Here is a 45,938-nt window from a genome sequence, read left to right as displayed (position 1 = left end):
GGCGGCGCGGCCCTGACCAGGGCGTACGTCGAGCAGGACCTCCACGAGATCTACGAGGGCGAGGTCCGCTACGCCCGCGACGCCTTCGAGGGCCTCCGCCTCATGGACGCCCTCATCGGAGTCAAGCGCGGCGTCCCCGGAGCCGTGCTCCCCGAGCTGAAGCAGCGCCGGGTGGCCAAGGGAGCCGGAACCGCCGCCCTCCAGGTCGACGAGCCGGAGCCCGGCGGCCGCTCCGACGTGGCCACCGACAACCCGGTGCCGACCCCGCCCTTCTGGGGCACCCGCGTCGTCAAGGGCATCCCGCTGAAGGACTACGCGTCCTGGCTCGACGAGGGCGCCCTCTTCAAGGGGCAGTGGGGCCTCAAGCAGAACCGGGCCGGCGACGGACCGGCGTACGAGGAGCTCGTCGAGACCGAGGGCCGGCCCCGGCTGCGCGGCTGGCTGGAGCGCCTCCACACCGAGAACCTCCTCGAAGCGGCCGTCGTCCACGGCTACTTCCCCTGCGTCTCCAAGGGCGACGACCTGATCATCCTGGACGAGGCGGGCAACGAGCGGACCCGGTTCTCCTTCCCGCGCCAGCGCCGGGGCCGCCGCCTCTGCCTCGCGGACTTCTTCCGCCCGGAGGAGTCCGGCGAGACCGACGTCGTCGGCCTCCAGGTCGTCACCGTCGGTTCGAAGATCGGCGAGGCCACGGCCAAGCTCTTCGAGTCCGACTCCTACCGCGACTACCTGGAGCTGCACGGCCTCTCCGTGCAGCTGGCCGAGGCCCTCGCCGAGTACTGGCACGCCCGCGTCCGCGCCGAGCTCGGCTTCGGCGGGGAGGACCCCGAGAACGTCGAGGACATGTTCGACCTCAAGTACCGCGGTGCGCGCTTCTCGCTGGGCTACGGCGCCTGCCCCGACCTGGAGGACCGCGCGAAGATCGCGGAACTGCTGCGCCCGGAGCGGATCGGCGTCCACCTCTCCGAGGAGTTCCAGCTCCACCCCGAGCAGTCCACCGACGCCATCGTCATCCACCACCCCGAGGCGAAGTACTTCAACGCTCGGTGACCCCGTCATGACGGCGCGGCACAAATCCGCGCCTTCACGGTGATCACGACGTACACTTGTCGGTCCAGTGCAGGCCGGTCTTCCTCCCCGTACCGGGGAGGGGGGCCGGCCTTCTCGTCCCTCCATGGAGGTGTGCCGGATGACCAGCACGGTCCCCGCGTCCCTGTTCCGTACCAACGGCAGCTCCGCCCTGCAGGCGGTCTTCCTCGACATGGACGGGACCCTCGTCGACACGGAGGGGTTCTGGTGGGACGCCGAGGTCGAGGTCTTCGCCGACCTCGGGCACCGGCTGGACGAGGCCTGGCGGGACGTCGTGGTCGGCGGCCCGATGACCCGCAGCGCGGGCTACCTCATCGAGTCCACCGGCGCCGACATCACCCTCGAAGAGCTGACCGTCCTGCTCAACGAGAAGTTCGAGCAGCGCATCGACCGGGGCGTCCCCCTCATGCCGGGGGCGGAGCGGCTGCTCGCCGAGCTGGCGCGGCACTCCATCCCGACCGCCCTGGTCTCCGCCTCGCACCGGCGGATCATCGACCGGGTCCTCGCCTCGCTCGGCCGCGACCGCTTCGCGCTCACCGTCGCCGGCGACGAGGTCGTCCGCACCAAGCCGCACCCCGAGCCGTATCTGACGGCCGCCCGGGGCGTCGGGGCCGACCCCGCGCTCTGCGCGGTCATCGAGGACACCGCGACCGGTGTGGCGGCCGCCGAGGCGGCGGGCTGCCGGGTCGTCGCGGTGCCCTCCGTCGCTCCGATCGCGCCCTCCCCGGGCCGGGTCGTGGTCCGCTCGCTGGAAGAGGTCGACGTGCCGTTCCTGCGGACCTTGATCACGGGAATTTGAGCTTTCCCTGAGGAAAACGATCAGGTAAAGCGATCGGGCCATTCACCGAAAAGCGTCTACGTGACCTTGGTCACTCAGAGTGCCGGACGGTGGGTGGCCCTTTCTCGTCCCCTGTCTCAAAACCGGACGTTTGGGTGCCCCCTGTGTCCCGATTGGGTAAGCGTCGTCCCCAACGTCCGGCGCATGGTTATCGAGACCGACGCATCCATGATCACTCTTCGATTACGCCCCTGTACGGCCCCGGTCAAGCGATACCGGCGCCGCCCATTAATCTTTCGCGAGTACTTCGCCGCATAACCGCGTGCACCGGCGCATACCCAAGTCGCCGTGAACACAGGACCGATCGCAACACCCGGCCCGATCGCTCCCGCCCCGACCGGGCGGCAGGCGGCGGAGTTCCACTGACCGCTGTACCCCAGTGCCGGATGAGGAGATCGTCCCTGATGAACCGCAAGACCCTGGTGCTGCCGGCCGTGGCCGGACTGCTCGCCCCCCTGCTCGCCGCCTGCGGCGGATCGGAGGACGCCCGGGCCATCACCGTCGGCACCACGGACCAGTTCATCGTCACCGAGGACGCCCCCGCCCCGCTCGACCCGGCCTACGCCTACGACACCGGCGCCTGGAACATCCTCCGCCAGACCGTCCAGACCCTGCTGCACGTGCCCCGCGGCGGCGGCGAGCCGGTCCCCGAGGCCGCCCAGACCTGCGGCTTCTCCGACAAGGCCAGCGAGAGCTACCGCTGCACGCTCCGCTCCGGCCTCACCTTCGCCGACGGCACCCCCATCACGGCCGAGGACGTCAAGTTCTCCATCGAGCGCGTCCTGAAGATCAAGTCGGACAACGGCACGGCCGCCCTCCTCTCGAACATCGACACCATCGAGACCCAGGGCACCGACGGGATCGTCTTCCACCTCAAGACCCCCGACGCCACCTTCCCGTACAAGCTCTCCACCCCCGTCGCCGGCATCCTCAGCAAGGACAAGTACGCCGCCGACAAGCTCCGCGACGGCTTCGACGTCGACGGCTCGGGCCCGTACACCATGAAGGTCGAGCACGAGGGCGACAAGGCCACCCGCTTCGTCTTCACCAAGAACCCCGCGTACAAGGGCGACATCACCCTGCGCAACGACAAGGTCGAACTGCGCCCCTTCGCCGACTCCGACGCCATGGGCGCGGCCCTGGAGCACGACGACATCGACATGATGGCCCGCTCCCTGTCGCAGAAGCAGATCAAGGACCTGACCGAGACGCCCAAGGAGAAGATCCGGGTGACCGAGGTCCCCGGCCTCGAGATCCGCTACCTCGGCTTCAACACCGAGGCCCCCTCCGTCGAGCAGAAGGCCGTCCGCCAGGCCATGGCCGCCGTCGTCGACCGGGGCGCCCTCGTCAACCTCGTCTACGGCCCCACCGCCGAGCCGCTCTACTCGCTCATCCCCTCCAGCATCACCGGCCACGCCACCCCCTTCTTCGACGAGTACGGCGAGCCCGACCCCGCCCGCGCCGCCAAGATCCTCAAGGACGCCGGCGTCAAGACCCCGGTCAAGGTGACCCTCAACTACACCACCGACCACTACGGCGCCGAGACCGCCAAGGAGTTCGAGGCGCTCAAGAACCAGCTCGTCGCCAGCGAGCTCTTCGACGCCAAGGTCCAGGGCGCCGAGTGGTCCACCTTCCGCACGGCCCAGAAGCGCGGCGACTACGCCGTCTACGGCCTCGGCTGGTTCCCGGACTACCCGGACCCGGACAACTACATCGCGCCGTTCCTCGACAGCGACAACTTCCTCAACACCCCGTACGTGAACGAGACCGTCCGCGAGAAGCTCATCCCGCGCTCGCGCCGCCAGGCCGACCGCAACGCCGCGAGCCCCGTCTACGCGCAGATCCAGAAGATCATCGCCAAGGACGTCCCCGTCCTGCCCCTGTGGCAGGGCAAGCAGTACGTCGCCGCCCGCGACGACCTCAACGGAGTCGAGTACGCCCTCAACACCTCCTCCGACCTGCTGCTGTGGGAACTGGGCCGCGGCACCGCCTGACCCCTTCGTTGTCCCGGCCGCGCGCCCCTGCGCGGCCGGCCTGACAAGAGATCAAGAGGCAAGTTCTGTGAAGGCACGAAACAAGTGGCTGACGGCCCCCCTCGCCGCCGGCCTGTCCGCCGCCATCCTCAGCGGCTGCGGCACCGAACAGGGGAGCGGCTCCGGCGGCTCCGGAGGCGGCATACGCGTCGGCATGTCCGACGAGATCCTCGCCACCGACCCCGCGGCCGGCTACGACCCCGGCTCCTGGCTGCTGTTCAACAACGTCTTCCAGTCCCTCCTCGCCTTCCCGAAGGGCGGCTCCGAGCCGGAGCCCGAGGCCGCCGACAAGTGCGGGTTCTCCGGGGGCAGCAAGGTCTACACCTGCACCCTGCGCGACGGCCTCACCTTCTCCAACGGCAACAAGCTCACCTCGGAGGACGTCAAGTTCTCCTTCGAGCGGGCCCTCAAGATCGCCGACCCCTCGGGCCCGGCGCCGCTGCTCTCCACCATCGACACCATCGAGACCCCCGACGAGAAGACCGTCGTCTTCCGCCTCAAGGTCCCGGACGCCACCTTCCCCAGCAAGATCGCCTCCGGCGCCGGCTCCATCGTCGACCACCGCGACTACCCCGCCGACGGGCTCCGCACCGACGGCAAGGCCACCGGCTCCGGCCCGTACAAGCTGGACTCCTTCAGCGACACCGAGGCCGTCTTCTCCGCCAACCCCGGCTACAAGGGCAACGCCAAGCCCAAGAACAGCGCCGTCACCCTCAAGCTCTACCGCGGCGACCGCGCGGCCCTCGCCAAGGCCTTCACCGACGGAGACGTGGACGTCGCCTACCGAGGCCTCGCCGCCGACGACATCGCCGCCCTCGAGAACTCCGCCACCACGGCCGACAAGGGCATCGAGGTCGTCACCGGCAGCAGCGCCGAGGTCCAGCACCTCGTCTTCAACGTGAAGGACCCGGTCGCCGGCAAGCTCGCCGTCCGCAAGGCCATCGCCCACCTCGTCGACCGCGAGGCCCTCGTCGAGCACGTCTACCAGTCGACGGCCACCCCGCTCTACTCGATCGTCCCGGCCGGCATCGCCGGACACAACACCGCCTTCTTCGACGCCTACGGCAGCCCCGACAAGGCCAAGGCGAAGAAGGCCCTCCGCTCCGCCGGCATCACCGACAAGGTGAAGCTCACCCTCTGGTCCACGCCCAGCCGCTACGGCCCGTCCACCGACCAGGAGCTCAAGGCCATCGCCGAACAGCTCAACGCGAGCGGCCTCTTCGACGCCGACGTCAAGTCCGTCCCCTACGAGCAGTACGAGAAGGACATCGCCGCCGGCAAGTACGGCGTCTACGTCAAGGGCTGGGTCCCCGACTACCCCGACGCCGACAACTTCACCAGCCCCTTCTTCGGCGAGGGCAACGTGCTCGGCAACCACTACGAGAACGGCACCATCACCGGCAAGCTCCTCCCGGAGACCGCCGCCATCGCCGACCGCGCCGCCACCGCCGACGAGTACGGACGCCTCCAGGACCTCGTCGCCGAGGAGCTCCCCGTCCTGCCGCTCTGGCAGGGCAAGCAGTACGCCGTCGCCCGCGAGGACGTCACCGGCCTCGAATGGACCCTCGACGCCTCGACCGTCTTCCGCTTCTGGGAGATCCGCAAGGGCTGACGCCCGCCGCAGGGCCGGCCCTCCCACAGGGCCGGCCCTCCCACAGGGCTGGCCCTCTCCACAGGGCCGGCACCCCCCCCGCCACGCACGAGGGCCCGGTACGCATCACGCGCACCGGGCCCCCGTCGTTCCCGCGACTACTGGCCGCCGGCCCCCGGCCGCACCAGACCGCTCTCGTACGCGTACACCGCGGCCTGGACCCGGTCCCGCAGCCCCAGCTTCGTCAGCACATGGCCCACGTGCGTCTTCACCGTCGTCTCGCTGACGAACAGGTCCGCCGCGATCTCCGCGTTCGACAGGCCCCGCGCCACCAGCTTCAGCACCTCCACCTCACGGTCGGTCAAGGTGTTCAGCGTGTCCGGCACCTGCTCCTCGCCCGTCGGCAGGTGCGCCGAGTACTTGTCGAGCAGCCGGCGCGTGATCGACGGGGCCAGCATCGCCTCGCCCGCCGCCACCACCCGGATCGCCTGCACCAGCTCGTTCGCCGGGGCGTCCTTCAGGAGGAAGCCGCTCGCCCCCGCCCGCAGCGCCTCCACCACGTACTCGTCCAGGTCGAAGGTCGTCAGGACCAGCACCTTCGCCGGACCGTCCCGCCCCGGACCCGTGATCTGCCGGGTCGCCTCCACCCCGTCCATCCGCGGCATCCGGATGTCCATCAGGACCACGTCCGGCTGCAGCACGCGCACCTGCTCCTGCGCCTGCAGACCGTCCCCGGCCTCACCCACCACCGCGATGTCCTGCTCCGCCTCCAGGATCATCCGGAAGCCGGTCCGCAGCAGCGGCTGATCGTCGACCAACAGGACGCGGATCGTCACAAGGGCTCCTTCACGGGGCTGGGCTCACGAGGTGCGCCCGCGCCGGCGCGGGCTGCGCTCAGGAAGACGGCTGGGCCGGGTCCATTCTGCCCTGCCCCGATTCACCCGACTCCGGCGGGCGCGCGGAAACGATCTTCAGGGGATAGACCGGGGGAGTCCCCCCGAACTCGGGACAGACCGCCTGATGGTCGCACCAACCGCACAGCTTCGTCGGCCGCGGCCGCCAGTCGCCCGACTCCGTGGCCAGCCGGATCGCGTCCCACAGCGCCAGCAGCTTCCGCTCCACCCGCAGCAGGTCCGCCTCCACCGGGTCGTACGTCAGCACCTCCCCGCTGCCCAGGTACACCAGCTGCAGCCGCCGCGGGATCACCCCCTTCAGCCGCCACACCACCAGCGCGTAGAAGGTCATCTGGAACAGCGCGCCGTCCCGGTACTCGGGCCGCGGCGCCTTCCCCGTCTTGTAGTCGACGATCCGCACCTCCCCCGAGGGCGCCACGTCGACCCGGTCGATCACCCCGCGCAGCCGCAGCCCCGAATCCAGCTCCGTCTCCACGAACAGCTCACGCTCGGCCGGCTCCAGACGCGTCGGGTCCTCCAGCGTGAACCACCGCTCGACCAGCCCCTCCGCCTCGCCCAGCCAGCCCGCCAGCCGCTCCCCGTCCGGATCCTCCGCGAACAGCTCGGCCAGCTCCGGCTTCGACGCGAGAAGACGCTCCCACTGCCCCGGCACCATCGACTTCGCCCGCGACGCCGTCCGCTCCGCCGCCGGATCGTCGAAGAGCCGCTCGAGCACCGCGTGCACCAGCGTGCCCCGCGTCGCCGCCGCGCTCGGCTTCTCCGGCAGCCGGTCGATCACCCGGAACCGGTACAGCAGCGGACACTGCATGAAATCGCTCGCCCGAGAGGGCGACAACGACATGGGCGCCCGGGACTCCACCGGCACCTGCTCGCTCGTACTCATGACAAGACCCTACGACCCGCCGCCGACAGCGGGCGGAATACCATCGACCTGGGACCCCGCCGCACTGCATGATCGAACCGTGACGCACCGACGCGGGTCACACCACGCGACGAGAGGAACCCGTGAACCAGGACGAGCCCAAGCCGCAGCGGACCGAGGAGCCCGGCGGCGGGATCCTCATGGGACGGCCCTTCGGCGTGCCCGTCTACGTCGCCCCCAGCTGGTTCGTCGTCGCCGCCCTGATCACCTGGGTCTTCGGCGACCAGATCGACCGCGTCCTGCCCGAGCTCGGCGCCGCCCGCTACCTCGTCTCCCTCTTCTTCGCCGTCGCCTTCTACGCCTCCGTGCTCGTCCACGAGCTCGCCCACACCCTCGCCGCGCTCCGCTTCAAGCTCCCGGTGCGCCGCATCCAGCTCCAGTTCTTCGGCGGCGTCTCCGAGATCGAGAAGGAGACCGAGACCCCCGGCCGCGAATTCGTCCTCGCCTTCGTCGGCCCCCTGCTCTCCCTCGTCCTCGCCGGCGTGTTCTACCTCTCGCTCCACGCCGTCGAGCCCGGCACCGTCCCCGGCGTCCTCCTCGGCGGCCTGATGATCTCCAACCTGATCGTCGCCGCCTTCAACCTGCTCCCCGGCCTCCCCCTCGACGGCGGCCGCATGCTCCGCGCCGTCGTCTGGAAGATCACCGGCAAGCCCATGAGCGGCACCGTCGCCGCCGCCTGGGTCGGCCGCGCCCTCGCCGTCCTCGTCCTCGTCGGCCTGCCCCTGCTCACCCGCACCGGCCTCCTCGGCAACTCCACCGACGACATCAGCGGCTTCGAGACCGTCACCGACGCCCTCCTCGCCGCGATCCTCGCCGCGATCATCTGGACCGGCGCCGGCAACAGCCTGCGCATGGCCCGCCTCCGCGAGCACCTCCCCGAGCTCCGCGCCCGCGCCCTCACCCGCCGGGCCATCCCCGTCGAACCCGTCACGCCCCTCTCCGAGGCCCTCCGCCGCGCCAACGAGGCCGGCGCCCGCGCCCTCGTCGTCGTCGACGCCACCGGCGAACCCACCGGCATCGTCCGCGAGGCCGCCATCGCCGCCGTGCCCCAGCACCGCCGCCCCTGGGTCGCCGTCAGCACCCTCGCCCAGGACCTCACCGACGGCATGCGGGTCCCCGCCGAACTCACCGGTCAGCCCCTCCTCGACCACCTCCGCGCCAGCCCCGCCACCGAGTACCTCGTGGTGGAGGACACCGGCGAGATCTACGGGGTCCTCGCCACCACCGACGTCGAACGGGCCTTCGTCAGGGCCATGGCACGACCGTCCACGTAACCCCGGTACTCTGGTCACATGTCCGAACCGACCGGTGCCGCCCGCCGACGCGGGCCCTTCAAGGTCGGGGACCAGGTTCAGCTGACCGACCCCAAGGGCCGTCACTACACGTTCACGCTCGAAGAGGGAAAGAACTTCCACACCCACAAGGGTTCTTTCCCGCACGACGAACTGATCGGCGCCCCCGAGGGCAGCGTTGTCCGTACCACCGGAAACGTCGCCTACCTCGCGCTGCGCCCCCTGCTCCCCGACTACGTCCTGTCCATGCCCCGCGGCGCAGCCGTGGTCTACCCCAAGGACGCGGGGCAGATCCTGGCCTTCGCCGACATCTTCCCCGGCGCCCGCGTCGTGGAAGCGGGAGTGGGCTCGGGATCGCTGAGCAGCTTCCTCCTGCGCGCCATCGGGGACAGCGGCATGCTGCACTCCTACGAGCGCCGCGAGGACTTCGCCGAGATCGCCAAGGGCAACGTCGAGCGCTACTTCGGCGGCCCCCACCCCGCGTGGCAGCTGACCGTCGGCGACCTCCAGGACAACCTGTCCGACACCGACGTCGACCGCGTCATCCTGGACATGCTCGCCCCCTGGGAGTGCCTGGAGGCCGTCTCCAAGGCCCTGGTCCCCGGCGGCATCCTCTGCTGCTACGTGGCGACCACCACCCAGCTCGCCCGCACCGTGGAGTCCATCCGCGAGTTCGGCTGCTACGCCGAGCCGCAGCCCTGGGAGTCCATGATCCGCAACTGGCACGTCGAGGGCCTCGCCGTCCGCCCCGATCACCGCATGATCGGCCACACCGGCTTCCTCGTCACCGCCCGCCGCCTCGCGGACGGGGTCGAGCCCCCGATGCGCCGCCGCCGCCCCGCCAAGGGCGCCTACGGCGAGGACTACGAGGGCCCCAACAAGGGCTGACGTCCCGACACCCACACCGCGCCGCCGACGACTTCCCCCGCGTCCGAGGGGAAGTCGTCGGCGGCGTCCTCATGTTGTCCGCCGCTCCGGAGAGCAGGAACACCCCACCTGTTCCGTCCCCCTGTGACGTATGGCACGATGCCGGGAACCCCCGCCGCACCACCCCACAGGAGACGTCTCGCGTGCAGCACTCCGCCGCCCCGGACCTCGCGGACCTCACCCACACCCACGCCCGGCCGGCCCACTGGCTGGCCACCGCCACCGCGACCGCCGCGGTCGTCGCCCTCGCCGGATTGCTCCAGCCCGGCCCCGCCGGAGTCGGCACCGCCCCCGCCGGAGTCGGCACCGCCCCCGCCGCCGCCCCGCACCCGGCACCCGCCCCGGACGCCGCCGCGGTCTCCTACCCCCTGGAATGCGGGGGAGGCCCCCACACGGTCGCGAAACGGGTCTCCGGAGACCTCGACGGCGACGGGAACCCCGAGACCGTTGCGGTCGTGCACTGCGAAGCCGGCTCCGGCACCCCGCCGAGCGGCGTCTACGTCCTCACGCGCGGAAAGAAGAACGGCACCCCCGCGCGCGTGGTCGCCACCCTCGTCGCACCCGAGCAGCGCCGGAACGTCACCGAGCTCGCCGTACGCGACGGAGCCGTGCGCGCCACCCTGCTCGGCTACTCGTCCCCCGACGTGCCCAGCTGCTGCCCCGACGAGAAGGAGCAGGTCAGCTGGCGCTGGCGGGGCGGCGCCTTCGTCCGCGGCGACCAGGCCGACGCACTCGGCGTCTGAGCCGTCACTCGGCGTCGGGGCCGTACACCTCGACCTTGTCCGCGACCCGGCGCACATGGATGCAGTCGCCCGGGCACTCCTTCGCGGAGTCCACCACGTCCTGGAGCAGCGGCAGCGGCACCGGCGTGGCGGCCCCCGGGTCCTGGAGCAGCTCGTCGTCGGCGCTCTTCACATAAGCGAGCCCGTCGATGTCGAGCTCGAAGACCTCGGGGGCGTACTGCGCACAGATCCCGTCACCGGTGCACAGGTCCTGGTCGATCCAGACCTCCAGCGCCTCCTCGGCACCCGTCGCCGGGGCCTCGTGCTGCACGGTCATATCTCCTGCCGTTTCTGCTTCGCGCGATAAGTCGGGCCACCCCTGACGGGTGTTGACCGGTAACGACGATACAACCGCCCGCTTTCAGACGGTGAAGGGTGGGTATTCCCCTGGCGAGAGGGGAAGCGCAAGGGTGAAGATCGGACACACCCCGGAGTCTTTTTGATCTAGGGGTTTCAATCACCACCCACGCAGGTAGGGTCAGGAAGCGTCCAGCTCCCCTTGGAGGAGGTGAGGACCGTGGCAGCCCACGACGACGACATCAACCGCGGCATCCGGCCGGGGCGGGGGTCTGAAGACCCCGCCGGTCAGGTTGCCTATCTCGAGCAGGAAATCGCCGTCCTGCGCCGCAAGCTCGCCGACTCTCCGCGTCACACGAGGATTCTCGAAGAGCGGATCGTCGAGCTGCAGAGCAACCTGGCCGGCGTGTCCGCGCAGAACGAACGACTCGCGAACACGCTCCGTGAGGCCCGCGACCAGATCGTGGCCCTCAAGGAGGAGGTCGACCGGCTCGCACAGCCGCCGGCCGGCTTCGGTGTCTTCCTGCAGGCCAACGAGGACGGCACGTGCGACATCTTCACCGGCGGCCGCAAGCTCCGGGTGAACGTCAGCCCGAGCATCGAGCTCGAAGAGCTCAAGCGCGGCCAGGAAGTCATGCTCAACGAAGCGCTCAACGTGGTCGAGGCCATGGAGTTCGAGCGCGCCGGGGACATCGTCACCCTCAAGGAGATCCTTGAGGACGGCGAGCGCGCCCTGGTGGTGGGGCACACCGACGAGGAGCGGGTGGTGAGGCTCGCCGAGCCTCTGCTGGACGTCACCATCCGCGCCGGCGACGCCCTGCTGCTCGACCCCAGGTCCGGCTACGTCTACGAGGTGGTCCCCAAGAGCGAGGTCGAAGAGCTCGTTCTGGAAGAGGTCCCGGACGTCGACTACGACAAGATCGGCGGTCTGGGCAACCAGATCGAACTGATCCGCGACGCGGTCGAGCTCCCGTACCTCTACCCGGACCTCTTCAAGGAGCACGAACTGCGGCCGCCCAAGGGCATCCTGCTCTACGGCCCGCCCGGCTGCGGCAAGACGCTGATCGCGAAGGCCGTGGCCAACTCCCTGGCCAAGAAGGTCGCCGAGGTGACCGGTCAGCCCGCGGGGAAGTCCTACTTCCTCAACATCAAGGGCCCCGAGCTCCTCAACAAGTACGTCGGTGAGACCGAGCGGCACATCCGCCTCGTCTTCCAGCGTGCCCGGGAGAAGGCGAGCGAGGGCACCCCCGTGATCGTCTTCTTCGACGAGATGGAATCCCTCTTCCGCACCCGCGGCTCCGGTGTCAGCTCGGACGTGGAGAACACCATCGTCCCGCAGCTGCTCGCCGAGATCGACGGCGTGGAGGGCCTGGAGAACGTCATCGTCATCGGCGCCTCCAACCGCGAGGACATGATCGACCCCGCGATCCTGCGGCCCGGCCGGCTCGACGTCAAGATCAAGATCGAGCGTCCGGACGCGGAGGCCGCGAAGGACATCTTCGCGAAGTACCTCACGGCCAACCTGCCGCTCCACGCGGACGACATCTCCGAGCACAGCGGCTCGAAGGCCGCCGCCGCCCACGGAATGATCCAGTCCGTCGTCGAGCAGATGTACGCGGAATCCGAGGAGAACCGCTTCCTCGAAGTCACGTACGCCAACGGCGACAAGGAAGTCCTGTACTTCAAGGACTTCAACTCCGGCGCGATGATCCAGAACATCGTCGACCGGGCCAAGAAGATGGCCATCAAGGCCTTCCTCGACCACAACCAGAAGGGCATCCGGGTCTCCCACCTCCTCCAGGCGTGCGTGGACGAGTTCAAGGAGAACGAGGACCTGCCCAACACCACCAACCCCGACGACTGGGCCCGGATCTCCGGAAAGAAGGGCGAGCGGATCGTGTTCATCCGCACACTCGTCACCGGAAAGCAGGGCGCGGACACCGGACGCTCCATCGACACGGTGGCCAATACCGGCCAGTACCTGTAAAACGCCCACCGGCTGCGGATGTCCGGAAACCGGGCATCCGCAGCCGTCGCATTCCATCCAGCATTTCCCCGGCACCGCAGGGAAATAGCGCAACCGATCTCCCCACCAGCGCGGAGCCGTTCTAGGCTCATCGGTACCGCCGAGTCGCGCACCGTGAGCGCCGCCGGGCAAGGAGGGCCGCATGACCGTACGGCGAGTAATGGGCATCGAGACGGAGTACGGGATCTCCGTCCCGGGACACCCGAACGCCAATGCCATGCTCACCTCGTCCCAGATCGTCAACGCCTACGCGGCGGCGATGCACCGGGCGCGCCGCGCCCGCTGGGACTTCGAGGAGGAGAACCCGCTGCGGGACGCCCGCGGCTTCGACCTCGCCCGCGAGGCCGCCGACTCCAGCCAGCTCACCGACGAGGACATCGGCCTGGCCAACGTGATCCTCACCAACGGGGCCCGCCTCTACGTGGACCACGCCCACCCCGAGTACAGCGCGCCCGAGGTCACCAACCCGCGCGACGCCGTCCTCTGGGACAAGGCCGGCGAGCGGATCATGGCCGAGGCGGCCGAGCGCGCCGCCCAGCTCCCCGGGGCCCAGCCCATCCACCTCTACAAGAACAACACCGACAACAAGGGCGCGTCCTACGGCACGCACGAGAACTACCTGATGAAGCGGGAGACCCCCTTCTCGGACATCGTGCGCCACCTCACGCCCTTCTTCGTCTCCCGCCAGGTCGTCACCGGCGCGGGACGGGTGGGCATCGGCCAGGACGGCCGGGAGAACGGCTTCCAGCTCAGCCAGCGGGCCGACTACTTCGAGGTCGAGGTGGGCCTGGAGACCACCCTCAAGCGGCCCATCATCAACACCAGGGACGAGCCGCACGCCGACGCCGAGAAGTACCGCCGCCTGCACGTGATCATCGGCGACGCGAACCTCTCGGAGATCTCCACCTACCTCAAGCTCGGCACCACCTCCCTCGTCCTCTCGATGATCGAGGACGGCTTCATCACGGTCGACCTCGCCGTCGACCAGCCGGTCCGCACCCTGCACCAGGTCTCGCACGACCCGTCGCTCCAGTACCTGATCACGCTCCGCAGCGGCCGGACCCTGACCGCGGTCCAGCTCCAGATGGAGTACTTCGAGCTGGCCAGGAAGTACGTGGAGGAGCGCTACGGCTCCGACGCGGACGAGCAGACCATGGACGTCCTCGCACGCTGGGAGGACACCCTGGGGCGCCTGGAGACCGACCCGATGAGCCTCGCCGGCGAGCTGGACTGGGTCGCCAAGCGGGAGCTCATGGAGGGCTACCGGCGCCGTGACGGCCTGGACTGGGACGCGGCCCGGCTGCACCTGGTGGACCTCCAGTACGCGGACGTACGCCCCGACAAGGGCCTCTACAACCGCCTGGTGGCCCGCGGGCGCATGAAGCGGCTCCTGGACGAGGCCGAGGTGGAACGGGCGGAGACGGCGCCTCCGGAGGACACCAGGGCCTATTTCCGGGGCCGCTGCCTGGAGCAGTACGCCGACGACGTCGCCGCGGCCTCCTGGGACTCGGTGATCTTCGACCTGCCCGGCCGGGACTCCCTCCAGCGCGTGCCGACCCTGGAGCCGCTGCGCGGCACCAAGGCCCACGTGAAGTCACTGCTGGACCGCTGCCGGACCGCGGAGGAACTCGTCCGCGTCCTGTCCGGCGGCTGAACAGGGGGCCCGGTACGGGCCTGAAATACCCCGGCACTGGGAATCATGGAATCAGTGCCCGGGCGTTGTGGAAACTGCGGGGCCGAAGTCAGACCCGACCTATAGGGTCTGATCTTGTACGGACTCAACCGAGCGGGCCGATTCGAGCGGGGTGAGGGATATGGCGACCAAGGACACCGGCGGCGGACAGCAGAAGGCGACGCGATCCACGGAGGAGGTCGAGGAGACCACCACCGAGGCGAGCTCCGACCTCAAGGAACGCCAGGAGAAGCTGAGCGACGACGTGGACTCCGTCCTGGACGAGATCGACGACGTCTTGGAAGAGAATGCCGAGGATTTCGTGCGGTCGTTCGTGCAAAAGGGTGGCGAGTGAGGCTCGCTGAGGCCATTTTACCTTCAGATCGAAGGTAGGTGGGGGGCTCGTGGTCAATCCGGTGCCGCAAGGCATGAAGCGGTGCTCTCGTTGTCGGCGAGTCCAGCCTCATGGCGCATTCGCGGGTAACCGCGCGATGCGGGACGGATTACAGGCGTACTGCCGGGAGTGTCAGGCAGCGCATTACAAGGCGCGCCAGGAAGCGGCCGGGCGGACGGTACGGGTCAAGGTGCCCGTGCCGTCCGGGCACAAGCGGTGTCCTCAGTGCGGAGAGGTCAAACCCCACTCCGACTGGGAACCGAACAGGGCCAGTTCGGACGGTTGGTCCAGCTATTGCCGGGAGTGTCGGGCGCAGCGCAATCGGGCCAGCTACTTCAAGCGCAAGTACGGCATCACCGAAGCCGAGCGCGACCAGATGATCGCCGCCCAGGGTGGTGTCTGCTTGATCTGCCGGGAAGGTCCGGCGGAACATGTGGATCACGATCATGGGACGGGTAAGGTCCGAGGCGTACTGTGCTTCGGCTGCAACGCGGCGCTGGGGCAGTTCAAGGATCGGCCGGATGTCATAAGGCGTGCGGCCGCGTACGTGGAAGGAAACCTGTGGAACCCAACACTCGTAGCACAGGGCGTCTGCCGGCGGCCTTCCTGACGCCGGGCTCGTCCTCGTTCATGGATTTCCTGGCCGATCACTCGCCGGAGCTGCTCCCGGGGAACCGGAAGCTGCCCGAGGGGATCGTCGAGGCCCCGCACGGCACCACCATCGTGGCCGCGACGTTCCCGGGGGGCGTCGTGCTCGCCGGTGACCGCCGGGCCACCATGGGGAACATGATCGCGCAGCGGGACATCGAGAAGGTGTTCCCGGCCGACGAGTACTCGGCCGTCGGCATCGCCGGCACCGCCGGCCTCGCCGTGGAGATGGTCAAGCTGTTCCAGCTGGAGCTGGAGCACTTCGAGAAGGTGGAGGGCGCGACGCTCTCCCTGGAGGGCAAGGCGAACCGTCTCTCCACCATGATCCGGGGCAACCTGGGCATGGCCATGCAGGGGCTCGCCGTCGTGCCGCTCTTCGCGGGCTGGGACGAGGGCAAGGAGAAGGGCCGGATCTTCTCGTACGACGTGACCGGCGGCCGCTCCGAGGAGCACGGCTTCGCCGCCACCGGCTCCGGCTCGATCTTCGCGCGCGGCTCGATGAAGAAGCTGTACCGCGCCGACCTGACCGAGGAGCAGGCCACCACGCTGGTGGTGCAGGCGCTCTACGACGCGGCGGACGACGACTCGGCGACCGGTGGTCCCGACCTGGCCCGCCGGATCTTCCCGATCGTCACCGTCATCACGGAGGAGGGTTTCCGCAGGCTCAGCGAGGCGGAGTCCTCCGAGCTGGCCCGGTCGATCACCGAGCGGCGCCTGGAGCAGCCCGACGGGCCGCGTGCCGCACTGCTCTGACCGTTTCGTCGCCCGTAGAAGCCCTTCAGACCGGAAGAAAGGGACGGTAGCCGGTGTCCACGCCGTTCTATGTCTCACCCCAGCAGGCCATGGCCGACCGGGCCGAGTACGCCCGCAAGGGCATCGCCCGCGGCCGCAGCCTGGTCGTCCTCCAGTACACCGACGGCATCGTCTTCGTCGGTGAGAACCCGTCCCGTGCCCTGCACAAGTTCAGCGAGATCTACGACCGGATCGGCTTCGCCGCCGCCGGCAAGTACAACGAGTACGAGAACCTCCGCATCGGCGGTGTGCGCTACGCCGACCTGCGGGGCTACACCTACGACCGGGACGACGTCACCGCGCGCGGCCTGGCCAACGTCTACGCCCAGACCCTGGGCACGATCTTCTCCAGCGCGGGGGAGAAGCCGTACGAGGTGGAGCTGGTCGTCGCCGAGGTGGGTTCCGAGCCGGAGGGCGACCAGATCTACCGGCTGCCGCACGACGGCTCGATCGTGGACGAGCACGGCTCGGTCGCGGTCGGCGGGAACGCGGAGCAGATCAGCTCCTTCCTGGACCAGCGGCACCGGGACGGCATGTCGCTGGCCGAGGCCCTGAAGCTGGCCGTGCAGGCCCTGTCGCGGGACACCAACGGCACCGAGCGGGAGATCCCCGCGGAGCGCCTGGAGGTGGCGGTGCTCGACCGCACGCGTCCGCAGCAGCGCAAGTTCAAGCGGATCGTCGGCCGTCAGCTGTCGCGCCTCCTGGAGGCGGACAACGCGGCGGCGGCGAAGACGGACGAGCCCTCGGACGAGGCGCCCGAGGAGTAGTCGCGGCTCTACGACGGAGGGGCCCCGGTCCGGGTGGACCGGGGCCCCTCCGTCGTTTCCGGGACCGGGCGCCGGTTTCCGGGCTCAGACGGCCGGTGCGGGGCCCGTGGAGCCGCGCGGGACCAGGTCGACGGGCAGGGCGACGGGTTCGGGCCGTTCGCCCGCGAGGACGGCGATGAGCGCTTCCATGCCCCGGCGGCCGAATTCCTCGGCGGGCAGCCGGACCGTGGTCAGTTCGGGCTCCAGCACGGTCGCCAGGGCCATGTCGTCGAAGCCGGTGACCGAGAGGTCCTCGGGAACCCGCAGGCCGAGCCGGCGCGCGGCCTTGCAGACGCCGGCCGCGAGGATGTCGTCGTCGCAGATCACCGCCGTGGGCCGGGTGCCGGGAGCGGCGAGGGCCAGGCCGGCGGCCTCCCGGGCGTCCGCGACGTTCAGGGCCGAGCGCACGGTGCGCACGTCCGCGCCGCGCAGGGCGCGGGCGAGGACCTCGGCCCGTACGTCGAAGGTCCAGGAGGGCGCGGCGGAGGCCAGGTGCAGGAAGCGGCGGTGGCCCAGTTCGAGGAGGTGGTCGGTCACCCGTCGCATGCCGTCGGCGACGTCGAGGTTCACGTGTGCGGAGGCGCCGGGGTCGGCCGGGTCGCTGTCGAGCATGACGAGGGGCAGGTCGGTGCCCCGGAAGGCCTTGAGGGCGTCGGCGGCCATGGAGGAGGCGATGACGCCGTCCAGGGCGGCCTGGGCCGAGGCGAAGGGGTCGCGGGCGGGGCCGACGCCGTCGGGGGAGGGGTAGAGGACGACGCCGAAGCCGTGCCGCGCGGCGGCGAGGGCGGCGCCGGTGTGGACGTGGGCGAAGAACTCGTTGGTGAGGGCGGGGACGACGAGCATGGCGGTGCGGGTCCGGCCGAGCCGCAGGTTGCGGGCGGCGAGGTTGGGACGGTAGCCCAGCTCGTGGGCGGCGAGGCGGACCGACTCGGCGGTGCGCTCGGAGACCCGGCCGCGCCACTTCTCGCCGAGCACCAGGGAGACGGTGGCCTGGGAGACGCCCGCGGCCCGGGCCACGTCCCTGCTGGTCGGGCGGGCGCCGGAGGGCTCGGGGGACTGCACGGATGGCCTCCGCGTGGGACGGTGGTCGGGGGGCGGGGCGCGGGCGGGCCCGCGGCCTGGGGGGTGCGGGGTGGACCCGCGTCACGCCGTCATGGTACGTATGACTCAGGACGTTATACGTAAAACCTCGGCGTGGTTCCGAGGTGACGGGAGAGTGACATGGCCACCGAGGCCCCCGCGCACGGCGGCTACCTGGACATACTCCGGGCGCCGCACGCCGCCCGGCTCCTCGCCGGAACCCTCGTCGGGCGCCTGCCCAACGGCACCGGCCCCATCGCCATGACCCTGTTCGTCCGGGACCAGGGCGGCAGCTACACCCTGGCCGGCGGACTGATCGCGGCCTACGGCGTCTCCAACGCCGTCGGGCAGCCGCTCCTCGGCCGCGCCGTCGATCTCAAGGGCCAGCCCCGCGTCCAGCTGCCCGCCGCCGTCCTCTCGGCGCTCGGCATGGCCCTCTTCGCCCTCACCGGCATCGGCCACCTGGCCCTCGCCTACGCGGCCGTCGTGGTCGCCGGGCTCTTCACCCCGCCCCTGGAGGGCGGCCTGCGCGCCCTCTGGCCGAGCGTCCTCGGCCGCGAGGACCGGGTCCACCGGGCGTACGCCCTGGACGCCGTCGCCCAGGAGGTCATGTTCACCGTGGGCCCGCTCCTGGTGACCCTCCTGGTCGCCCTGTGGTCGCCCGCCGCCGCCCTCCTCGTCATCAACGTCCTGGGCATCCTCGGCGCCCTCGCCGTCGTCCTCTCCGAGCCCTCCCGCGCCTGGCGCTCCGCCCCCCGCGAGGCCCACTGGCTGGGGGCCCTGCGCTCGCCCGGGCTCCTCGCCCTCCTCGGCTCGTTCTTCTTCGTCGGCCTCGCCCTCGGCTCCATCACCGTCGCCGCCGTGGCCTACGCCGACGACCGGGGCACGCCGTCCGTGTACGGCTGGCTGATGGCCGCCCTCGGCCTCGGCGCCCTGGCGGGCGGCGTCCTCTACGGCGCCCGGCGATGGGCCGGGGCGCCCGAGCGGCGGCTGCGGGTCCTCGTGGCCCTCCTGGCGCTCTGCTACCTGCCGCTCATGCTCACCCCCGGCCCCGTCGCCATGACCGGCCTCTCGGTGCTCTCCGGGGTCTTCCTCGCCCCCGTCCTCGCCTGCGCCTTCATCGTGGTCGACCGGCACGCCCCGCGCGGCACGGTCACCGAGGCCTTCTCCTGGCTCGTCACCACCTTCGGCGTCGGCGCGGCCCTGGGCTCCGCCGTCGCGGGACCGGCGGTCGAACTGGCCGGAACGGCGGCCGGGTTCGCCGTGGCCGGCGCGGGCGGCCTCGTCGCGCTGCTCGTCCTGCTCGCCACCGGCCGCGTCCTCACCGTCCCCGACACGCCCGGCGGCGCCGGTGCCGACGCGCGACACGCCGACGGAGAGGCGGCTCCCCTCGCCGTACACGCCGAAAAGAACACGCACTGATCGGAAAATGATCGAAACGGGGGCGTCCAACCCGGTTTCAGCGCACGCCGTCAGGCGTAATGTTCAGACATGGACCGCCGCATTTTCGGGCTGGAGAACGAGTACGGCGTCACGTGCACGTTCAGGGGACAGCGCCGACTGTCTCCTGACGAAGTGGCGCGCTACCTCTTCCGCCGTGTCGTGTCATGGGGCCGCAGCAGCAATGTCTTCCTGCGGAACGGCGCCCGCCTGTACCTGGACGTGGGCTCGCATCCGGAATACGCAACACCGGAATGCGACAACGTGACCGAACTGGTCACCCACGACAAGGCGGGCGAGCGCATTCTCGAGGGCCTGCTCGTCGACGCCGAACGCCGCCTGCACGAGGAGGGAATCGCGGGCGACGTCTACCTCTTCAAGAACAACACCGACTCGGCCGGAAACTCCTACGGCTGCCACGAGAACTACCTCGTCGCCCGTCACGGTGAGTTCTCCCGGCTCGCGGACATCCTCATTCCCTTCCTCGTGACGCGGCAGCTCATCTGCGGCGCGGGAAAGGTCCTCCAGACCCCGCGCGGCGCGGTCTACTGCGTCTCCCAGCGCGCCGAGCACATCTGGGAGGGCGTCAGCTCGGCCACCACCCGCTCGCGCCCCATCATCAACACCAGGGACGAGCCGCACGCCGACGCCGAGCGCTACCGCCGGCTGCACGTCATCGTCGGCGACTCCAACATGTCCGAGACGACCATGCTGCTCAAGGTCGGTGCCACCGACCTGGTGCTCCGCATGATCGAGGCGGGCACGGTGATGCGCGACCTGACCCTGGAGAACCCCATCCGGGCCATCCGCGAGGTCAGCCACGACATCACCGGACAGCGCAAGGTCCGCCTCGCCAGCGGCCGCGAGGCCTCCGCCCTGGAGGTCCAGCGCGAGTACTACGAGAAGGCCGTGGACTTCGTCGACCGCCGGGGCATCCGCGCCGGCACGGTCGCCCAGGTCCTGGAGCTGTGGGGCCGTACGCTCGACGCGATCGAGAGCGAGCAGCTCGACCGGATCGAGACCGAGATCGACTGGGTCATGAAGTACAAGCTCATCGAGCGGTACCGGGCCAAGCACAACATGACCATGTCGAACCCGAGGGTCGCGCAGATAGACCTCGCCTACCACGACATCCACCGTCGTCGCGGGCTGTACTACCTGCTCCAGAAGAACGGCCAGGCGGCCCGGATCTGCAACGACCTGAAGATCTTCGAGGGCAAGTCGGTGCCCCCGCAGACCACTCGGGCCCGGCTGCGCGGCGACTTCATCCGCCGCGCGCAGGAGCAGCGGCGGGACTTCACCGTCGACTGGGTCCACCTCAAGCTCAACGACCAGGCACAGCGCACGGTGTTGTGCAAGGACCCGTTCCGCTCCGTCGACGACCGGGTGGAAAAGCTGATCGCCGGGATGTAGGACGGGTCGTACCGACCGGCAGGGCCCCGCACGTTCGGCGTGCGGGGCCCTCGACGTGACAGGAGGAGCGCCTAGAGTGTCGGCACCACTACCGTGCCGTCTGAGATCTGAGGAACACGTGCGCCGACTTGCCGGCCTTCTCGTCGTCCCGCTGCTGCTGCTCTCCACAGCGGCCTGCGGCAGCGACGACAAGGGCTCCGATTCCGCCTCGATGAAGAACGGACTGCCCGCCATCACCGCGGGTGAGAAGTTCGGGGAGAAGCCGACCCTCTCCAAGGGCGAGGGCGACCCGCCCAAGGAACTGAAGGTCAACGTCATCAGCGAGGGCAAGGGCGCGGTGACGAAGAAGGGCGACGCGCTCCAGGTGAACTACCTGGGCCAGGCCTGGGACTCCGACAAGCCCTTCGACAACAGCTTCGACCGCGGTCAGCCCTTCGACCTCACACTGGGCGCCGGTCAGGTCATCAAGGGCTGGGACCAGGGCCTGGAGGGCCAGAAGGTCGGCAGCCGCATCGAGATCGGCATCCCGCCGGAGCTCGGTTACGGTGAGGCGGGCTCGCCGCCGAGCATCAAGCCCAACGCCACCCTCGTCTTCGTCGTGGACATCCTGAAGGCCGTGACGATCCCGAAGTCCGCCACGGGCACCGAGGTCGCCCAGGACGACAAGGACCTGCCGAAGGTCGGCACGAACACCGACGGCAAGGCCCCCTCGCTGACGATCCCGAAGACCGACCCGCCGACCAAGCTCGTCTCGAACTACGTGCTCGAGTCCAAGGGCGAGGCGGTCAAGGCCACCGACACGATCGTCGTGAACTACGTCGCCGCCCTGTGGAAGGACGGCAAGGTCTTCGACTCGACCTACACCACGGGCAAGCCCCAGAACTTCCCGCTCGCGAACCTGACGCTGAAGGGCCTCAAGGACGGCCTCGTCGGCAAGAAGGTCGGCAGCCGCGTCCTGATCGTCGCCCCGCCGTCGGAGGCGTTCGGCGACAAGGAGCAGCAGGGCATCCCGAAGAACTCCACGCTGGTCTTCGCCGTGGACATCCTGACGAAGATGTAAGACTGTCCCGTTCGCGCGGATCGTCATCGCGCAGTTCATCGGTTTGAGGAGCAGTTCAGTGAGCATCGAGAAGCCCGAGGTCGACTTCCCGGGCGGCGAGCCGCCGAAGGACCTGGAGATCAAGGACATCTGGGAGGGCGACGGCGAGGTCGCCAAGGCCGGCCACCTCGCCCAGGTCCACTACGTGGGCGTGGCCTTCTCCACCGGCGAGGAGTTCGACGCCTCCTGGAACCGCGGCACCCCGCTCGAGTTCAAGCTCGGCGCCGGCCAGGTCATCTCCGGCTGGGACCAGGGCATCCAGGGCATGAAGGTCGGCGGCCGCCGCCAGCTGACGATCCCCGCCCACCTCGCCTACGGCGACCGTGGCGCCGGCGGCAAGATCGCGCCGGGCGAGACGCTGATCTTCGTCTGCGACCTCGTGGCCGTGAAGTAACGCCGACCGGTCCAGGCCGGTCCAGACCGGTCCGGGCCGGTCCGAGGGCCCCCGCCGTCCACGGCGGGGGCCCTCGGCTTTGGTCCCGACACCCCGGGGCGGTACGGTCGGACGTCCGAGAAGTGGAACCGGCGGAAGAGGGTGCAGGGCGTCGATGGCGATTGCCAAGTCCGAGCGGCTGATGAATCTCGCGCTGTGTCTGCTCGGGACGCGCCGTCCGCTGAGCAAGCGAGAGCTCCGCGGCTCCATCGAGGCCTACCTCGAAGCGAGCAGTGACGAGGCCTTCAACCGCATGTTCGAGCGGGACAAGGACGACCTCCGCGAGCTCGGCCTGGTCATCGAGACCGTCGAGAACCTGGAGGGCGAGACCGGCTACCTGGCCCGCCGCGACTCCAACCGGCTGCCGCCGATCACCCTCGACGCCGAGGAGGCCGCCGCGCTCGGCCTCGCCGCCAAGGTGTGGCAGCAGGCCCGGCTCGCCGGAGCCGCCAGTGGCGCCCTCCAGAAGCTCCGCGCTGCCGGCATGCCCGAGGCCGAGGACTCGTACGAGACCCAGCCCAGCGCCCTCGAACCGCGCATCCCGGTCCACGAGGCCGCCTTCGAGCCGCTCATGCTGGCCTGCCGCGACCGCCGGCCCGTCGTCTTCGACTACCGCAAGGCCAACGCCGCCCGCCCCGAGACCCGCCACGTCGAGCCCTGGACCCTGGAGTGCTGGCGCGGCCACTGGTACCTGGCCGGCTGGGACCGCGACCGGGGCGCCGAGCGCGTCTTCCGGCTCTCCCGCATCACCGGCAAGGTCCGCTCCCGCGCCGGCGCCTTCACCGCGCCCGTCCCCGACGTCGTGACCGTCCGGGAGACCGTCGAGAGCTGGGCCGGCGAGACCGCCACCCGCTCCGCCCGGATCCGGCTGCGCGCCGGCTGCGGCTACCCGCTGCGGGCCCGCGCCCAGGCCGTGACCGAGGGTGACGACGGCTGGGACGAGCTGGAGATCCCGTACGGGCACGGGCTCGACGCCTGGCTCGTCGAGTTCGGCCCCGACGTGGTCGTGCTGGAGCCCGCCGATCTGCGGGCCGACGTGGTGGAACGGCTGCGCGCCGTGGCCAAGGGCTGAGGGGGAGACGTACCGCATGGCTGCCAACGCGATCGACCAGACGAGGCGGATGCTCTCGCTCGTCACCTACCTCCGCGAGCGCCCCGGCGCCCACGTCGCCGACGTGGCGCGCGCCTTCGGGATCACCGAGGACGAGCTGATCTCCGACCTGGACGTGCTGCCCATGTGCGGCACCAGCTTCCGGGGCGGCGACCTCCTGGACATCGACACCGACGGCGACCGGATCTGGTGGCACAACCCGGACGACGTGGCCGCGCCGCTGCGGCTCGCCGCCGACGAGGCGACCGCGCTGCTCGTCGCCGCCCGGGCCGTCGCCACCCTGCCGGGGCTCCGGGAGGGCGACCGGGACGCCCTGCTGCGCGCCACGGCCAAGCTGGAGGCGGCGGCCGGCGAGGCCGCCGGGGCGAGCGCCCGGCTCTCGGTGACCTTCGAGTCCGAGGGCGGGGTCTTCGCCGAGGTCGACCGGGCCATCTCGGAGCGCAGGCGCCTGTGGGTGCGGTACTACTCGCCCGCGCGCGACGAGCTCACCGAGCGCGAGGTGGACCCGATCCGGCTCTTCGCCGTCGGCCACACCTACATGGAGGCGTGGTGCCGGCTCTCCGAGGCGCGCCGCACCTTCCGGCTCGACCGGGTCGTGGAGATCCGGATCCTCGACGAGCACGCGGCGCCGCCGGAGCTGGAGCTGCGCGACCTCTCCGAGGGCCTGGTCCACCCGTCGGCCGACGACCCGGAGGTCGTGGTCGAGGTGGGGCCCGGCGGGCGCTGGGTCGCCGAGTACTACCCGCACGACCGGGCCGAGGAGCTGCCGGACGGCGGGCTGCGGATCACACTGCGGACGCCGGACCCGGCCTCGCTGCGCAGGCTGGCGCTGCGGCTCGGCAGCGACGGGCGGATCGTCGCGCCGGCGGAGCTGGCCGACAGCGCGAGGACGGCGGCGGCCGCCGCGCTCGCCGCGTACGAGGGTGTGTGAGGTCGCCGGTCGCAGGGGTGTCCGCGGGGGCGTGTGACGTTCCCCGCGCCCGGGACGCTGTTACTGACGTGATGCCAGAGTCGAGAGAGATGAGGGAGATGTCCGTGATGCACGGTTTTGCGGCGTCCATGGCCCCGGTCCTCTTCAAGGCCGCCTGCCCCGACTGCCGCTCGCGCTTCGAACTCTCCGCGAGCGCCCTGCGCCTCGCCATCGGGGCGAGCCGCCGCACCACCTTCTACTCCTTCACCTGCCCCGAGTGCGGCAGCTCCGTCCGCAAGCCCGCGGGCGAGCGCATCGTCGAACTCCTCACCGGCGGCGGCGTCCGCACCCTGCGCCTCCACACCACCGTCTGAACGACCCGCACCCGCCCAAGGTCTAGGCTCAGCACATGTTCTGGCCCATGCTCGCCATCGCCCTCGGCTTCCTCGGCATCGCCGTCCTCGGCGTCCTCGCCGTCAAGGTGTTCCTGGAGGTCCAGCGCCTCGGCCGTCAAGTGGCCCACACCACACACCGGATCCAGCAGGCCGCCGAAGAACTCGAGACCGCCGCCGTCGGACTCGCCCGAACCGGTGAGACGCTCCGCTGAATCCCCGTCCCGCGCTGCGGGAAGCGTTCCCGGTCGCGGTCGGGGGGACGCAATCGGGAGTACGCAGGGGCATTGCCCCGCGTTTACTCCTGCGGGTTACGATCGCAGACAGCGCGGTGGCCGGACGCCTGTCCGACCCGCCGGGCACGTACTCCCTGTCGCCTCGGTGAAGAAGGTAAACAGCTATGGGTAGGCTCGGCCCCACCGAGATCATTCTCATCCTCGTCGTCGTCATCCTGCTGTTCGGCGCCAAGAAGCTCCCGGACATGGCGCGCTCGCTGGGCAAGTCGGCCCGCATCCTCAAGAGCGAGGCCAAGGCGATGAAGGCGGACGACCAGCAGAGCGCCCCCGCCGAGCCCCCGCACGCCGGCACCGGCACGCAGGAGCCCGCCCCGCGCACCATCCAGGCCGCTCCCGGCGACGTGACCAGCGCGCGTCCCGTGACCGAGCCCTCGGACACCACCAAGCGCTGACCCGGTCCGCCGCGGCCGCCGCACCGGGCGGCGGCCTGCCGCACGAGATGAGGACGTGGGTTGCCCAAGTCTGCCCGCAAGCAGGAGAAGGATCCCGAGGGCCGGATGCCCCTCGTGGAGCACCTGCGTGAACTCCGCAACCGCCTGGCGAAGGGTCTCCTGGCCATCGCGGCGGTGACGATCGTGGCCCTCGTGTACAGCGAGGAGCTCATGCAGTTCCTGACGAGGTCGGTGCCCACCTGCGCACCGCACGTCACCAGTAACGGCGGCAACTGCGCGATCGTCTCCTTCAACACGCTGATGGCCCCCTTCAGCACGACGATCCAGCTGTCCCTGACCACGGGCCTGGTCGTCGCCAGCCCCGTCTGGCTGTACCAGCTGTGGGCCTTCGTCGCGCCCGGCCTGCACAAGAACGAGAAGAAGTACACGTACGCGTTCGTGGGCGCGGCCGTGCCGCTGTTCGCCGCCGGCGCCTACCTGGCGTACCTCATCCTGCCCGTCAGCGTGAAGGTCCTCATCAGCCTCACGCCCGAGGGCTCCGCGAACATCCTCTCGCTCGGCGACGTCCTCGACTTCACCCTGCGCATGGTGCTCGTCTTCGGCCTCGCCTTCGAGCTCCCGCTGGTGCTGGTGATGCTCAACCTCACCGGCGTCCTGTCCGGCCGGCGGATGGCCGGCTGGTGGCGCGGCGTGATCATGGGCGTCTTCGTCTTCGGCGCCGTCATCACCCCCACCACCGACCCGGTCGGCATGCTCGCCCTGGCCGGGCCCATCACCGTCCTGTACTTCGGGGCCGTCGGGTTCTCCCTCCTCAACGACCGCCGGCGCCGGCGCAACAACCCCGACGCCGAGCTCGACGACGACGAGGCCTCCTCGCTCGACCTCACCCCCGAGGCCGTCGGGACCGTCGAACCCGTGGGCGCGGTCCGCGCCCTGCCCGAGCAGGCCACCGGGGAGCACGGCGGTGCGGGCACGCACCGGCTCAACGGCTACGACGACATCACCTGATCCCGACCCCATCCTTGTCGGCTCTCCCCCCGGGCTCCGTCCGGGGGGAGAGCCGTGTCCGGCGGCCTCACCGCCTTCGTCGATCCCGCCGCCGGCCGCGGCGCCCGCGCCGCGCCCCCCGGAGCCGAGCCTTCCGCATCCCCTCGGTAAAGATCGCGTCACTGTCACAGGTGACGGGTAGGCTCGACAGCAAGATGACAGAGGACCTCACACCAGCCGAGGCGTACGCGGCCGCCCGCGCCCGCAACGCCGAGCGGCGCACCGCACTGGCGCCCTTCCGCGAGCTGTACGACTTCGATCTGGACCCCTTCCAGATCGAGGCGTGCCGGGCTCTCGAAGCGGGAAAGGGCGTGCTCGTCGCCGCGCCCACGGGCTCCGGCAAGACCATCGTGGGCGAGTTCGCCGTCCACCTCGCCCTCACCCAGGGCCGCAAGTGCTTCTACACGACCCCCATCAAGGCGCTGTCGAACCAGAAGTACGCCGACCTCGTCAAGCGGTACGGCCCCGACAAGGTCGGCCTGCTCACCGGCGACAACAGCGTGAACGGCGACGCCCCGATCGTCGTCATGACCACCGAAGTCCTCCGCAACATGCTCTACGCGGGGTCCCAGGCCCTCTCCGGCCTCGGATACGTCGTGATGGACGAGGTCCACTACCTCTCCGACCGCTTCCGCGGCGCCGTCTGGGAGGAAGTGATCATCCACCTCCCCGAGTCCGTCACCCTCGTCTCGCTCTCCGCGACCGTGTCCAACGCCGAGGAGTTCGGCGACTGGCTCGACACCGTCCGCGGCGACACCGAGGTCATCGTCTCGGAGAGCCGCCCCGTCCCCCTCTGGCAGCACGTCCTCGCCGGACGCCGGATGTACGACCTCTTCGAGGAGGAGACCGACCACGGCGGCCGCGGCGCGTCCCGGCGCGAGGTCAACCCCGACCTCCTCCGCCTCGCCCGCACCGAGAACACGCGCACGTACAACCCGCGCGACCGGCGGCGCGGCAAGATGGTCCGCGAGGCCGACCGCGAGCGCGAGCGCCGCCAGCGCTCCCGGATCTGGACGCCCGGCCGGCCCGAGGTCATCGAGCGCCTCGACGCCGAGGGCCTCCTGCCCGCGATCACCTTCATCTTCAGCCGCGCCGGCTGCGAGGCCGCCGTCCAGCAGTGCCTCTACGCCGGCCTGAGGCTCAACGACGACGAGGGACGGCAGCGCGTCCGCGAGATCGTCGAGGCGCGCACCGCCGCCATCCCCGGCGAGGACCTGCACGTCCTCGGGTACTACGAGTGGCTCGAAGCCCTGGAGCGGGGCATCGCCGCCCACCACGCCGGCATGCTCCCGACCTTCAAGGAGGTCGTCGAGGAGCTCTTCGTCCGCGGCCTCGTCAAGGCCGTCTTCGCCACCGAGACCCTCGCCCTCGGCATCAACATGCCCGCGCGCTCCGTCGTCCTGGAGAAGCTCGTCAAGTGGAACGGCGAGCAGCACGCGGACATCACCCCCGGCGAGTACACCCAGCTCACCGGCCGGGCCGGCCGCCGCGGCATCGACGTCGAGGGCCACGCCGTCGTGCTCTGGCAGCGCGGCCTCGACCCCGACCACCTCGCCGGCCTCGCCGGCACGCGCACGTACCCCCTGCGCTCCAGCTTCAGGCCCTCGTACAACATGGCGGTCAACCTCGTCGACCAGTTCGGCCGGCACCGCTCGCGCGAGCTGCTCGAGACGTCCTTCGCCCAGTTCCAGGCCGACCGCTCCGTCGTGGGCATCTCGCGCCAGGTCCAGCGGAACGAGGAGGGGCTCCAGGGCTACCGCGAGGGCATGACCTGCCACCTCGGGGACTTCGAGGAGTACGCGCGGCTCCGCCGCGACCTCAAGGACCGCGAGACCGAGCTGGCCCGGCAGGGCGCCGCCCAGCGCCGCGCCCAGGCCGCCAGCTCCCTGGAGAAGCTCAAGCCCGGCGACGTCATCCACGTCCCCACCGGCAAGTTCGCGGGCCTCGCCCTCGTCCTCGACCCCGGCATCCCGGCCGGCCGCACCAACGGCCACCGCGGCTTCGAGCACCACGACGGGCCGCGCCCCCTCGTCCTCACCGCCGAGCGGCAGGTCAAGAGGCTCGCCTCCATCGACTTCCCGGTGCCGGTCGAGGCGCTGGAGCGCATGAGGATCCCCAAGTCCTTCAACCCGCGCTCCCCGCAGTCCCGCCGCGACCTCGCCTCCGCCCTGCGGAGCAAGGCCGGGCACATCAACCCCGAGCGCCACCACAGGCAGCGCTCCGCCGCGGCCGACGACCGCGAGATCGCCCGGCTGCGCACCGCCATCCGCGCGCACCCCTGCCACGGCTGCGACGAGCGCGAGGACCACGCCCGCTGGGCCGAGCGCTACTACCGCCTCCAGCGCGACACCCAGCAGCTGGAGCGGCGCATCGAGGGGCGCACCAACACCATCGCCCGCACCTTCGACCGGATCGTCGCGCTCCTCACCGAGCTCGACTACCTGCGCGGCAACGAGGTCACGGACAACGGCAAGCGGCTCGCCCGGCTCTACGGCGAGCTCGACCTGCTGGCGAGCGAATGCCTCCGCGACCGCGTCTGGGAGGGCCTCGACCCGGCCGAACTCGCCGCCTGCGTCTCGGCGCTGGTGTTCGAGGCGCGGCAGGCCGACGACGCCGTCGCGCCCAAGCTGCCCACGGGCAAGGCGAAGGTGGCGCTCGGCGAGATGGTCCGGATCTGGGGCCGGCTGGACGCCCTCGAAGAGGAGTTCAAGATCAACCAGGCGGAGGGGGTCGGACAGCGCGAACCCGACCTCGGCTTCGCCTGGGCCGCCTATCAGTGGGCCTCCGAGAAGAGCCTCGACGAGGTGCTCCGCGAGGCGGAGATGCCCGCGGGCGACTTCGTCCGCTGGTGCAAGCAGGTGATCGACGTCCTCGGTCAGATCGCCGCGGCGGCGCCCAAGGAGAACAGCACGGTCGCCAAGAACGCCCGCAAGGCCGTGGACAAGCTGCTGCGCGGGGTCGTCGCCTACAGCTCGGTGGGCTGACGGGCTGACGGTTCGGTGGTTCTCGAAGGGGCCCGTGGCGTGCGCGCCACGGGCCCCTTCGGCATGTCGCCGGCAGAGGTCGCCCACAGGCGGTTGTCCACAGGGGTGGCGTGCGGGGGGCCCTTCCGCTTGCATGGACTCGCAAGCAGGAAAGGCCAGTTGGGGAGGGGACGCACATGACCACGCGAGCCGGTCAGCCGCATGCCGGGACACGGGACGAGGAACGGCCGGCGGGGGAAGAGGCCCCGGCGGAAGCCCCGGTCGTCGTCGAGGGGCCGCGAGGCGTGCCCTTCCTCGGGAACCTGCCGGCCTTCGGCAAGAACCCGCTCGCCTTCTTCGAGGAGCTCCGGAGCCGTGGCGACTTCGTCCGCTGGCGCTTCGGCGGCAAGCCCTCGCTCTTCATCGCGCACCCCGACGCGGTCGGTGAACTCCTCACCGAGGTCGAGCGCACCTTCGACCAGCCCGACCTCGGCATCGCCTTCCGTACGCTCCTCGGCGACGGCGTCATCGTCTCCAAGGGCGCGGACTGGCGGCGCAAGCGGTCCCTGGTGCAGCCCTCCGTCCGTCCGAAGCAGGTCCGTTCCTACGCGGCGACGATGAGCGAGTGCGCCGTCGCCCTCGCCGACCGGTGGAGCGACGGGCAGCGGGTCGACGTCAGGAAGGAGATGGCCGCCCTCACCCAACTCGTCGCCGTCCGCACCATCTTCGGCGTCGACACGGCGGCCGACGCCGAGGTCATCGGCCGGGCCATGGACGTCGCGCAGAAGGAGATCGGGGCCGAGTTCAGCGGCATCGGAGCGGTCCTGCCCGACTGGGTCCCCACCCCCGGCCGCGCCCGGATCAAGCGGGCCACGGCCGTCATCGACGCGGAGGTCTCCCGCGTCGTGTCCCAGCACCGCGACGGCGGGGGCGAACGCCCCGATCTGCTCAGCCGACTGCTCGCCGCCCGGGACGAGACCGGTGCGTCCCTCTCCGACCAGGAGATCCGGGACGAGACCGTCACCCTCTACATCGGCGGTCACGAGACCACGAGCTCCACCCTCGTCTGGGCCTGGTACCTGCTCTCCCGCAACCCCCGGGTCCGCGAGGCCCTCACGGAGGAACTCGACCGGGTCCTCGCCGACCACGAGCCCGGCTACGACGACTACGCCTCCCTGACGTACACCCAGGCGGTCATCAAGGAGACCCTCCGGCTGTACCCCACGATCTGGCTGATCACCGGCCTGGCCAAGGAGGGCGCCACCCTCGGCGGCATGCCCGTGCCCGCCGGCACCCGCGTCTGGTCCAGCCAGTGGGCGACCCACCGCGACCCCCGCTGGTACGGCGACGCCGAGGCCTTCCGTCCCGAGCGGTGGACCGACGGGGACGGCGAACCCGCCGAGGAGATACCCGAGTACGCCTGGTTCCCCTTCGGCGGAGGCCCCCGCGTCTGCCTCGGCACCCGTTTCGCCCTCGTCGAGGCGGTCCTCGTCCTCGCGGTCCTGGCCCGCCGCTACCACCTGGACGTCACGGCACCTGAAATCCTCCCGGTCCCGAGCCTCACCCTCCAGCCGGACCGCGACGTCCTGGCCACGGTACGCGCGCGGGGCTGAGGCGCGGGGTGAGGTGCGCGGGGCTGAGACGGGCGGGGTGAGGCGGGCGGGGCACTGGAGGGTGCCTCGACAGTGACCGACTCCGGACCGAGGTGTTCGACTCCCCACCGATCCTTACGCGGCAGAAGCGAGGGCCCCGGCCAGGTCCCGCAGGTCTCCGGCGCGCAGGACGCGGTCGGCGTGGCCGGGGAGGGGGACGTGGAGGGGGGAGGTCCAGCGGGTGGGGATGGCGCCCGGGCCGTACACCGCACCCGCCAGGGTGCCCGTCACGGCGGCCACCGTGTCCGTGTCGCCGCCCAGGTCGACGGCGGCGGCGAGGGCCTCCTCGAAGGAGCCGGTGGTGCGCAGCGCCCAGACCGCCGAGCCGAGACAGGGCCAGACGGCCCCGTTGAACTCGGTCGCCTCGTCCGGGTGCCAGCCAGGGGCGAGTACCGTCGCCCACCGCTCCCGGTGCGCGGGGGCCACCTCGGCCAGAGCGGCGGGCACGGCGGCGAGCGGGTCCTCCCCGAGGAGGGCGACCCGGACCAGTTCGTGGAGGATCGCCGTGCCCTCCCAGGCGGCGCCGTCGCCGTGCGTCAGGGCCGCGATGCGGCGGGCGGCGTCCATCGTCTCCGTCCGCCCCCGTGCCGCGAAGTACACGGCCGAGGTGGAGGCGCGCATGAGCGAACCGTTGCCGGCGGCGCGCCCGTTGACCTGGAAGTGCAGCGCGGCCGCGACGTCCCAGGCGTCGCCGCCCAGCAGCACCTGCTCGGTCTGGAGGCCGATGTCCTTGGGGTCGGCCGCCGCCCAGCGTCGGAAGCGGTCGAAGACGTCCGGCAGGTCGAGGCCGCCCCGTTCGAGGAGCGACTCCCCGAGGAGGACCGCCATCTGCGTGTCGTCGGTCGCCTCACCCGGATCCCAGCCGCCGCCCCCGCACAACTCCCCGACACCGTCCGGGAACCGCTCCCGGAACACGCCGGGCAGACCGAACTCGAAGGGAGCACCCAGTGCGTCACCGACGGCGGAACCGAGTACGGCGCCCACGGCGCGGTCGAGGTCGAGCATCCGGCCAGGGTAGACCGCGCGGTGGCCGCGCGGTCCGCCCCGGTGGTCGCCGGTCACGCCGGGACCTTCTCCGCGGGGGCGGGGGCGGAGGAGGCGGTGGTGGTGCGGAGGGAGAGTGCCGTGGCCGTTCCGCCGAGCAGCGCGATGGCTCCCGCGCAGGCCAGCGTCGTGGCGTCCGGTGACAGGAGCGCCTGGCCGCGGAGGGCCTGCCAGGTCAGGAGGGCGAAGGTCGCCGCGTACGCCGCCGAGGCCGTGACCGTGAGGCGCAGCCGGATCCGCTCGTCGGCCAGGCGGGCGAGGACGGGGAAGCGGGCGGAGCGCGCGGCGAGGGCGGTGAGGACGATCAGCACCAGCGGGAGCAGCTGAAGGGCGTGCATCCCGAAGAAGTGGGCGATGCGAAGGTCGCCGCCGGTGGTCGCCCAGCCGGTGAGCGGCATCGACGGGCCGCCGTCCGGGACGCCGACGCTGTGCGCGCCGATGATCGGCGAGTCGTCGACGGCCAGTTGCTCCGGTGTCGGGCGGACCATCAGGAAGCCGACGGCTGTGCCCGCCAGGGCGATCAGGGAGGACAGCCGGACGGCCCAGGCCATCGCCCGGTCGAGGATCCGGGCGCGCAGCAGGAGCACCGCGATGACCAGGGCCGCCAGCCACAGCACGGCGACGGTGGCGCCCATGAGCGAGAAGACGGCGCTGTCGAAAGCGGTCGCCTGGTTGAAGTGGCTCTGGGCGCCGCGGATGACCTGGAGGGTGATGAGCACCATCTCGACCGTACTCGCGACGGTGATCACCGTCCCGGCCCACCAGCCGACCCGCCTGCCGCGGGGGAGCAGCGAGAGCATCCAGGCCAGCGAGAGGCCGTAGGCGATGAACGAGACCGAGAACTTGAACGGTTTGGTCCAGATGGGGACGCCGACCAGTACCCGGTCGTCGACGACGATGCCGACGGCGGAGACGAGGGCGAGGACGCCCATCGCGGCGACGAACCAGACCAGGGGGCGGTGCAGCCGGAGCGGCGGGGTGACGTGGGCGCGTGGGTTCGACGAAGACATACGGATCCCCCCGTGGGAAGGTATGGATAGTGGCACTCGCCACTATCTGATAGCGCCACTATCTATGATGGGGGTGTCGGTCGGCAAGGCCGGAGAGGAATCTGGAAGGTGAACGCGCTGTGCGCATCGGAGAGTTGAGCCGCAGGACCGGGGTGTCGGTGCCGACGATCAAGTTCTACGTACGGGAAGGACTGCTGCCCGCCGGCGAGCTGACGAGCCCGAACCAGGCGTCGTACGGAGAGGCGCACGTGCAGCGGCTCCGCCTGATCCGGGCGCTCCTCGACGTGGGCGGCCTGTCGGTGGCGGCGATCCGCTGCGTGGTCGCGGCGGTCGACGACCCGGAGAGGTCGGTGCACAAGGTGCTGGGCGCGGCGACCGGCCCGCTGGTGCCGCGCTACGACCGTGAGTCCCGCGAGGGCGTCGAGGAGGCGCGGAAGACGGTCGCCGGGCTGATCGAGGCCCGGGGCTGGCACGCCGACGCCTCCAGCCCGGCGGCGGAGGCCCTCGCGGTGGCCCTCACAGCGCTCGACGAGGTCGGGCACGGGCGGTTCGCCGAAGTCCTGGACGCGTACGCGGACGCGGCGGAGGGGGTGGCGCGGGCCGACCTGGACTACGTGGCGCACCACGTGGCGCGGGAGGAGCTCGTCGAGAGCGCGGTCGTCGGCACGGTCCTCGGCGACGCGATGTTCTCCGCGCTGCGCCGCCTGGCCCAGACGGACGCCTCGCAGCGCGCTTTCGGCCGGGCGGCGCAGGGGAGGGGGGCGGGGGAGAGCGGGGGAGCGGAGTGACGGAGAGGCCCGGGGGCGAGCGCTGGAGGGCTCTGGGGCGTGTGGCGAAAAGGCCCGGGGGCGAGCGCTGGAGGGCTCTGGGGCGTGTGGCGAAAAGGCCAGGGGCCGAGGGCGGAGGGGCCCGTGGCCGGGTGGCGGAGGGCCCGGGGGTGAGGGCGGAGGGGCCCGCGGCCGGGTGGCGGAGGGCCCGGGACCGAGGGCGGAAGGGCCCGTGGCCGGATGACGGAGGGCCCGGGGCTCTCGTCGCCCCGGGCCCCTCGGCTCAGCTCTCCTGCTCGCGCTCCACCTGGTCGTTCCACTCGCGCTTCATCGCGCGCCAGCCCTCGTCCGTCTTGCCCAGGCGCCAGTAGCCCGAGATCGACATGCGCTCCCTCGGCACGCCCCGGTCGAGCCGCAGGTGCCGGCGCAGCTCCTTCACGAAGCCCGCCTCGCCGTGGACGAAGGCGTGCACGTCGCCCGCCGGGAAGTCCAGGGCGGTGACCGCCTCGACCAGCGCCTCGCCCGTCGGGCGCGCGCCCCGGTGCAGCCACGTGACGTCGATGCCCGTCCCCGTCGCCAGCTTCTGCTCCTCGGCCGCGTCCGCGACCTCGATCAGGACGTGCGCCCTCGCCCCCTCCGGCAGCCGCTCCAGGGCCGACGCGATCGCCGGGAGCGCGCTCTCGTCGCCCGCGAGCAGGTGCCAGTCCGCCGCCGGGTCCGGCGCGTAGCCGCCGCCGGGGCCGAGGAAGCGCACGGTCTCGCCCGCCCGGGCGCGCGCCGCCCAGGGGCCCGCCAGGCCCTCGTCGCCGTGGACCACGAAGTCGATGGTCAGCTCGTGGTGGACCGGGTCCCACGCCCGCACCGTGTACGTCCGCGTCGTCGGCCACTGCTCCCGGGGGAACTCCGCCCGGATCCGCTCCATGTCGAACGGCTCCGGGTAGGTGACCCCCTCCGGGGCGAACAGCAGCTTCACGTAGTGGTCGGTGTAGACGTCCGCCGAGAAGCCGTCGAGTCCGGGCCCGCCCAGCACGACCCGCACCATGTGCGGAGTGATCCGCTCGGTGTGCACCACACGGGCTTCGGTGGCCTTCGGTGCCTTGCGGGCCGGCTGCTCTGCCACGACGGGCTCTCCTGACTCTGCGTACTTAGGTATGCCTAAGCTAGCATCCTCGGGCAAGAGGGGCTCGTCGCGGCCCGGGCGGCCCCTCCCGTCAGCGCTCCAGGACCGGCAGCAGGCGGCCCACCGCGCCGCCAAGACCCCAGCGCTTCACCAGCGCCTCCAGGGCCTCCGGGTCGCGGGGAGCGGCCGGCAGGGCGGCGTCGAACTCCGGGAGCGGCACGTCGGCGGCGACCCGCACCACCGTCGGCGCCACGTCCAGGTACGCGGCCGCCTCCACGATCCCGCGTCGCTTCGCCGGCGTCAGCCTCGACGTCGGGTCCTCCGCCGCCGCCCGGACGCCCGCCAGGTCCCCGTACTCCGTGATCAGCTGCGCCGCCGTCTTCTCGCCGATGCCCTTGACGCCGGGCAGCCCGTCGCTCGTGTCCCCGCGCAGCGCCGCGAAGTCCGCGTACTGATCGGGCCGCACCCCGTACTTCGTGCGGATCAGTTCCGCGTCCACCAGGTCGCAGTCGCCGACGCCCTTGCGCGGGTACAGCACGCGGACGCCCCGGGCGTCGTCCACCAACTGGAACAGGTCGCGGTCGCCGGTGACGATGTCCACGGGCCCGCCGGCGCGGCCCGTCAGCGTCCCGATCACGTCGTCCGCCTCGTACCCCGCCGCCCCGACCCGCGCGATGCCGAGCGCGGCCAGGACCTCCTCGATCACCGGCACCTGCGGGGACAGCGTGTCCGGGACCTCCTCCACGTCCGTGCCCGTCTCCGTCTCCACGGCCACCCGGTGCGCCTTGTACGAGGGGATCAGGTCCACCCGCCACTGCGGCCGCCAGTCCTCGTCCCAGCAGGCGACCAGGTCGTCGGGGCGGTGGTCCTGGACGAGCCGGGCGATGAAGTCGAGCAGCCCGCGCACGGCGTTCACCGGGGTGCCGTCCGGCGCCCGGACGGAGTCCGGCACGCCGAAGTACGCGCGGAAGTAGAGGCTGGCGGTGTCGAGGAGCATCAGGCGTCGCGTCACACCCCGATCATGCCGCACCCCACCGACAGGGCCCTCCGCTCCGCGCGGAACCCCCTTCGGGCCCCGCGCGTGACCCCCGTCACCTTTGCGTTTGCACCCGGTGAAGCGGGGCATGCGCGAGCCCGGAGCGGAACCCGGTACGGGATTCAACGAAAAGGATCGCCGTACGCGACGGGCCCGCGGGCCGATCCCGCCCGCTCCACGGCCCAGCCGCGCGGGGGTGGTGGGGCCGTTCTTCATTGCTACCCGTGAGGTGTATGTGTCCAGGCTCCAGGCCGACCATCTGTACAAGGTGTTCGGCAGACGACCCGACGAAGCCGTCCGCAGGCTCGCCGACGGCGCCGAACGCGAGGAGCTGCGCGCCGAAGGAACGACCGCGGCCGTCGTGGACGCGGGCTTCGTCGTCGAACCCGGCCAGATCTTCGTGGTGATGGGCCTGTCCGGCTCCGGGAAGTCCACCCTTCTCCGCATGCTCAACGGCCTGCTGGAACCGACCGCCGGCCGGGTCCTCTACGACGGCCACGACCTCACCGCCCTCTCCCCCCGCGAGCTGCGCGAGGTCCGCTCCACCAAGATCAGCATGGTCTTCCAGCACTTCGCTCTGTTCCCGCACCGAAACGTCCTGGAGAACGCCGCCTACGGCCTGGAGGTCCAGGGCGTGCCCCGCGCCGAGCGCGAGACCCGCGCCGCCGAGGCCCTCGAACTGTGCGGCCTCGCCGGCTGGGAGAAGTCCTGGCCCGACGAGCTCTCCGGCGGCATGCAGCAGCGCGTCGGCCTGGCCCGCGCCCTCGCCACCGACGCCGACCTGCTCCTGATGGACGAGTCCTTCAGCGCGCTCGACCCGCTGATCCGCCGTGACATGCAGGACCAGCTCCTCGTGCTCCAGCAGCGCCTGAAGAAGACCATCGTCTTCATCACCCACGACCTCAACGAGGCCATGCGCCTCGGCGACCGGATCGCCATCATGCGCGACGGCAGGATCGTCCAGCTCGGCACCGCCGAGGACATCCTCGTCCGCCCCGCCGACGACTACGTCGCCTCCTTCATCCAGGACGTCGACCGCTCCCGGGTGCTCACCGCCGCCGCCGTCATGACCGACGACGCCCCCGTCGACTGCCCCGACGACTGCGCCTGCCGCCCCGTCGGCCCCGACACCCTCGTCGCCGACCTGTGCGCCGCCGCCGCCCTGGCCCCGCACCCGGTGACCGTCGAGGACGCCGACGGCTCCGTCCTCGGAGTCGTACCGACGGAACGCCTCCTCGCCGTCATGGGCGGTGTCGCCGCGACGAGCGTCCCGTTCCCCAAGCCCCGGGAGGTGACCGCCCGTGCCTAGGCTCCCCCTCGGCCAGTGGGTCGACAGCTCCGTCGACTGGCTCCAGGCCCAGTTCTCCTGGCTCTTCGACGCCGTCACCACCGGCGTCACCGGCCTCTACGACGGCATCGACGCCGTCCTGTCCGCACCCCAGCCGCTGCTCTTCGCCGGCATCCTCGCCGTCGTCGCCTGGTGGCTGCGCGGTCTGGCCGCCGGTGCGCTCGCCTTCGCCGGCTTCGCGCTCGTCGACTCCGTCCAGCTGTGGGACGAGGCCATGGCGACGCTCTCGCTCGTCCTCGTCTCCACCCTCGTCACCCTGGTGATCGCCGTCCCGCTCGGCATCTGGGCGGCCCGCTCGAAGACCGTCAGCGCCGTCCTGCGGCCCGTCCTCGACTTCATGCAGACCATGCCGGCGATGGTCTACCTCATCCCCGGCATCATCTTCTTCGGCGTCGGCGTGGTCCCCGGCATCATCGCCACCATCGTCTTCGCGCTGCCCCCGGGCGTGCGCATGACCGAGCTCGGCATCCGCCAGGTCGACGGCGAACTCGTCGAGGCCGCCGAGGCGTTCGGCACCACCCCGCGCAACACGCTGCTGCGCGTCCAGCTGCCGCTCGCCCTGCCGACCATCATGGCCGGCGTCAACCAGGTCATCATGCTCGGCCTCTCCATGGTCGTCATCGCCGGCATGGTCGGCGGCGGCGGGCTCGGCGGCGCCGTCTACCGCGCCATCGGCAACGTCGACATCGGCCTCGGCTTCGAGGCCGGCGTCTCCATCGTCGTCCTCGCCATGTACCTGGACCGGATGACCGGCGCGCTCGGCCGCCAGGTCTCCCCGCTGGGCCGCCGCGCCGTCGCCAAGGCCCGCGCCGCGCTGGGCGCCAAGCGGCCCGGCGCCAAGCTCTGGACCCACCGCCCGCAGCCCGTCACCGCCCTCGTCGGCGTCGTCGTCCTCGCCCTCGCCGCCGGCGGCATGGGCTTCCTCGGCGGCACCGGCGCGTCCTCCACCACCGCCTCGGGCCCGAACGGCGGCCACGGCAAGAAGGTCAGCATCGGCTACATCCCCTGGGACGAGGGCATCGCCTCCACGTACCTCTGGAAGGAGCTCCTGGAGCGCCGCGGCTACGAGGTCGAGACCAAGCAGCTGGAGGCCGGCGCCCTCTACACCGGCCTCGCGGGCGGACAGGTCGACTTCCAGACCGACGCCTGGCTCCCCGTCACCCACGCCCAGTACTGGGAGAAGTACCGGAACAAGCTGGAGGACCTCGGCTCCTGGTACGGCCCCACCTCCCTGGAGCTCTCCGTCCCCTCGTACGTGAAGGGCGTCGACTCCCTCGCCGACCTCAAGGGCAAGGCCGGGCGGTTCAAGGGCCGGATCGTCGGCATCGAGCCCAGCGCCGGAATGATGGGCCTCCTCAAGGACAAGGTCCTGAAGGACTACGGCCTGGAGGGCGAGTACAAGGTCGTCGACGGCTCCACGCCCGGCATGCTCGCCGAGCTGAAGCGCGCGTACGACCGCAAGGAACCCGTCGTCGTCACCCTCTGGTCGCCGCACTGGGCCTACTCCGCCCACGACCTGAAGAAGCTCAAGGACCCCAAGGGCTCCTGGGGCGAGGGCGACGGCGTCCACACCCTCGCCCGCAAGGGATTCGCCGCCGAGAACCCCGAGGTCGGCACCTGGCTGAAGGACTTCAAGCTGTCCGAGAAGCAGCTCACGGACCTGGAGGCCGTCATCCAGGAGACCGGCAAGGGCAAGGAGCAGCAGGCCGTCCGCACCTGGCTGGACCGCAACCCCGGCCTCGCGGAGAAGCTCGCCCCCCAGTAGGGCCCTTCGCTCACTGACCGAAAAGGGGTGGTCGCCGAACGTGTTCGGCGACCACCCCTTTTCGGCACGACGCGAAACCCCGCCCCAAAGCTGCGTAAGGTTCAGGTAACCGACCGGTACGAGCAGGGGGAGGGAGCCGACATGGACGAGAAGGAAGCACCCCGCGTGGGCGCGGCCGTCAAGCGGCGCCGCAGAGCGCTTCAGCTGACCCTGGCCGTCGTCGCCTCCCGCAGCGGCCTGTCCGTCCCCTTCCTCAGCCAGGTCGAGAACGATCGCGCCCGCCCCAGCCGCCGCTCCCTCGAACTCGTCGCCGAGGCCCTGGAGACCACGGCCGGTGAACTCCTCGCCGCCGCCGAGGCCTCCCGCACCGTCGACGTCGTACGGGCCGGGGACCGCTCGCCCGGCCTGCCCCCGGGCGTCCGGGCGCTGGTCCGCGGCCGCCACCAGCTGCACGCCCTGGAGTTCACCGGCGAGCAGGACGCGGGCCGCGAGTTCCAGCACCGGAACGACGAACTCCTCTACGTGGCCGACGGCGCCGCCGAGGTCGAGGCCGAGGGCCGCGCCCACCGCCTCGGGCGCGGCGACACGCTCTACCTCTCCGGCGGCGTGCGGCACCGCTGGCGCGCCACCGAACCCGGCACCCGCCTCCTCGTCGTCGCCGTCGGCGACCACGTCGAGGCCGAGGTGGAGTGAGGGCCGCACACCGATGAGAAGTGAAGGCCGCGCACCCATGAGAGTCGTCTCCCTCGTGCCCTCCCTCACCGAGGCCGTCGCCGTCACCGCCCCCGGCGTCCTCGTCGGCGCGACCGACTGGTGCAGCCGTCCGGCCGGACTCGACGCCGTCCGCATCGGCGGCACGAAGAACCCCGACGTCGCGGCGATCACGGCGCTCCGGCCCGACCTCGTCATCGCCAACGAGGAGGAGAACCGCGCCCCCGACCTCGCCGCCCTGCGGGCCGCCGGACTCGACGTCCTGCTCACCGAGATCCGCACCCTCGACCAGGCGCTGCGGGAACTGGAACGGGTCCTCGCCGCCTGCGGCGCGCCCCGGCCGCGCTGGCTCGACGAGGCGGAGGCCGCCTGGGAGGCCGTCGAACCCCTCGAACCGGCCACCGCCGTCGTGCCGATCTGGCGGCGGCCCTGGATGGTCGTCGGCCGTGACACCTTCGCGGGCGACCTGCTCGCCCGCCTCGGCGTCCGGAACCTGTACGCCGACCACCCCGAGCGCTATCCGCGCGTCCCCCTCGACGAACTCCGCGCCGCCGCCCCCGATCTCGTCGTCCTGCCCGACGAGCCCTACCGCTTCACGCGCGACGACGGCCCCGAGTCCTTCCCCGGGACCGCCGCCGCCCTCGTCGACGGGCGCATGCTCACCTGGTACGGCCCGTCACTGGCCGAGGCCCCCCGGGCACTGGCCCGGGCCCTTCGAGCAGCGCACCGCTGAACAGCCCGCGCGCGGTGTGGAGTCCGGCCACCAGCCAGGCCGCCACGAGGAACACGTACAGGACGATCGCCAGCCACCGGAACGCCGCCAGACCGGTGTGCCCGGCCAGGCCCTCGGCACCGGTCACACAGGTCCCGACCGGGAAGGTGAACGCCCAGAAGGTCATCGCGAAGCCCATGCCCCGCCGCCGCGCCCGCAGCACCATCGCCCCGGCGAGCGCCAGCCACAGCAGCGCGAAGCCCATGACGGGGACCCCGTAGAGGACGGCGAAGGCGGCGAAGCCGTGGGCGTACGGGGCGGGCAGCACGCCCGCGGCCGTGTCGGCGAACTTGTTCGCGGCGGTCGTCGACTGGCCCAGCGGGCCGAGGACCAGGAAGAGGGTCGGGGTGAGCGCGAGCGGCAGCGGGCCGCCGGTGACGAGCCGTCCGAAGACCAGCGGCAGCATGACCAGGGTGGCGAGCAGGCTGACGCCGAACAGCGCGTAGCAACCGATCAGCAGGGTCTGCCGGCCCTGCCCAGCGGGCAGATGGGGCACGAGCAGCGGGCCGAGCGCGGCGGACACCATGGGGGCGACCACCGGCAGCAGCCACACCGGCGACGCGCCCTCGATCCGGTGGTGCACCACCATGAGGTACGGGACGCCCACCGCGGCCACCAGGCCGATCGCCGTGCCGACGGCGAACAGGACGGCGTCGAGGGCGACGGCCGCCGGAAGCCCCACCCAGTCCCGGCCCACGACCATCGCCCCGCCGCCGACCGCGAGCAGCGCCATCGACAGACAGCCGTAGAAGGGCGCCGTCGCCGGGTCCATCAGATGGGCGCGGGCCCGGTCCCGGTGGCGGGCCCAGTGCGCCGCGCGGGCGGTGAGCAGGACGAGCAGCATGGCGAGCGACAGGACCCAGACCGCGGCGCAGGCAGTACGGAGACCGGGAACGTCCAGCGGGAGGGCGGCGCCCGCGGTGGCGACGGCGGCCGTGCCCATCACGGAGGCGTACCAGTTGGGTCCGAGGTGACGGACGGAGCGGGTCGCCCGGGCGCCGGGGGTGGTGGCGCGAGGGGAGGGGAGACCGGGGAGAGAAGGTGCGTGGCTTGCCATGCCCCGATCGTTTCGCGCCGGAAAGGCCCCCACCAGGGACGTTGCGACTATGAGGCCATAAGCTGGCTTTATGAGCAGCGAGCAGGGCAAGAGGCCGACCCCCGACTCCCCTCGGGGCGTCTCCCCGGGGGTCGTCCCCCACCGGCTCCTCTCCCACCGGGTCCCGGACCTCGGCGCGCTCGAACTCCTCCTCGCCGTCGCCCGGCACGGCAGCCTCGGCGCGGCCGCCCGCGAGGTCGGGATCACCCAGCCCGCCGCCAGCAGCCGGATCCGCTCGATGGAGCGGCAGCTCGGCGTGGCCCTGCTCGACCGTTCCCCGCGCGGCTCCCGGCTCACCGACGCCGGCGCCCTCGTCACCGACTGGGCGCGGCGCATCGTGGAGGCCGCCGAGGCCTTCGACGCGGGCGCGCAGGCGCTGCGCGGGCGACGGGACTCGCGGCTGCGGGTGGCCGCGTCCATGACGATCGCCGAATACCTGCTGCCGGGCTGGCTGATCGCGCTGCGCGCCGAGCGTCCCGACACCGCCGTGTCGCTCCAGGCCGGGAACTCGGCGGCCGTCGCGGAACGCCTCCTCGCGGGCGAGGCCGACGTCGGCTTCGTCGAGGGGCTCGCCGTGCCGGACGGCCTCGACGGCGTCGTCGTCTCGCACGACCGGCTCGCGGTCGTCGCCGCGCCCTCCCACCCGTGGGCCCGGCGCCGACGCCCGCTCGACCCGGCCGAGCTCGCCGCGACCCCGCTGGTCCTGCGGGAACGCGGCTCCGGCACCCGGCAGGTCCTCGACGCGGCACTCGCCGCGCACGGCGGCCTCGCGCAGCCGCTCCTCGAACTCGCCTCCACGACGGCGGTCAAGGCCGCGGCGGTGAGCGGGGCGGGGCCGGCGGTCCTGAGCGAGCTCGCGATCACCGAGGAGCTGGCGTCGCGGCGCCTCGTCGCCATTCCGGTGGAGGGGGTGCTGCTCCGCCGCGACCTGCGGGCGGTGTGGCCGACGGGTCCCCGCCCGACGGGCCCGGCGCGCGACCTGCTGTCCCTGACGCGGGGCTGACCGGCGCTCCGGGAGGCTTCGCCCTTACCTGCTCGGCGGTTGCCATTACCTGCTCGGCGGTTGCCGTTCAAGGGCGGGTGCGCGTCAAATATTCTCGGATTTTCGGGCTCGCTTCCGCCTGTAACGTCCGGTTAACCCTGCAAGCGACTTTGCTGAGTTATCGTCTTCTTGACTGATCGTTGACCAATCGTTGGTGATCCCCACACCTGGTGAGTCGTTCCGGGGGAGGCATATGCAACCAGCAATGACGGCCCGGACGGGGCTTTCGATCCTCGCCGTCCTCCTCGTCGTCCTCCAACTCCTCACCGCCGCCTCCTTCGCAGCCGCACACGCGCCCCCGCACACCGTGGCCGAGGCGCCGTTCGGGACGAAGCCCTCCGGGGCGACCCCGCACGACGAGGTCGTCACCTGTCGAGACGCCGAGCTGCCGGGAGACCCGATCGGTCCCCCGCGCACCCGCGACCGCCACCGCACCGCCGACAAGCCGGCCGCGTCCGAACGTCCGTCGCCGCCGCGCTCCGCCCCGACCGCACCCCGACCGCCCACGTGCGGTGCCGCGGATCCCTCCCCGGCGCGATCGCCGGGCCTCCACTCCACGGCTGGACTCCAGGTGTTCCGCTGCTGAGCGGCCCCCGCGCCCCCCTCACACCTGCCCCGCACGCCCGACGCGTCACCACGACGCGCCAGGAGGAGCCACCACGCCATGCAACCCCTCATCGACAACGCGCGCACCTTCGGACAGCGCCCCGAGGAGTTCGCCCCACTGGCCGAAGGCCAGTCCCCCGAGGTCCTGTTCATCACCTGCGCCGACTCCCGGGTCGTCCCCGCCCTGATCACCGGAGCCCGGCCCGGCCAGCTCTTCGAGCTGCGCACCGCGGGCAACATCGTCCCGCCGTACGGCTCCGGCGCCCCGACCGGTGAGGCCGCCACCATCGAGTACGCCGTGGAGGTCCTCGGCGTCCAGCACGTCGTGGTCTGCGGCCACTCGCACTGCGGCGCCGTGGGTGCCGTGGTGCGCGGCGACGACCTGGACTCCGTTCCCGCGGTGCGCGACTGGCTCGCGCACGCCGCGGAGGAGCCCCGGTGCGCCGACCCGGCCGACCCGGCGGTCGCCGAAGCCGTGCAGCACCACGTCCTGACGCAGCTGCTGCGGCTGCGTTCCTACCCCTGTGTCCGCAAGGGCCTCTCGTCAGGGCGGCTCAGCCTGCACGGCTGGTACTACGAGGTCCACACCGGGGCCGTGCGCGAGCACCGCGCGGACACCGACGCCTTCGAAACGCTGTGAGGGGCGCCGACATGACCAAGTTCCCTTACTTACGCCAGGACTTCGCCGCCTCCCTCGTCGTGTTCCTCGTCGCCCTCCCCCTGTGCGTCGGCGTCGCCGTCGCCTCGGGAGTCCCGGCCGAGCTCGGACTCGTCACCGGCGTCGTGGGCGGCATCGTCACCGGTCTCCTGCGGGGCAGCAGCCTGCAGGTGTCCGGGCCGGCGGCGGGGCTGACCGTGCTGGTCTTCGAGGCCGTCACCGAGTTCGGGCTCGCCACGCTCGGCGTGATCGTCCTCGCCGCCGGGCTGCTCCAACTGGCCATGGGCGCCCTGAGGATGGGCCGTTGGTTCCGGGCGATCTCCGTCGCCGTCGTCGAGGGCATGCTGGCCGGCATCGGTCTGGTGATCATCGCCGGTCAGCTGTACGCGGCGGCGGGCCTGAAGGCTCCCGCCTCCGGCGTCGACAAGATCCTGGGGCTGCCCGGGGCCGTCTTCGACGCCTTCGGCGGCACCGCGGCGCCGGTCTCGCTCGCGGTCGGCGCCGGCACCATAGCCGTGATGGTGGGGTGGAAGCACCTGCCGAAGCGGGCGCGGACCGTGCCGGGCGCGCTCGCCGCGGTGATCCTGGCGACGGCGGTCACCCTGGCGTTCGGCCTGCCGGTGGCCACCGTCGAGGTGAACGGCCTGTTCGGTTCCGTCCGGCTGCCCGGCGCCGACGCCCTCGGCGAGCTGGCCGACCCGGCCGTCCTGGGCACGGTCCTCGCCTTCGCCCTGATCGCCTCCGCCGAAAGCCTGTTCAGCGCCGCCGCGGTGGACCGGCTGCACGACGGTCCCCGCACCCGGTACGACGAGGAGCTCATGGCGCAGGGCGCGGGCAACGCGGTCTGCGGTGTGCTCGGGGCCCTGCCGATGACCGCGGTCATCGTCCGCAGTTCCGCCAATGTGGCGGCGGGCGCGAAGACCAAGGCCTCCCGGGTCCTGCACGGCGTGTGGCTGCTGCTGTTCGCGGCGCTGCTGCCGGGGGCGCTGGCGCTGATCCCGCTGCCCGCGCTCGCCGGCATCCTGATCCACGCGGGCTGGAAGCTGATCCCGTTCCGCGGGGTCGCGGCGCTGTGGCGGGCACACCGGGGCGAGGCGCTGATCCTGGTGGCGACGGCCGTCGCGATCGTCACCGTGAACATGTTCGAAGGCGTGCTGATCGGGCTGGCCCTGTCCGTAGCCAAGACCGCCTGGGAGACGTCGCACGTCCGACTGGAGGTCGTCGACAAGGGCGCAGGCCCGCTCCAGGCGCACCTGTCGGGCAACGCGACCTTCCTGCGGCTGCCGAAGATACTCGACAGCCTGGAGGCGCTGCCCCAGGACCGGCCGATCGTGGTCGACGTCTCCGGCCTGCACCACCTCGACCACGCCTGCCGTACGGCCCTGGAGACGTGGGCCGAACGACACAGCGCGGCCGGTACGGAGCCCGTGAGGGTCACCGACCCAGTGAAAACCGCTCCCTGACGGGCCCCGCGCCGGCTGTGGGCACCCGCCTGCGGGGCAGCGCCCCCGTTGTGGGCACCCGCCTGCGGGACGGTGCCCACCCCGCTGTGGCTGCGCCCGCGGGGCGGTGCCCCCGGCCACCCCGTTGCGGGCTGCGCCCGCCGGGCGGTGCCCACCCTCGCGCCCCGTTGTGGGCAGTCGTTCCGCTGGGGCGGAACGGGTGGGCACAACGGACCCGCGCCCTGCCGGCGCCCGAGGCTCATGTGCCTG

Annotated in this window: 43 protein-coding genes; 34 read left to right on the top strand and 9 right to left on the bottom strand. The window is 71.7% G+C overall.

Annotated elements, in window-relative coordinates:
• From ACIGW4_RS36845 to ACIGW4_RS36830, 4 genes are all read left to right on the top strand, one after another.
• The coding region (locus ACIGW4_RS36845) for a vitamin B12 dependent-methionine synthase activation domain-containing protein (RefSeq protein ID WP_399585929.1) at nucleotides 1-1,050 on the top strand (1,050 nt) is incomplete at its 5' end.
• A 139-nt stretch (nucleotides 1,051-1,189) separates the two neighbouring features.
• Nucleotides 1,190-1,888, top strand: a complete 699-nt coding sequence (locus ACIGW4_RS36840; RefSeq protein WP_123450608.1) for an HAD family phosphatase — start codon at nucleotides 1,190-1,192, stop codon at nucleotides 1,886-1,888.
• Between the two features lie 443 nt (nucleotides 1,889-2,331).
• Nucleotides 2,332-3,921 (top strand): ABC transporter substrate-binding protein, encoded by a 1,590-nt coding sequence (locus ACIGW4_RS36835; RefSeq protein ID WP_123450606.1) that lies wholly within the window; start codon nucleotides 2,332-2,334, stop codon nucleotides 3,919-3,921.
• A 67-nt stretch (nucleotides 3,922-3,988) separates the two neighbouring features.
• The gene (locus ACIGW4_RS36830; protein WP_123450604.1) at nucleotides 3,989-5,572 is read left to right on the top strand and encodes an ABC transporter substrate-binding protein; all 1,584 of its coding nucleotides are present in this window, start codon (nucleotides 3,989-3,991) and stop codon (nucleotides 5,570-5,572) included.
• A 137-nt stretch (nucleotides 5,573-5,709) separates the two neighbouring features.
• On the opposite strand, the gene ACIGW4_RS36825 is transcribed toward ACIGW4_RS36830, so the two are convergent.
• Nucleotides 5,710-6,387 (bottom strand): response regulator, encoded by a 678-nt coding sequence (locus ACIGW4_RS36825; protein ID WP_398710703.1) that lies wholly within the window; start codon nucleotides 6,385-6,387, stop codon nucleotides 5,710-5,712.
• 58 nt (nucleotides 6,388-6,445) lie between these two features.
• Nucleotides 6,446-7,348 (bottom strand): RecB family exonuclease, encoded by a 903-nt coding sequence (locus tag ACIGW4_RS36820; RefSeq protein ID WP_123450602.1) that lies wholly within the window; start codon nucleotides 7,346-7,348, stop codon nucleotides 6,446-6,448.
• A gap of 179 nt (nucleotides 7,349-7,527) precedes the next feature.
• On the opposite strand from ACIGW4_RS36820, the gene ACIGW4_RS36815 reads away from it, so the two are divergent.
• From ACIGW4_RS36815 to ACIGW4_RS36805, 3 genes are all read left to right on the top strand, one after another.
• Nucleotides 7,528-8,661 (top strand): site-2 protease family protein, encoded by a 1,134-nt coding sequence (locus tag ACIGW4_RS36815; protein ID WP_359591950.1) that lies wholly within the window; start codon nucleotides 7,528-7,530, stop codon nucleotides 8,659-8,661.
• An 18-nt stretch (nucleotides 8,662-8,679) separates the two neighbouring features.
• Nucleotides 8,680-9,567 carry a tRNA (adenine-N1)-methyltransferase gene (locus ACIGW4_RS36810; RefSeq protein WP_015032448.1) on the top strand — a complete coding sequence of 296 codons (888 nt, stop codon included), beginning with the start codon at nucleotides 8,680-8,682 and terminating at the stop codon, nucleotides 9,565-9,567.
• Nucleotides 9,568-9,749: 182 nt separating this feature from the next.
• Complete coding sequence (locus ACIGW4_RS36805; RefSeq protein WP_399585922.1) at nucleotides 9,750-10,349, top strand: hypothetical protein; 600 nt, start codon at nucleotides 9,750-9,752, stop codon at nucleotides 10,347-10,349.
• A 4-nt stretch (nucleotides 10,350-10,353) separates the two neighbouring features.
• On the opposite strand, the gene ACIGW4_RS36800 is transcribed toward ACIGW4_RS36805, so the two are convergent.
• Complete coding sequence (locus tag ACIGW4_RS36800; RefSeq protein WP_399585920.1) at nucleotides 10,354-10,665, bottom strand: ferredoxin; 312 nt, start codon at nucleotides 10,663-10,665, stop codon at nucleotides 10,354-10,356.
• A 240-nt stretch (nucleotides 10,666-10,905) separates the two neighbouring features.
• Between ACIGW4_RS36800 and arc the strand changes: the two genes are divergently transcribed.
• The 6 genes from arc (at nucleotide 10,906) to prcA (ending at nucleotide 16,984) form a co-directional block, all read left to right on the top strand.
• Entirely contained in the window at nucleotides 10,906-12,672 is a 1,767-nt protein-coding gene (gene arc, locus ACIGW4_RS36795) for a proteasome ATPase (protein WP_123450594.1), read from the top strand.
• A gap of 181 nt (nucleotides 12,673-12,853) precedes the next feature.
• Entirely contained in the window at nucleotides 12,854-14,365 is a 1,512-nt protein-coding gene (gene dop / locus ACIGW4_RS36790; protein ID WP_359591930.1) for a depupylase/deamidase Dop, read from the top strand.
• A 160-nt stretch (nucleotides 14,366-14,525) separates the two neighbouring features.
• Nucleotides 14,526-14,738: a ubiquitin-like protein Pup gene (locus tag ACIGW4_RS36785; protein ID WP_015032443.1), complete on the top strand. Its 213-nt coding sequence runs from the start codon at nucleotides 14,526-14,528 to the stop codon at nucleotides 14,736-14,738.
• 73 nt (nucleotides 14,739-14,811) lie between these two features.
• Complete coding sequence (locus ACIGW4_RS36780; RefSeq protein ID WP_399585937.1) at nucleotides 14,812-15,387, top strand: endonuclease VII domain-containing protein; 576 nt, start codon at nucleotides 14,812-14,814, stop codon at nucleotides 15,385-15,387.
• On the top strand, nucleotides 15,339-16,178 hold the full coding sequence (gene prcB, locus ACIGW4_RS36775) for a proteasome subunit beta (protein ID WP_123450586.1): 840 nt from the start codon (nucleotides 15,339-15,341) through the stop codon (nucleotides 16,176-16,178). The genes ACIGW4_RS36780 and prcB overlap by 49 nt, the downstream gene beginning before the upstream one ends.
• 53 nt (nucleotides 16,179-16,231) lie before the next feature.
• Nucleotides 16,232-16,984 (top strand): proteasome subunit alpha, encoded by a 753-nt coding sequence (prcA, locus tag ACIGW4_RS36770; protein ID WP_123450585.1) that lies wholly within the window; start codon nucleotides 16,232-16,234, stop codon nucleotides 16,982-16,984.
• A gap of 84 nt (nucleotides 16,985-17,068) precedes the next feature.
• Here the strand turns inward: prcA and ACIGW4_RS36765 are convergent, their stop codons facing one another.
• Nucleotides 17,069-18,085 carry a LacI family DNA-binding transcriptional regulator gene (locus ACIGW4_RS36765; RefSeq protein ID WP_359591934.1) on the bottom strand — a complete coding sequence of 339 codons (1,017 nt, stop codon included), beginning with the start codon at nucleotides 18,083-18,085 and terminating at the stop codon, nucleotides 17,069-17,071.
• Between the two features lie 159 nt (nucleotides 18,086-18,244).
• Between ACIGW4_RS36765 and ACIGW4_RS36760 the strand changes: the two genes are divergently transcribed.
• The 12 genes from ACIGW4_RS36760 (at nucleotide 18,245) to ACIGW4_RS36705 (ending at nucleotide 31,212) form a co-directional block, all read left to right on the top strand.
• Nucleotides 18,245-19,525, top strand: a complete 1,281-nt coding sequence (locus ACIGW4_RS36760; protein WP_123450581.1) for an MFS transporter — start codon at nucleotides 18,245-18,247, stop codon at nucleotides 19,523-19,525.
• A gap of 69 nt (nucleotides 19,526-19,594) precedes the next feature.
• Entirely contained in the window at nucleotides 19,595-20,956 is a 1,362-nt protein-coding gene (gene pafA / locus ACIGW4_RS36755) for a Pup--protein ligase (protein ID WP_030691901.1), read from the top strand.
• Nucleotides 20,957-21,074: 118 nt separating this feature from the next.
• On the top strand, nucleotides 21,075-22,016 hold the full coding sequence (locus tag ACIGW4_RS36750; protein WP_123450579.1) for an FKBP-type peptidyl-prolyl cis-trans isomerase: 942 nt from the start codon (nucleotides 21,075-21,077) through the stop codon (nucleotides 22,014-22,016).
• A gap of 58 nt (nucleotides 22,017-22,074) precedes the next feature.
• Nucleotides 22,075-22,449 carry an FKBP-type peptidyl-prolyl cis-trans isomerase gene (locus tag ACIGW4_RS36745; protein ID WP_398710705.1) on the top strand — a complete coding sequence of 125 codons (375 nt, stop codon included), beginning with the start codon at nucleotides 22,075-22,077 and terminating at the stop codon, nucleotides 22,447-22,449.
• 154 nt (nucleotides 22,450-22,603) lie between these two features.
• Nucleotides 22,604-23,560 (top strand): YafY family protein, encoded by a 957-nt coding sequence (locus tag ACIGW4_RS36740; protein ID WP_123450575.1) that lies wholly within the window; start codon nucleotides 22,604-22,606, stop codon nucleotides 23,558-23,560.
• Between the two features lie 16 nt (nucleotides 23,561-23,576).
• Nucleotides 23,577-24,530, top strand: coding sequence for a YafY family protein (locus ACIGW4_RS36735; protein WP_123450573.1), 954 nt, complete (start codon nucleotides 23,577-23,579; stop codon nucleotides 24,528-24,530).
• 89 nt (nucleotides 24,531-24,619) lie between these two features.
• Nucleotides 24,620-24,883: a hypothetical protein gene (locus ACIGW4_RS36730; protein WP_123450571.1), complete on the top strand. Its 264-nt coding sequence runs from the start codon at nucleotides 24,620-24,622 to the stop codon at nucleotides 24,881-24,883.
• A 35-nt stretch (nucleotides 24,884-24,918) separates the two neighbouring features.
• Nucleotides 24,919-25,116, top strand: coding sequence for a hypothetical protein (locus tag ACIGW4_RS36725; protein WP_359591937.1), 198 nt, complete (start codon nucleotides 24,919-24,921; stop codon nucleotides 25,114-25,116).
• A 185-nt stretch (nucleotides 25,117-25,301) separates the two neighbouring features.
• On the top strand, nucleotides 25,302-25,589 hold the full coding sequence (gene tatA, locus ACIGW4_RS36720) for a Sec-independent protein translocase subunit TatA (protein ID WP_359591939.1): 288 nt from the start codon (nucleotides 25,302-25,304) through the stop codon (nucleotides 25,587-25,589).
• Between the two features lie 105 nt (nucleotides 25,590-25,694).
• The gene (gene tatC, locus ACIGW4_RS36715) at nucleotides 25,695-26,597 is read left to right on the top strand and encodes a twin-arginine translocase subunit TatC (RefSeq protein ID WP_185094740.1); all 903 of its coding nucleotides are present in this window, start codon (nucleotides 25,695-25,697) and stop codon (nucleotides 26,595-26,597) included.
• Between the two features lie 194 nt (nucleotides 26,598-26,791).
• Nucleotides 26,792-29,620 carry an RNA helicase gene (locus ACIGW4_RS36710; protein ID WP_123450565.1) on the top strand — a complete coding sequence of 943 codons (2,829 nt, stop codon included), beginning with the start codon at nucleotides 26,792-26,794 and terminating at the stop codon, nucleotides 29,618-29,620.
• A 176-nt stretch (nucleotides 29,621-29,796) separates the two neighbouring features.
• Nucleotides 29,797-31,212, top strand: a complete 1,416-nt coding sequence (locus ACIGW4_RS36705) for a cytochrome P450 (protein ID WP_123450563.1) — start codon at nucleotides 29,797-29,799, stop codon at nucleotides 31,210-31,212.
• Nucleotides 31,213-31,326: 114 nt separating this feature from the next.
• Here the strand turns inward: ACIGW4_RS36705 and ACIGW4_RS36700 are convergent, their stop codons facing one another.
• Together ACIGW4_RS36700 and ACIGW4_RS36695 are read right to left on the bottom strand one after the other, a co-directional pair.
• Nucleotides 31,327-32,256 (bottom strand): ADP-ribosylglycohydrolase family protein, encoded by a 930-nt coding sequence (locus tag ACIGW4_RS36700; protein ID WP_123457229.1) that lies wholly within the window; start codon nucleotides 32,254-32,256, stop codon nucleotides 31,327-31,329.
• Between the two features lie 53 nt (nucleotides 32,257-32,309).
• The gene (locus ACIGW4_RS36695; RefSeq protein ID WP_399585933.1) at nucleotides 32,310-33,227 is read right to left on the bottom strand and encodes a hypothetical protein; all 918 of its coding nucleotides are present in this window, start codon (nucleotides 33,225-33,227) and stop codon (nucleotides 32,310-32,312) included.
• A gap of 197 nt (nucleotides 33,228-33,424) precedes the next feature.
• Here ACIGW4_RS36695 and ACIGW4_RS36690 point away from each other — a divergent pair, with 197 nt between their 5' ends.
• Complete coding sequence (locus ACIGW4_RS36690; RefSeq protein ID WP_399585909.1) at nucleotides 33,425-34,093, top strand: MerR family transcriptional regulator; 669 nt, start codon at nucleotides 33,425-33,427, stop codon at nucleotides 34,091-34,093.
• A gap of 262 nt (nucleotides 34,094-34,355) precedes the next feature.
• On the opposite strand, the gene ACIGW4_RS36685 is transcribed toward ACIGW4_RS36690, so the two are convergent.
• Nucleotides 34,356-35,192: a siderophore-interacting protein gene (locus tag ACIGW4_RS36685; RefSeq protein WP_399585907.1), complete on the bottom strand. Its 837-nt coding sequence runs from the start codon at nucleotides 35,190-35,192 to the stop codon at nucleotides 34,356-34,358.
• A 91-nt stretch (nucleotides 35,193-35,283) separates the two neighbouring features.
• Nucleotides 35,284-36,189 (bottom strand): 5'-3' exonuclease H3TH domain-containing protein, encoded by a 906-nt coding sequence (locus ACIGW4_RS36680; RefSeq protein ID WP_398710757.1) that lies wholly within the window; start codon nucleotides 36,187-36,189, stop codon nucleotides 35,284-35,286.
• A gap of 274 nt (nucleotides 36,190-36,463) precedes the next feature.
• Here ACIGW4_RS36680 and ACIGW4_RS36675 point away from each other — a divergent pair, with 274 nt between their 5' ends.
• The 4 genes from ACIGW4_RS36675 (at nucleotide 36,464) to ACIGW4_RS36660 (ending at nucleotide 40,785) form a co-directional block, all read left to right on the top strand.
• Nucleotides 36,464-37,537, top strand: coding sequence for a glycine betaine/L-proline ABC transporter ATP-binding protein (locus tag ACIGW4_RS36675; protein WP_399585905.1), 1,074 nt, complete (start codon nucleotides 36,464-36,466; stop codon nucleotides 37,535-37,537).
• Complete coding sequence (locus ACIGW4_RS36670) at nucleotides 37,530-39,341, top strand: ABC transporter permease/substrate binding protein (RefSeq protein ID WP_398710709.1); 1,812 nt, start codon at nucleotides 37,530-37,532, stop codon at nucleotides 39,339-39,341. The genes ACIGW4_RS36675 and ACIGW4_RS36670 overlap by 8 nt, the downstream gene beginning before the upstream one ends.
• Nucleotides 39,342-39,482: 141 nt before the next feature.
• Nucleotides 39,483-40,034 carry a helix-turn-helix domain-containing protein gene (locus ACIGW4_RS36665; protein ID WP_123450552.1) on the top strand — a complete coding sequence of 184 codons (552 nt, stop codon included), beginning with the start codon at nucleotides 39,483-39,485 and terminating at the stop codon, nucleotides 40,032-40,034.
• A 37-nt stretch (nucleotides 40,035-40,071) separates the two neighbouring features.
• Nucleotides 40,072-40,785, top strand: a complete 714-nt coding sequence (locus ACIGW4_RS36660; RefSeq protein WP_359591946.1) for a helical backbone metal receptor — start codon at nucleotides 40,072-40,074, stop codon at nucleotides 40,783-40,785.
• On the opposite strand, the gene ACIGW4_RS36655 is transcribed toward ACIGW4_RS36660, so the two are convergent.
• Nucleotides 40,712-41,881, bottom strand: a complete 1,170-nt coding sequence (locus ACIGW4_RS36655; RefSeq protein ID WP_399585902.1) for a TDT family transporter — start codon at nucleotides 41,879-41,881, stop codon at nucleotides 40,712-40,714. The two genes, ACIGW4_RS36660 and ACIGW4_RS36655, sit on opposite strands and share 74 nt — an antisense overlap.
• 70 nt (nucleotides 41,882-41,951) lie before the next feature.
• Here ACIGW4_RS36655 and ACIGW4_RS36650 point away from each other — a divergent pair, with 70 nt between their 5' ends.
• The 4 genes from ACIGW4_RS36650 to ACIGW4_RS36635 all read left to right on the top strand — a co-directional run bounded on the left by ACIGW4_RS36650 (nucleotide 41,952) and on the right by ACIGW4_RS36635 (nucleotide 45,689).
• Nucleotides 41,952-42,923 (top strand): LysR family transcriptional regulator, encoded by a 972-nt coding sequence (locus tag ACIGW4_RS36650; protein ID WP_399585899.1) that lies wholly within the window; start codon nucleotides 41,952-41,954, stop codon nucleotides 42,921-42,923.
• A gap of 244 nt (nucleotides 42,924-43,167) precedes the next feature.
• A complete protein-coding gene (locus ACIGW4_RS36645; protein WP_399585896.1) occupies nucleotides 43,168-43,548 on the top strand; it encodes a hypothetical protein in 381 nt (126 codons plus the stop codon).
• Between the two features lie 78 nt (nucleotides 43,549-43,626).
• Nucleotides 43,627-44,208, top strand: coding sequence for a carbonic anhydrase (locus tag ACIGW4_RS36640; protein ID WP_399585894.1), 582 nt, complete (start codon nucleotides 43,627-43,629; stop codon nucleotides 44,206-44,208).
• An 11-nt stretch (nucleotides 44,209-44,219) separates the two neighbouring features.
• Nucleotides 44,220-45,689 carry a SulP family inorganic anion transporter gene (locus tag ACIGW4_RS36635; protein ID WP_359591948.1) on the top strand — a complete coding sequence of 490 codons (1,470 nt, stop codon included), beginning with the start codon at nucleotides 44,220-44,222 and terminating at the stop codon, nucleotides 45,687-45,689.
• Nucleotides 45,690-45,938 lie beyond the last annotated feature (249 nt).

The sequence above is a fragment of the Streptomyces sp. NPDC053513 genome, from assembly GCF_044544765.1.
Classification (GTDB): domain Bacteria; phylum Actinomycetota; class Actinomycetes; order Streptomycetales; family Streptomycetaceae; genus Streptomyces; species Streptomyces litmocidini.
This window is presented reverse-complemented; position numbering and strand designations above follow the sequence as displayed.

Bases quoted from the DNA above. Each gene is read 5' to 3' on its own strand.
- ACIGW4_RS36840 (WP_123450608.1), top strand. From the start codon at position 1,190: ATGACCAGCACGGTCCCCGCGTCCCTGTTCCGTACCAACGGCAGCTCC.
- ACIGW4_RS36835 (WP_123450606.1), top strand. From the start codon at position 2,332: ATGAACCGCAAGACCCTGGTGCTGCCGGCCGTGGCCGGACTGCTCGCC.
- ACIGW4_RS36820 (WP_123450602.1), bottom strand. From the start codon at position 7,348: ATGAGTACGAGCGAGCAGGTGCCGGTGGAGTCCCGGGCGCCCATGTCG.
- ACIGW4_RS36815 (WP_359591950.1), top strand. From the start codon at position 7,528: ATGGGACGGCCCTTCGGCGTGCCCGTCTACGTCGCCCCCAGCTGGTTC.
- ACIGW4_RS36810 (WP_015032448.1), top strand. From the start codon at position 8,680: ATGTCCGAACCGACCGGTGCCGCCCGCCGACGCGGGCCCTTCAAGGTC.
- ACIGW4_RS36800 (WP_399585920.1), bottom strand. From the start codon at position 10,665: ATGACCGTGCAGCACGAGGCCCCGGCGACGGGTGCCGAGGAGGCGCTG.
- dop (WP_359591930.1), top strand. From the start codon at position 12,854: ATGACCGTACGGCGAGTAATGGGCATCGAGACGGAGTACGGGATCTCC.
- ACIGW4_RS36785 (WP_015032443.1), top strand. From the start codon at position 14,526: ATGGCGACCAAGGACACCGGCGGCGGACAGCAGAAGGCGACGCGATCC.
- ACIGW4_RS36780 (WP_399585937.1), top strand. From the start codon at position 14,812: ATGAAGCGGTGCTCTCGTTGTCGGCGAGTCCAGCCTCATGGCGCATTC.
- ACIGW4_RS36760 (WP_123450581.1), top strand. From the start codon at position 18,245: ATGGCCACCGAGGCCCCCGCGCACGGCGGCTACCTGGACATACTCCGG.
- pafA (WP_030691901.1), top strand. From the start codon at position 19,595: ATGGACCGCCGCATTTTCGGGCTGGAGAACGAGTACGGCGTCACGTGC.
- ACIGW4_RS36740 (WP_123450575.1), top strand. From the start codon at position 22,604: ATGGCGATTGCCAAGTCCGAGCGGCTGATGAATCTCGCGCTGTGTCTG.
- ACIGW4_RS36735 (WP_123450573.1), top strand. From the start codon at position 23,577: ATGGCTGCCAACGCGATCGACCAGACGAGGCGGATGCTCTCGCTCGTC.
- ACIGW4_RS36730 (WP_123450571.1), top strand. From the start codon at position 24,620: ATGAGGGAGATGTCCGTGATGCACGGTTTTGCGGCGTCCATGGCCCCG.
- ACIGW4_RS36725 (WP_359591937.1), top strand. From the start codon at position 24,919: ATGTTCTGGCCCATGCTCGCCATCGCCCTCGGCTTCCTCGGCATCGCC.
- tatA (WP_359591939.1), top strand. From the start codon at position 25,302: ATGGGTAGGCTCGGCCCCACCGAGATCATTCTCATCCTCGTCGTCGTC.
- tatC (WP_185094740.1), top strand. From the start codon at position 25,695: ATGCCCCTCGTGGAGCACCTGCGTGAACTCCGCAACCGCCTGGCGAAG.
- ACIGW4_RS36710 (WP_123450565.1), top strand. From the start codon at position 26,792: ATGACAGAGGACCTCACACCAGCCGAGGCGTACGCGGCCGCCCGCGCC.
- ACIGW4_RS36705 (WP_123450563.1), top strand. From the start codon at position 29,797: ATGACCACGCGAGCCGGTCAGCCGCATGCCGGGACACGGGACGAGGAA.
- ACIGW4_RS36700 (WP_123457229.1), bottom strand. From the start codon at position 32,256: ATGCTCGACCTCGACCGCGCCGTGGGCGCCGTACTCGGTTCCGCCGTC.
- ACIGW4_RS36695 (WP_399585933.1), bottom strand. From the start codon at position 33,227: ATGGGCGTCCTCGCCCTCGTCTCCGCCGTCGGCATCGTCGTCGACGAC.
- ACIGW4_RS36680 (WP_398710757.1), bottom strand. From the start codon at position 36,189: ATGCTCCTCGACACCGCCAGCCTCTACTTCCGCGCGTACTTCGGCGTG.
- ACIGW4_RS36665 (WP_123450552.1), top strand. From the start codon at position 39,483: ATGGACGAGAAGGAAGCACCCCGCGTGGGCGCGGCCGTCAAGCGGCGC.
- ACIGW4_RS36660 (WP_359591946.1), top strand. From the start codon at position 40,072: ATGAGAGTCGTCTCCCTCGTGCCCTCCCTCACCGAGGCCGTCGCCGTC.
- ACIGW4_RS36655 (WP_399585902.1), bottom strand. From the start codon at position 41,881: ATGGCAAGCCACGCACCTTCTCTCCCCGGTCTCCCCTCCCCTCGCGCC.
- ACIGW4_RS36650 (WP_399585899.1), top strand. From the start codon at position 41,952: ATGAGCAGCGAGCAGGGCAAGAGGCCGACCCCCGACTCCCCTCGGGGC.
- ACIGW4_RS36645 (WP_399585896.1), top strand. From the start codon at position 43,168: ATGACGGCCCGGACGGGGCTTTCGATCCTCGCCGTCCTCCTCGTCGTC.
- ACIGW4_RS36640 (WP_399585894.1), top strand. From the start codon at position 43,627: ATGCAACCCCTCATCGACAACGCGCGCACCTTCGGACAGCGCCCCGAG.
- ACIGW4_RS36635 (WP_359591948.1), top strand. From the start codon at position 44,220: ATGACCAAGTTCCCTTACTTACGCCAGGACTTCGCCGCCTCCCTCGTC.